The 55,385-nt window shown below is 58.3% G+C and carries 57 protein-coding genes and 1 other RNA gene (2 of these 58 running past the window's edge); 19 read left to right on the forward strand and 39 right to left on the reverse strand.

The window, feature by feature from the left end; translation table 11 throughout:
* Positions 1-415, forward strand: partial view of a glutathione S-transferase family protein gene (locus F3J41_RS19350; protein ID WP_166712142.1) — the 3' portion only. It extends 560 nt beyond the left edge of the window; the window shows 415 of its 975 coding nt (coding positions 561-975); its start codon lies beyond the left edge, outside the window; it ends in the stop codon at positions 413-415.
* A 70-nt stretch (positions 416-485) separates the two neighbouring features.
* On the opposite strand, the gene mdtI is transcribed toward F3J41_RS19350, so the two are convergent.
* From mdtI to rsmI, 4 genes are all read right to left on the reverse strand, one after another.
* A complete protein-coding gene (gene mdtI, locus F3J41_RS19355) occupies positions 486-815 on the reverse strand; it encodes a multidrug/spermidine efflux SMR transporter subunit MdtI (RefSeq protein WP_021509711.1) in 330 nt (109 codons plus the stop codon).
* On the reverse strand, positions 802-1,152 hold the full coding sequence (gene mdtJ / locus F3J41_RS19360) for a multidrug/spermidine efflux SMR transporter subunit MdtJ (RefSeq protein WP_021509712.1): 351 nt from the start codon (positions 1,150-1,152) through the stop codon (positions 802-804). The genes mdtI and mdtJ overlap by 14 nt, the downstream gene beginning before the upstream one ends.
* A gap of 560 nt (positions 1,153-1,712) precedes the next feature.
* An RNA gene (gene rnpB / locus F3J41_RS19365) (RNase P RNA component class A) lies at positions 1,713-2,089 on the reverse strand.
* 33 nt (positions 2,090-2,122) lie between these two features.
* Positions 2,123-2,986, reverse strand: a complete 864-nt coding sequence (gene rsmI, locus F3J41_RS19370; protein ID WP_058759850.1) for a 16S rRNA (cytidine(1402)-2'-O)-methyltransferase — start codon at positions 2,984-2,986, stop codon at positions 2,123-2,125.
* Between the two features lie 62 nt (positions 2,987-3,048).
* Between rsmI and F3J41_RS19375 the strand changes: the two genes are divergently transcribed.
* Genes F3J41_RS19375 through dolP form a run of 4 tightly spaced genes read left to right on the forward strand, consistent with a single transcriptional unit; the run spans position 3,049 to position 6,636 of the window.
* Positions 3,049-5,094, forward strand: a complete 2,046-nt coding sequence (locus tag F3J41_RS19375) for a penicillin-binding protein activator (RefSeq protein WP_166712144.1) — start codon at positions 3,049-3,051, stop codon at positions 5,092-5,094.
* Positions 5,052-5,447, forward strand: coding sequence for a YraN family protein (locus tag F3J41_RS19380; RefSeq protein WP_166712146.1), 396 nt, complete (start codon positions 5,052-5,054; stop codon positions 5,445-5,447). The genes F3J41_RS19375 and F3J41_RS19380 overlap by 43 nt, the downstream gene beginning before the upstream one ends.
* Before the next feature lie 14 nt (positions 5,448-5,461).
* On the forward strand, positions 5,462-6,049 hold the full coding sequence (gene diaA / locus F3J41_RS19385; protein ID WP_021509716.1) for a DnaA initiator-associating protein DiaA: 588 nt from the start codon (positions 5,462-5,464) through the stop codon (positions 6,047-6,049).
* A gap of 14 nt (positions 6,050-6,063) precedes the next feature.
* On the forward strand, positions 6,064-6,636 hold the full coding sequence (gene dolP / locus F3J41_RS19390; protein WP_021509717.1) for a division/outer membrane stress-associated lipid-binding lipoprotein: 573 nt from the start codon (positions 6,064-6,066) through the stop codon (positions 6,634-6,636).
* Between the two features lie 30 nt (positions 6,637-6,666).
* On the opposite strand, the gene F3J41_RS19395 is transcribed toward dolP, so the two are convergent.
* The gene (locus F3J41_RS19395) at positions 6,667-7,368 is read right to left on the reverse strand and encodes a pirin family protein (RefSeq protein WP_031280148.1); all 702 of its coding nucleotides are present in this window, start codon (positions 7,366-7,368) and stop codon (positions 6,667-6,669) included.
* 129 nt (positions 7,369-7,497) lie between these two features.
* Between F3J41_RS19395 and F3J41_RS19400 the strand changes: the two genes are divergently transcribed.
* Positions 7,498-8,397: a LysR family transcriptional regulator gene (locus tag F3J41_RS19400; protein ID WP_021509719.1), complete on the forward strand. Its 900-nt coding sequence runs from the start codon at positions 7,498-7,500 to the stop codon at positions 8,395-8,397.
* A 217-nt stretch (positions 8,398-8,614) separates the two neighbouring features.
* On the opposite strand, the gene F3J41_RS19405 is transcribed toward F3J41_RS19400, so the two are convergent.
* From F3J41_RS19405 to pmbA, 11 genes are all read right to left on the reverse strand, one after another.
* Positions 8,615-10,525 (reverse strand): BglG family transcription antiterminator, encoded by a 1,911-nt coding sequence (locus F3J41_RS19405; protein WP_166712148.1) that lies wholly within the window; start codon positions 10,523-10,525, stop codon positions 8,615-8,617.
* A 24-nt stretch (positions 10,526-10,549) separates the two neighbouring features.
* The gene (locus tag F3J41_RS19410) at positions 10,550-11,287 is read right to left on the reverse strand and encodes a KDGP aldolase family protein (RefSeq protein WP_059012418.1); all 738 of its coding nucleotides are present in this window, start codon (positions 11,285-11,287) and stop codon (positions 10,550-10,552) included.
* Positions 11,284-12,405, reverse strand: a complete 1,122-nt coding sequence (locus F3J41_RS19415) for a DgaE family pyridoxal phosphate-dependent ammonia lyase (protein WP_058759854.1) — start codon at positions 12,403-12,405, stop codon at positions 11,284-11,286. The genes F3J41_RS19410 and F3J41_RS19415 overlap by 4 nt, the downstream gene beginning before the upstream one ends.
* Positions 12,389-13,522 (reverse strand): amidohydrolase/deacetylase family metallohydrolase, encoded by a 1,134-nt coding sequence (locus F3J41_RS19420; protein WP_141497028.1) that lies wholly within the window; start codon positions 13,520-13,522, stop codon positions 12,389-12,391. Before F3J41_RS19420 ends, F3J41_RS19415 begins: the two co-directional genes overlap by 17 nt.
* Before the next feature lie 92 nt (positions 13,523-13,614).
* Entirely contained in the window at positions 13,615-14,262 is a 648-nt protein-coding gene (locus F3J41_RS19425; protein ID WP_021509724.1) for a DUF4310 family protein, read from the reverse strand.
* A gap of 12 nt (positions 14,263-14,274) precedes the next feature.
* Complete coding sequence (locus F3J41_RS19430; RefSeq protein ID WP_021509725.1) at positions 14,275-15,051, reverse strand: DUF4311 domain-containing protein; 777 nt, start codon at positions 15,049-15,051, stop codon at positions 14,275-14,277.
* Between the two features lie 25 nt (positions 15,052-15,076).
* Positions 15,077-15,373, reverse strand: a complete 297-nt coding sequence (locus F3J41_RS19435) for a DUF4312 family protein (RefSeq protein WP_021509726.1) — start codon at positions 15,371-15,373, stop codon at positions 15,077-15,079.
* Positions 15,374-15,375: 2 nt separating this feature from the next.
* Complete coding sequence (locus F3J41_RS19440) at positions 15,376-15,732, reverse strand: SFCGS family glycine-rich protein (protein ID WP_021509727.1); 357 nt, start codon at positions 15,730-15,732, stop codon at positions 15,376-15,378.
* Positions 15,733-15,751: 19 nt separating this feature from the next.
* Positions 15,752-16,090 carry a glycine dehydrogenase gene (locus F3J41_RS19445; RefSeq protein WP_010617110.1) on the reverse strand — a complete coding sequence of 113 codons (339 nt, stop codon included), beginning with the start codon at positions 16,088-16,090 and terminating at the stop codon, positions 15,752-15,754.
* Between the two features lie 263 nt (positions 16,091-16,353).
* Positions 16,354-16,740 carry a cytochrome b562 gene (gene cybC / locus F3J41_RS19450; RefSeq protein ID WP_021509728.1) on the reverse strand — a complete coding sequence of 129 codons (387 nt, stop codon included), beginning with the start codon at positions 16,738-16,740 and terminating at the stop codon, positions 16,354-16,356.
* 72 nt (positions 16,741-16,812) lie between these two features.
* A complete protein-coding gene (gene pmbA / locus F3J41_RS19455; protein ID WP_058771332.1) occupies positions 16,813-18,153 on the reverse strand; it encodes a metalloprotease PmbA in 1,341 nt (446 codons plus the stop codon).
* Positions 18,154-18,268: 115 nt separating this feature from the next.
* On the opposite strand from pmbA, the gene yjgA reads away from it, so the two are divergent.
* Complete coding sequence (gene yjgA / locus F3J41_RS19460) at positions 18,269-18,811, forward strand: ribosome biogenesis factor YjgA (RefSeq protein ID WP_058759857.1); 543 nt, start codon at positions 18,269-18,271, stop codon at positions 18,809-18,811.
* A 226-nt stretch (positions 18,812-19,037) separates the two neighbouring features.
* On the opposite strand, the gene mpl is transcribed toward yjgA, so the two are convergent.
* Positions 19,038-20,393, reverse strand: a complete 1,356-nt coding sequence (mpl, locus tag F3J41_RS19465) for a UDP-N-acetylmuramate:L-alanyl-gamma-D-glutamyl-meso-diaminopimelate ligase (RefSeq protein WP_166712150.1) — start codon at positions 20,391-20,393, stop codon at positions 19,038-19,040.
* A 168-nt stretch (positions 20,394-20,561) separates the two neighbouring features.
* Between mpl and fbp the strand changes: the two genes are divergently transcribed.
* On the forward strand, positions 20,562-21,569 hold the full coding sequence (gene fbp, locus F3J41_RS19470; protein ID WP_021509731.1) for a class 1 fructose-bisphosphatase: 1,008 nt from the start codon (positions 20,562-20,564) through the stop codon (positions 21,567-21,569).
* A gap of 176 nt (positions 21,570-21,745) precedes the next feature.
* Here fbp and F3J41_RS19475 read toward each other — a convergent pair whose 3' ends face one another.
* A complete protein-coding gene (locus tag F3J41_RS19475; RefSeq protein WP_168715054.1) occupies positions 21,746-22,036 on the reverse strand; it encodes a helix-turn-helix transcriptional regulator in 291 nt (96 codons plus the stop codon).
* A gap of 64 nt (positions 22,037-22,100) precedes the next feature.
* Between F3J41_RS19475 and F3J41_RS19480 the strand changes: the two genes are divergently transcribed.
* Positions 22,101-22,391, forward strand: a complete 291-nt coding sequence (locus F3J41_RS19480) for a helix-turn-helix domain-containing protein (RefSeq protein WP_021509733.1) — start codon at positions 22,101-22,103, stop codon at positions 22,389-22,391.
* Positions 22,392-22,488: 97 nt separating this feature from the next.
* Here F3J41_RS19480 and F3J41_RS19485 read toward each other — a convergent pair whose 3' ends face one another.
* The gene (locus F3J41_RS19485; RefSeq protein ID WP_166712186.1) at positions 22,489-24,048 is read right to left on the reverse strand and encodes a methyl-accepting chemotaxis protein; all 1,560 of its coding nucleotides are present in this window, start codon (positions 24,046-24,048) and stop codon (positions 22,489-22,491) included.
* A 172-nt stretch (positions 24,049-24,220) separates the two neighbouring features.
* Here F3J41_RS19485 and F3J41_RS19490 point away from each other — a divergent pair, with 172 nt between their 5' ends.
* The 3 genes from F3J41_RS19490 to ppa all read left to right on the forward strand — a co-directional run bounded on the left by F3J41_RS19490 (position 24,221) and on the right by ppa (position 25,782).
* Positions 24,221-24,634 (forward strand): lysozyme inhibitor LprI family protein, encoded by a 414-nt coding sequence (locus tag F3J41_RS19490; protein ID WP_127834636.1) that lies wholly within the window; start codon positions 24,221-24,223, stop codon positions 24,632-24,634.
* Between the two features lie 67 nt (positions 24,635-24,701).
* Entirely contained in the window at positions 24,702-25,151 is a 450-nt protein-coding gene (locus F3J41_RS19495) for a DUF441 domain-containing protein (protein ID WP_021509736.1), read from the forward strand.
* A gap of 100 nt (positions 25,152-25,251) precedes the next feature.
* Positions 25,252-25,782 (forward strand): inorganic diphosphatase, encoded by a 531-nt coding sequence (ppa, locus tag F3J41_RS19500; protein WP_021509737.1) that lies wholly within the window; start codon positions 25,252-25,254, stop codon positions 25,780-25,782.
* An 80-nt stretch (positions 25,783-25,862) separates the two neighbouring features.
* Here the strand turns inward: ppa and F3J41_RS19505 are convergent, their stop codons facing one another.
* From F3J41_RS19505 to F3J41_RS19515, 3 genes are read right to left on the reverse strand one after another with little or no spacing between them, the layout of a single operon-like run.
* Positions 25,863-26,216, reverse strand: a complete 354-nt coding sequence (locus F3J41_RS19505; RefSeq protein WP_031280151.1) for a gamma-glutamylcyclotransferase — start codon at positions 26,214-26,216, stop codon at positions 25,863-25,865.
* 2 nt (positions 26,217-26,218) lie between these two features.
* On the reverse strand, positions 26,219-29,989 hold the full coding sequence (locus tag F3J41_RS19510) for a translocation/assembly module TamB domain-containing protein (protein ID WP_166712152.1): 3,771 nt from the start codon (positions 29,987-29,989) through the stop codon (positions 26,219-26,221).
* A complete protein-coding gene (locus F3J41_RS19515; RefSeq protein WP_031280152.1) occupies positions 29,986-31,725 on the reverse strand; it encodes an autotransporter assembly complex family protein in 1,740 nt (579 codons plus the stop codon). Before F3J41_RS19515 ends, F3J41_RS19510 begins: the two co-directional genes overlap by 4 nt.
* A 454-nt stretch (positions 31,726-32,179) precedes the next feature.
* Between F3J41_RS19515 and F3J41_RS19520 the strand changes: the two genes are divergently transcribed.
* On the forward strand, positions 32,180-33,523 hold the full coding sequence (locus F3J41_RS19520; RefSeq protein ID WP_021509741.1) for a hemolysin family protein: 1,344 nt from the start codon (positions 32,180-32,182) through the stop codon (positions 33,521-33,523).
* 56 nt (positions 33,524-33,579) lie between these two features.
* Here the strand turns inward: F3J41_RS19520 and F3J41_RS19525 are convergent, their stop codons facing one another.
* On the reverse strand, positions 33,580-33,786 hold the full coding sequence (locus F3J41_RS19525; protein ID WP_031280153.1) for a DUF1107 domain-containing protein: 207 nt from the start codon (positions 33,784-33,786) through the stop codon (positions 33,580-33,582).
* 313 nt (positions 33,787-34,099) lie between these two features.
* Between F3J41_RS19525 and F3J41_RS19530 the strand changes: the two genes are divergently transcribed.
* Positions 34,100-34,657, forward strand: a complete 558-nt coding sequence (locus tag F3J41_RS19530; protein ID WP_166712154.1) for a YtfJ family protein — start codon at positions 34,100-34,102, stop codon at positions 34,655-34,657.
* A 31-nt stretch (positions 34,658-34,688) separates the two neighbouring features.
* On the opposite strand, the gene cysQ is transcribed toward F3J41_RS19530, so the two are convergent.
* Complete coding sequence (gene cysQ / locus F3J41_RS19535; RefSeq protein ID WP_021509744.1) at positions 34,689-35,435, reverse strand: 3'(2'),5'-bisphosphate nucleotidase CysQ; 747 nt, start codon at positions 35,433-35,435, stop codon at positions 34,689-34,691.
* A gap of 281 nt (positions 35,436-35,716) precedes the next feature.
* On the opposite strand from cysQ, the gene F3J41_RS19540 reads away from it, so the two are divergent.
* Positions 35,717-37,675: a bifunctional 2',3'-cyclic-nucleotide 2'-phosphodiesterase/3'-nucleotidase gene (locus tag F3J41_RS19540; RefSeq protein ID WP_166712156.1), complete on the forward strand. Its 1,959-nt coding sequence runs from the start codon at positions 35,717-35,719 to the stop codon at positions 37,673-37,675.
* A gap of 34 nt (positions 37,676-37,709) precedes the next feature.
* Here the strand turns inward: F3J41_RS19540 and fklB are convergent, their stop codons facing one another.
* Entirely contained in the window at positions 37,710-38,330 is a 621-nt protein-coding gene (gene fklB, locus F3J41_RS19545; RefSeq protein WP_021509746.1) for an FKBP-type peptidyl-prolyl cis-trans isomerase, read from the reverse strand.
* A gap of 184 nt (positions 38,331-38,514) precedes the next feature.
* Between fklB and F3J41_RS19550 the strand changes: the two genes are divergently transcribed.
* Entirely contained in the window at positions 38,515-39,174 is a 660-nt protein-coding gene (locus F3J41_RS19550) for an OapA family protein (protein WP_150360361.1), read from the forward strand.
* Positions 39,175-39,229: 55 nt separating this feature from the next.
* Here the strand turns inward: F3J41_RS19550 and rplI are convergent, their stop codons facing one another.
* Genes rplI through rpsF form a run of 4 tightly spaced genes read right to left on the reverse strand, consistent with a single transcriptional unit; the run spans position 39,230 to position 40,670 of the window.
* On the reverse strand, positions 39,230-39,679 hold the full coding sequence (gene rplI / locus F3J41_RS19555) for a 50S ribosomal protein L9 (protein ID WP_021509748.1): 450 nt from the start codon (positions 39,677-39,679) through the stop codon (positions 39,230-39,232).
* 39 nt (positions 39,680-39,718) lie between these two features.
* On the reverse strand, positions 39,719-39,946 hold the full coding sequence (gene rpsR, locus F3J41_RS19560) for a 30S ribosomal protein S18 (protein ID WP_000135199.1): 228 nt from the start codon (positions 39,944-39,946) through the stop codon (positions 39,719-39,721).
* A gap of 4 nt (positions 39,947-39,950) precedes the next feature.
* Positions 39,951-40,268, reverse strand: a complete 318-nt coding sequence (priB, locus tag F3J41_RS19565; protein WP_031280155.1) for a primosomal replication protein N — start codon at positions 40,266-40,268, stop codon at positions 39,951-39,953.
* Positions 40,269-40,274: 6 nt separating this feature from the next.
* Positions 40,275-40,670, reverse strand: a complete 396-nt coding sequence (rpsF, locus tag F3J41_RS19570; RefSeq protein WP_021509750.1) for a 30S ribosomal protein S6 — start codon at positions 40,668-40,670, stop codon at positions 40,275-40,277.
* 386 nt (positions 40,671-41,056) lie between these two features.
* On the opposite strand from rpsF, the gene F3J41_RS19575 reads away from it, so the two are divergent.
* Complete coding sequence (locus F3J41_RS19575) at positions 41,057-41,263, forward strand: hypothetical protein (RefSeq protein WP_021509751.1); 207 nt, start codon at positions 41,057-41,059, stop codon at positions 41,261-41,263.
* A 50-nt stretch (positions 41,264-41,313) separates the two neighbouring features.
* On the opposite strand, the gene yjfP is transcribed toward F3J41_RS19575, so the two are convergent.
* Positions 41,314-42,063 carry an esterase gene (gene yjfP, locus F3J41_RS19580; RefSeq protein WP_166712158.1) on the reverse strand — a complete coding sequence of 250 codons (750 nt, stop codon included), beginning with the start codon at positions 42,061-42,063 and terminating at the stop codon, positions 41,314-41,316.
* 159 nt (positions 42,064-42,222) lie between these two features.
* On the opposite strand from yjfP, the gene F3J41_RS19585 reads away from it, so the two are divergent.
* Together F3J41_RS19585 and bsmA are read left to right on the forward strand one after the other, a co-directional pair.
* Positions 42,223-44,154, forward strand: coding sequence for a methyl-accepting chemotaxis protein (locus F3J41_RS19585; RefSeq protein ID WP_166712159.1), 1,932 nt, complete (start codon positions 42,223-42,225; stop codon positions 44,152-44,154).
* 55 nt (positions 44,155-44,209) lie between these two features.
* Positions 44,210-44,536 (forward strand): biofilm peroxide resistance protein BsmA, encoded by a 327-nt coding sequence (gene bsmA / locus F3J41_RS19590; protein ID WP_021509754.1) that lies wholly within the window; start codon positions 44,210-44,212, stop codon positions 44,534-44,536.
* Here bsmA and F3J41_RS19595 read toward each other — a convergent pair.
* The 9 genes from F3J41_RS19595 to hflX all read right to left on the reverse strand — a co-directional run.
* Positions 44,510-46,138 carry an isovaleryl-CoA dehydrogenase gene (locus F3J41_RS19595; RefSeq protein WP_166712161.1) on the reverse strand — a complete coding sequence of 543 codons (1,629 nt, stop codon included), beginning with the start codon at positions 46,136-46,138 and terminating at the stop codon, positions 44,510-44,512. The genes bsmA and F3J41_RS19595 overlap by 27 nt on opposite strands.
* A gap of 95 nt (positions 46,139-46,233) precedes the next feature.
* Positions 46,234-46,968 carry a 23S rRNA (guanosine(2251)-2'-O)-methyltransferase RlmB gene (rlmB, locus tag F3J41_RS19600; RefSeq protein ID WP_166712163.1) on the reverse strand — a complete coding sequence of 245 codons (735 nt, stop codon included), beginning with the start codon at positions 46,966-46,968 and terminating at the stop codon, positions 46,234-46,236.
* A 137-nt stretch (positions 46,969-47,105) separates the two neighbouring features.
* Entirely contained in the window at positions 47,106-49,544 is a 2,439-nt protein-coding gene (gene rnr, locus F3J41_RS19605) for a ribonuclease R (protein ID WP_021509757.1), read from the reverse strand.
* A 16-nt stretch (positions 49,545-49,560) separates the two neighbouring features.
* Positions 49,561-50,004, reverse strand: coding sequence for a nitric oxide-sensing transcriptional repressor NsrR (nsrR, locus tag F3J41_RS19610; protein WP_021509758.1), 444 nt, complete (start codon positions 50,002-50,004; stop codon positions 49,561-49,563).
* Between the two features lie 195 nt (positions 50,005-50,199).
* Complete coding sequence (locus F3J41_RS19615) at positions 50,200-51,498, reverse strand: adenylosuccinate synthase (protein ID WP_058759868.1); 1,299 nt, start codon at positions 51,496-51,498, stop codon at positions 50,200-50,202.
* Positions 51,499-51,673: 175 nt separating this feature from the next.
* On the reverse strand, positions 51,674-51,874 hold the full coding sequence (locus F3J41_RS19620; RefSeq protein ID WP_031280157.1) for a DUF2065 family protein: 201 nt from the start codon (positions 51,872-51,874) through the stop codon (positions 51,674-51,676).
* Positions 51,875-51,931: 57 nt separating this feature from the next.
* Positions 51,932-52,936: a protease modulator HflC gene (gene hflC / locus F3J41_RS19625; RefSeq protein ID WP_021509761.1), complete on the reverse strand. Its 1,005-nt coding sequence runs from the start codon at positions 52,934-52,936 to the stop codon at positions 51,932-51,934.
* A gap of 3 nt (positions 52,937-52,939) precedes the next feature.
* Positions 52,940-54,175 carry an FtsH protease activity modulator HflK gene (gene hflK / locus F3J41_RS19630; RefSeq protein WP_021509762.1) on the reverse strand — a complete coding sequence of 412 codons (1,236 nt, stop codon included), beginning with the start codon at positions 54,173-54,175 and terminating at the stop codon, positions 52,940-52,942.
* A 79-nt stretch (positions 54,176-54,254) separates the two neighbouring features.
* Positions 54,255-55,385, reverse strand: partial view of a ribosome rescue GTPase HflX gene (gene hflX / locus F3J41_RS19635; protein ID WP_021509763.1) — the 3' portion only. Its footprint extends 150 nt past the window's final position; the window shows 1,131 of its 1,281 coding nt (coding positions 151-1,281); its start codon lies off the right edge, out of view; it ends in the stop codon at positions 54,255-54,257.

Consider the following 55,385-nt stretch of genomic DNA (forward strand, 5'->3'; position numbering starts at 1 on the left):
TGACACCGTCAATAACGGCGTCTACAAAAGCGGATTTGCCACGTCACAGTCGGCCTATGATGAAGCCGTAACCGCGCTGTTCCATTCGCTGGCACGGCTGGAGCAGATTCTGGGTCAGCATCGCTATCTGACCGGCGATCGCCTCACCGAAGCCGATCTGCGCCTGTGGACCACGCTGGTGCGCTTTGACCCGGTCTACGTGACCCACTTTAAGTGCGATCGTCACCGCATCAGCGATTACCGTAACCTGAACGGCTTCCTGCGCGATATTTATCAGATGCCGGGCATTGCCGATACGGTGAACCTGCCGCACATCCGCCATCACTACTACTGCAGCCACAAGACCATCAATCCGAACGGCGTTATTTCGCTGGGACCGGCTTTTGACTGGGATGAGCCGCACGGCCGCGGTTAACGGCTGGCTTACGCATGCCTGCCCTTCTCTCCCGCCATTGGGAAAGGAAGGCAGGCAGTATCGCGCTGCCTCAGGCAAATTTAATCAACACCATCCCGGCCAGCAGCAGTGCCACGCCCAGCCAGCCGCGGGTGTTCAGACGTTGTCCGAACAGGATCCAGCCTGCCGCTACGGTAGCCACCAGACCGAAACCGCCCCACAAGGCGTAGGCCACCGAGAGATCGATCCCCTTCACTGCCTGCGACAGGGCACTGAATGCCGCCAGGACAGCCACCAGCGATACCACGCCATACAGCGGACGACGGAAGCCGTTGGCGTATTTCAGCGCGATGTTAGCCACAATTTCCAGCACGATGGCCAGCGCCAGCCAGGCCAGATGCACGACATTAAGCGTGGTCATGACGCAGTTCCTTACGGCTGAATGTCCCCGCTTTGATCAGCGCGATACCCGCGATCAGCGTGATCAAACCCGCCGCCTTCATCACCGACAGCGCCTCGTCAAACAGCATCACGCTGGACAGAGTGATAAACAGAATACCGACGCCTTCCCACATGGCATAAGCCACGCCAAGGGCAATACGTTTAACGGCAAAGGTGAGGAAGATGTATGACAGGGCGATCATCAACAGCATAAAAATATAGCCAGCGCTGCCGCCATTAACGCTGGCCCATTTCATTGACACGGTGCCCGTAATTTCGGCAGCAATCGCTAACGCTAATAAAATCCAGTACAGCATGATTTCTCTCCTGTGAGAAATAAACGCCATCCACGCGCAAACAGCAGCGTGATAGCTGAAAAAGATAAAAATCTAGGAAGGAGAGAAAAAACTACAGCGCGAAGCGCCAGTGCCGATCGCTCAGTGAGCAGCAGAAAACGCAGGTGGGTGAAGAGGTTAATACGTAAAGTGTAACGAAATGGTTATCCATAATTTTACAACTTATCCACGTTGTTGCTTTTCCCGGTGTGGATGAAAAATTGTCCTCAGTAGTTGAACACGCGCCTATTCTGGCACAGGGAAAAGAATGTTTTTGCGGATTTGCGTTTCTTTACGCAGAGAAATGGGGGTTTTGTGCGGTTTTATCTGGCTACGTGCGGTTTTCTGCCCTCACCCTAACCCTCTCCCACGGGGAGAGGGAATAGTTAAGTGCGGTCTGGCAGGGCGAGCACTCAACTCGCCACACGCACAATCGGTCCCTTCTCCCGCTTGCGGGAGAAGGTTAGGATGAGGGACAGCACGCACCTTACCCCAAAAACAAAACGCCCGCAGATTCTCACCTGCGGGCGTCTTTATAAAAAAGTCGAAACTGACCGATAAGCCGGGTTCTGTCGTGGACAGTCATTCATCTAGGCCAGCAATCGCTCACTGGCTCAAGCAGCCTACCCGGGTTCAGTACGGGCCGTACCATGTGAACCCCTATTTGGCCTTGCTCCGGGTGGAGTTTACCGTGCCACGGACTGTTGCCAGCCGCGCGGTGCGCTCTTACCGCACCCTTTCACCCTTACCTGATCCCATTACTGGGCCATCGGCGGTTTGCTCTCTGTTGCACTGGTCGTAGGCTTGCGCCCCCCAGGCGTTACCTGGCACCCTGCCCTATGGAGCCCGGACTTTCCTCCCCTCTGCCCGTCTCCCCCGAAAGGGACGACGACAAAGCGGCGACTGTCTGGTCAGCTTCGGCGCGGGATAATAGGCGATCCGCCCGCGTTTGTCACGCCTCTTGCTGCTCCAGCGCATACTTGTACAGGGCGTTTTTCTTAACCCCATGAATTTCCGCCGTCAGCGCCGCCGCCTTTTTCAGCGGCAGCTCAGCCTGCAGCAGCGCCAGCGTGCGCAGCGCCTCTGCCGGCAGCGTCTCTTCATCCGCTTTATGGCCTTCGACAATCAGCACCATCTCGCCCTTGCGGCGATTCTCATCCGCTTGCACCCACGCCAGCAATTCACCCACCGGCGCACCGTACAATGACTCCCAGGTTTTGGTCAGCTCCCGTGCCAGCACCACGTAGCGCGCCGCGCCCCATACGCTGACCATATCCTGTAGCGTATCCAGCACGCGATGGGTCGATTCGTAGAAAATCAGCGTGCGCGGCTCGTCACTCAGTGCACGCAGCGCATCGCAACGCCCTTTACTTTTGGCCGGCAGAAACCCTTCGTAACAGAAACGATCGGACGGTAATCCCGCCGCGCTCAATGCTGTGATCGCCGCGCAGGCACCGGGCAACGGCACCACGCGCACCCCGGCTTCGCGGCAACGACGCACCAGATGGTAGCCCGGATCGTTGATTAACGGCGTGCCCGCATCGGAAACCAGCGCAATGCTCTGGCCCTCCTGCAGCTTCGCTAACAGCACGTCGGCCTTCTGCTGTTCGTTATGGTCGTGAAGTGCGAACAGTCGCGCATTGATGGCGAAATGTTGTAGCAACAGCCCGGTATGACGTGTATCTTCCGCAGCGACCAGATCGACGCTCGCAAGCACCGTCAGCGCACGCTGCGTGATATCACCCAGGTTACCGATCGGGGTAGGAACGATATAGAGCGTGCTGGCAGAAATCTCTGCCCGATCGAGTTGTTTCATTGTTTCATCCGAATTGCCGATTTAATATTGAGCATCTTGAAAAAAACATCACTGGATACAGTATGCTTCCTTCGAAAGTCGTACGTCATAAAGCAGGACGCCTGGTCCCTGTTTTGCTCGCGGGCCTGATTCTGGCCGCCTGTAGCGGCCAGGGACCGCAGCAAACCTCAAGCGTAAACGTGCAGGGTCCTGCCACGGGCCGCTCTGACTATTATCTGCAGCAGGTGCAGCAAAGCAGCGATGATAGCAAGACCGACTGGCAATTACTTGCCATCCGTGCCCTGCTGAAGGAAGGAAAGTATCCGCAGGCGCAAAATCAGCTCGGTCAGTTGCCACAGCAGCTCTCTGACGTACAACAGCAGGAACTGCTGCTGCTGCGCGCCCAGCTGCAAATTGCCCAGCAGGATTTCAACGGTGCTCAGCAGCTGCTGGGACAGATAAAAGCCGCTGACCTGTCGCAGGATCAGCAGGTGCGCTACTACGCGCTGCAGATTGCCGCTGCGCAAAATCGTCCGTCGCTCGCGCTGCTGCGCGCCTATATTGCTCAGGAACCGCTGCTGAAAGGCGCCGATCACCAGAGCAATATTGACGCCACCTGGCAGGCGCTGACCCAGCTAACCCAGGATCAGCTCAACAGCGTGGTGATCAACGCCGACGAAAATACGCTGCAGGGCTGGCTCGACCTGCTGAATACCTGGCACGCCAACAGCCAGGATGCCCAGATGCTGAAAGCCGCCATTAGCGACTGGCAGACGCGCTATCCGCAAAACCCCGGCGCGAAAACCCTGCCGACCCAGCTCAGCCAGGTGCAGAACTTCACTAAAGCCTCGACCAGCACAATCGCGCTGCTGCTGCCGCTTAATGGTCAGGCGCAGGTGTTCGCCAGTGCCATCCAGAAAGGCTTCAACGATGCGAAAAACGGTGTGCTGACTGCGCCGCCAGCTCCTGCCGCACCGGCCAGCAGCGATGCCAGCGCCTCCACGCAACAGCCCGCCAGCACGGCAACACCAGCCAGTGGCGATGCCAACGCGGTAGTCAGTCCGTCGGCCGCGGCTATCACGCCGTCAGACAGCGCACAGCCGCAGCAGCCCGCCGCACAGCCAGCCGTCGCGCAGCCCGCCAGCAGCGCCCAGGTGAAAGTGTATGACACCAGCAGCCAGCCGATTGCTCAGGTGATGCAGCAGGCGCAGCAGGATGGTGCCACCCTGGTGGTTGGTCCGCTGCTGAAAAATAACGTGGAACAGGTCGCCAACAGCCAGACACCGCTGAACGTGCTGGCGCTCAACGAGCCAGAGCAGATCCAGAACCATCCGAATATTTGCTATTTTGCGCTTTCTCCTGAAGACGAAGCGCGCGATGCCGCGCACCATATCTGGGATCAGGGCAAACGCCAGCCGTTGCTGCTGATGCCGCGCAGCAGCTATGGCGACCGCGTGGGCAAAGCGTTTGCGCAGGAGTGGCAGAAGCTGGGCGGCGCAACCGTGCTGCAACAGCGTTTCGGCGGTGTGGGCGAGCTGAAACAGGGCATCAACAGCGGCGCCGGTATTGCACTGAGCGGCACGCCATTGACGGTACAGCCGGACCAGCCGCAGGGCGTGGCGGTCGCCGGTCTGACGATTCCGGCACCGCAGACCAGCGCTCCGGCACCTGAGAGCGCCAGCAGCAGCGGCAGCGTTGATGCGGTTTACATTATTGCCACTCAGGACGAACTGCAGCTGATCAAGCCGATGATTGCCATGCGCACCAGCAGCCGCAATAACATCGCCCTGTATGCCAGCTCGCGCAGTGCGCAGGCCGGTGCCGGTCCGGACTTCCGGCTGGAGATGGATGGCCTGCAGTTCAGCGATATTCCGCTGCTGTCCGGTGCCAATCCAGGCCTGATGCAGCAGGCGGCGCGCAGTTTTAACAACGACTATTCGCTGGTACGCCTCTACGCGATGGGCATTGATGCCTGGACGCTGGCGAACCAGTTTAACCAGATGCGTCAGGTACCGGGCTTCGCCATTGATGGCAACACCGGCAAGCTGAGCGCCGACACGGATTGCGTGATCAACAGGAAGTTGGCATGGAACCAGTATCGTCAGGGACAAATCGTTCCGGTGCAGTAAACCGCCAGCGCCTCGGCGCTGAGCAGGAGCAGCAGGCGCGTCGCTACCTTGAGCGCGCCGGACTGCAGTGGGAAGCCAGCAATGTGCGCTGCCGCAGCGGGGAAATCGACCTGATTATGCGCGACGCGGATTGCTGGGTGTTTGTTGAAGTGCGCTATCGGCGCGATGCACGTTTTGGCGGCGCGGCTGCCAGCGTGACGCGCCAGAAACAACAAAAGCTGCTGCGTGCCGCTGCGCTGTGGTTGCTGGCACGCGGCGGCAGTTTTGATACGGTGAATTGCCGTTTTGACATCATCGCCATCACCGGGCGCGAACTGGTGTGGCTGGCCGATGCCTTTCGTGCGGATGGATAGAACCAGGTGGTCTTGTGCAGGACAGAATTAAAGCGTGTTTTACCGAAAGTATTCAGACGCAAATCGCCGCAGCCGAAGCGCTGCCAGATGCGATTTCCCGCGCCGCGATGACGCTGGTGCAGTCACTGCTGAACGGCAACAAAATCCTCAGCTGCGGTAACGGCGCCTCGGCGGCTAACGCCCAGCATTTTGCCGCCAGCATGATTAACCGTTTTGAGACTGAGCGTCCCAGCCTGCCGGCGCTGGCGCTGAGTGCGGACAATGTGATGCTGACGGCAATCGGTAATGACCGTCTGCACGACGAAATTTATGCCAAGCAGGTTCGTGCGCTTGGACAGGCCGGCGACGTTCTGCTGGCCATCTCCACCCGTGGCAACACCCGCGATATTGTTAAAGCGGTGGAAGCTGCGGTTACCCGCGATATGACTATCGTCGCGCTGACCGGCCATGACGGCGGTGAGCTGGCGGGCCTGCTCGGTCCGCACGATGTGGAAATTCGCATTCCGTCACATCGCAGCGCACGCATTCAGGAGATGCATATGCTGACGCTGAACTGCCTGTGCGATTTGATTGATAACACCTTGTTCCCACACCAGGAATGACTGAAGGAGCTCAAATGAAAGCATTGAACGCTATCGCCATTCTGTTAACCGCCATGCTGCTGCAGGGCTGCGTGGCGGTTGTCGCCGGCGGCGCTGCGGTCGCCACCAAAACCGCCACCGACCCGCGTACCGTGGGCACGCAGGTTGATGACGGCACGCTGGAGCTGCGCGTCACTAACGCGCTGGCAAAAGATGAGCAGATCAAAAATCAGGCGCGCGTGGTCGTGACCGCGTATCAGGGCAAAGTACTGCTGACCGGTCAGGCACCGTCAGCCGATCTCGCCAGCCGGGCGAAACAGATCGCCATGGGCGTTGATGGCGCGACAGAGGTGTATAACGAGATTCGCACCGGGCAGAAAGTGAGCCTCGGCACGTCTTCATCAGATACGTGGATCACCACCAAAATCCGCTCGCAGCTGCTGGGCAGCGATCAGGTGAAATCGTCCAACGTGAAAGTCACCACTGAGAACGGGGAAGTGTTCCTGCTGGGTCTGGTAACGCAGGAAGAAGCGAAGGCAGCAGCGGATATCGCCAGCCGTGTCAGCGGCGTGAAGCACGTCACTACCGCCTTTACCATTCTGAAATAATGCCACAGGCGGCCAGCAGGGCCGCCTTTTTTACACCGGAATATCAATCACCAGCGCGCGCAGCGGCGTTTCCGCCTGCAGCGTAATCTGCGCCTCTTCACTGACAAACGCCCCATCGCCACAGCGCAGCTGCTCCTGATGCGCACTGCTGGCCCGTACCTCAAGCGCACCGTGAATCGACTGCAAATAGGCGCGCGGTCCGTGCAGCGCCAGGCTGTACTGCTCGCCCGGTGCCAGCGTGACCTGATGTACCCACACCTGCTGGCGCAGCTGCAAACTGCCGTCCGCGCCATCCGGTGATGCAATCAGTACGTGGGTTTGCTGCGGCAGCGCGCGTTTTTGCAGCAGCGGATTTTCCCGTTCCGGACAGGCGGCCAGCCACAGCTGCATGCGCGTCAGCGGGCGATCCTTGCTGATATTGTGTTCGCTGTAATTGACGCCCTGGCGGGCCGACAGCAGCATCGCTTCGCCCTCGCGCGCCACCAGGTGATTGCCTTCGCTGTCGCGGTATTCGGCTTCACCCTGCAGCACCAGGTTGAGCACATCCACCTGCGGATAGGTGCGCGGCTGAAATGCCGCACCGGGTGCCAGCACTTCCTGATTCAGCACGCGCAGCGAGGCGTAGCCCATCAGCTGGGGATCAAAATAGTGGCCAAATGAGAAGCTATAGCGCGCCTGCAACCAACCGAAATCGGCCTGGCCACATGCGGACGCGCAGCGGGTTGTCATCATGCTTTACCTCCGACGCACTGCGGTGAGAATCCACCACAGGCTTTATACGTCAATGGTAAAAGGCTGGACGCCGGATTGTTAGCCAGTTAATCTGCCTGGCATATTCAAATTTACTGACAGAGAGTCGGCATGGCTAAAGAGCGCGCGTTAACCCTGGAAGCTTTACGTGTGATGGATGCTATTGACCGTCGCGGCAGCTTCGCCGCGGCGGCCGACGAGCTGGGACGCGTGCCATCGGCGCTGAGCTACACCATGCAGAAGCTGGAAGAGGAGCTGGATGTGGTGCTGTTTGACCGCTCCGGCCATCGCACCAAATTCACCAACGTCGGGCGAATGCTGCTGGAACGCGGCCGCGTGCTGCTGGAAGCCGCCGATAAACTCACCACCGATGCCGAAGCGCTGGCGCGCGGCTGGGAAACCCATCTGACCATCGTGGCCGAAGCGCTGATCCCGACCGAGCTGCTGTTCCCGCTGGTAGAGAAGCTGGCCGAGAAAGCCAATACGCAGATTTCGCTGGTCACTGAAGTGCTGGCGGGCGCGTGGGAGCGACTGGAGCAGGGCCGCGCCGACATCGTGATCGCGCCGGATTTGCATTTTCGCGCCTCCACCGAGATCAACACACGCAAGCTGTACAGCATTATGAGCGTGTATGTTGCCAGTCCGGATCACCCGATTCATCAGGAAGCCGAGCCGCTGTCCGAGGTCACGCGCGTTAAGTATCGCGGCATCGCTGTGGCGGACACCGCGCGCGAACGTCCGGTATTGACGGTGCAGCTGCTGGACAAACAGCAGCGCCTGACGGTAAGCAGCATGGATGATAAACGCCGCGCGCTGCTGGCGGGTCTCGGCGTAGCGACCATGCCCTATCCGATGGTAGAGAAAGATATCGCCGAAGGCCGCCTGCGCGTTGTCAGCGCCGAGTATACCCGTGAGGTGGATATTATTATGGCGTGGCGCCGCGATAGCATGGGTGAAGCCAAAGCCTGGTGCCTGCGTGAGATTCCAAAACTGCTGGCGAAACGCGGCTGATTTCGGGGCTGGCGGCCTTTCGCCCTCACCGCAGCCCTCACCCCAGCCCTCTCCCGCACGCGGGAGAGGGAGCCGTCCGGGCATGGTTTGAGGGTCAGAATTCAGTCAATCCACCGGGCGCTGAGAATCAGCGCCTGAACTCACACGCCGCTGGGTCGGTCCCCTCGCCCGCTTGCGGGAGAGGGTTAGGGTGAGGGACAAACCACACCCATCCCCATCACAACCGGCTCAGACAATCCATCGCCACTGCTTTAAAGCTGACGAAATCAGCGCAGTCGCGCAATCTTGTCACCGCCCTTTCGCGCAGGAAGGTGACAAACAGATCGTAAATCGCCATCGCCTCCTCGTATTCACTCTTACTGATCGCCAGCAGAAAAATTACCGAAGCCGTCTCATCGCCCCAGCTCACGCCGTGCGGTGCCAGCACGGTATAAACCACGGTTTTTTTAGCCAGTAATCCCAGCGAGTGTGGCAGCGCGATCCCTTCGCCCAGCATGGTACTGACAATCGCTTCACGCTCTTCGACCGAAGGATAAAAATCAGCATCGACATAGCCCTCCGCCTCAAGCCGATCGCACAGCAGGCGGAACAGCGCCGACTGGCTCATTGGCCGGTCGAGCACCATGAAATGCTGCGCGTCGAAGTACTTCTCCAGCATGTAAGGCCGGGTGCGATCCACCAGCACCAGCTTGCCGAGCTGTTCCAGCTGAAACTCCGTAGGGAACGGCGACATCATCACTACCGGCTTGTTCTTCTCGCTGAGCCGCGCGGTTGAAATAACAAAATCTTCATCAATGTGCGCACGCACTTCGTAGTCACGCTGCGACAGCCGCGCCGTCACCACCAGCTGCGGGTATTTGCGCAGCAGCAGCGCCTCGATCATGCGCAGCGTGGAGTTGCCGCTGTCGCAGACCAGCAACACCTGCGGGTGTCGCTGGTAGCCGACATCGTAATGTCGCTCCAGCCCGACGCCGATGTGCAGCACCAGAAAGCCAATCTCGTTTTCGCTAATGGTATACGGCGTGTATTTGCCCCAGCTGGTGACGGCCGCCAGCGTCACATCGTAGGCCATCGGATAGTGCTGCTTGATGTTACTCAGCAGTGGATTGGGAATGTGGATTTGATAGCGCACGCGGGTGATCATGGTTTTGATGTGCGTGAGCAGATCGGCGCGCAGCTGCTCATCCTGCTGCAGCCGGTAGTTGTAATGGGTGTTGATGTAGTTAAGCAGGTAATCCACCAGCGCATCCGCGTCATCGGCGTTGATGGTGCTGGGGGCCAGCGCCTGAATCTGCCGCGCCGCAATATTAACGCGCAGCCAGTTCTCTTCCGCCTGCGAGATGCCTTTGCCCACCAGCGGACGCATCAGATTAACCAGATCGTGCGCCGCCTCGCGTATCTCCTCGCCAACATCCTCCGCGCCGGGATCGCTGAGCGGGAAGCCTTCGCTGATGCGGCGCACCGCCACCGCGCAGTAAATCAGCAGATAGCGCTCGCCTTCATCGCTCAGCCGGATGGCATGCTGCATGAAACACTGCGCCAGCAGCGGCTGCAGCTGCGCCAGCATGCCGCTGTGCAGCGCCTCGACCGTCAGCAGCGGGCTGTCGGGTGTCTGCTGGTCGATTTGCCACAGCAGATCGGTCAGGCAGGTGCGAATCGCCGCCTCGCTACCAAACAGTTTCATACCGTAGCGCGGCTTGGTTTCGATGTTGAGATGATAGCGGCCCAGCCACTCGCGCACTTCCGCCATATCGCTCTGCAGCGTGGCGCGGCTGACGAACCACTCTTCCGACAGATCTTCCAGCTTGAGCGAATACGCGGCGGTGAGAAAGCGGCTCAGCAAATAGCGCACCCGATCCTGCGAGGTGCGCGGCACCCGCAGCGGTGCCGCACTCTCCTGCTGCAGGCGGCCGAAGCGTACCGCGTCGTCGATTTTTAGCTGATAGCCCGCGCCGCGCGCCAGCACGAACTGAGCGCCGTGCTGTTCCAGCAGCGCATTGAGCGCGGTGATGTCGGTGCGCACCGTGCGCGTTGAAACGGAAAAACGCCGCGCCAGCTCATCCTGTGGCAGCGTTTCGCTTTGCAGCGCCGCGAAGAGTTGAGCTAAACGCTGATTGGGAAATCTCACGGAGCCTCACCTGTTACTCATTTGTTACAGCAGTTTCTTGCACGTTGCCAGAAGCTGACGCACATCGTCAATGCGCGTGTCGCCGCTGGCGCTATCAATGATCGAGCTGTAAACGTGCGGGATGACTTTACTGACCCCGGCCTCCAGAGCAATCCGCACGATCTCTTCGAAATTACTAAGATCGATACCGCCGGTCGGCTCCAGCCAGAAATCATGGCGCGCACAGGCGTCCGCCACCGCGCGATACTCCTCCACCGCTTTCAGGCCGCCCATCGGGAAATACTTAACCGAACTGCCGCCCATATCCTGCAGCATGGCGATCGCCGTGGCGATCGGCACAATACCGTCCGCCGCCTGCGAACTGCGCGGACCGGTGGAGATTTTCACCTTGCCCGGCGTGCCGGTTGGTGAAACCAGACCGTTCACGATAGTGTGTGGCTGTCCGAGCAGCGCGCGGCTGGTGGCCACGCCGGTAAAGACCTGATTAACGTGCTGCGGCTGCAGTTCTGCCGAGATTTCACTGACCATCGCCGACTGATTCGGGTCGCCCGCGCCCAGCCCGACCGACAGCGCATTATCAATCAGCGCCGCATACTCGCGCATATCGGCAATCGCGGCCTCATTCGAGGCATAGTTCTTCGACAAAACGCCGACCAGCACATGCCCTTCTGCCGCCTGCCAGATCGCCTGCGCATTCTGCTTTGAACCGGCCAGCACGTTGAGGCACAGACGGCCCTGATAGAAATTGGGGTTGAGATTCATGCGCGTTTTCCTCCGCTGAGCAGCGCCTGGATGCGGCTAAAGATGATGTGCAGCTGTTCCGCGCTGACGCTGCGCACATCCGCTTCGATAATGCCTTCGTTGGCTTTATAGCCGCGGAAATAGATGGCGATGTCGCCGTTTTTCAGCGCCTGCACCAGCTCGCCGGTTGGCCAGCCCGTCACCGCTTCATCAAATTTGATCTCGGCGCGGGCGATATCACGACCGGCCGCATCCCACACCACGCGCGCGCTGACGCCGTTCAGCGTGTTGAGGTTATCGATAAAGGGCGTCATCTTCGCCACCATGTCGGCACCGCTGGTTTTGCTCTGCAGCAGATAGTTTTCAATCGCCTGAGTCAGACCGAGAATGCCCTCTTTGCCAACTTTCATCGCGCGGCCAATGCCGTTGCTCTGGCGTTTCACCCACTCGACGTACTGGCTGCGGCCAATCACCAGGCCGCTGGTTGGCCCTTCAATGGCTTTGGCACCGCTGTAGATCACCAGGTCGGCGCCCATCTGGTAATAGCACTGCAAATCCTCTTCGGCCGCCGCATCGACAATCAGCGGAATACCGTGTTTGCGCGCGACTACTGCCGCCTGTTCGACGCTGAGATGGCTTTTCTGCACACAGTGATGCGACTTGACGTACAGCAGCGCCGCGGTGGTCGGCGTGATGGCCGCCGCCAGCTGTTCTGGCGAGCACTCATTGCTGTAACCGGCCTCAATCAGGCGTCCGCCGCCCAGCGCCACCATGCTGCCCACCGGCGCGCCGTAGTTCACGTTATGGCCTTTCGGCACCACAATGTCGTGCGGCACGCTGAGCGGCGCGGCGTGCAGGTTATCCAGCAGCCAGTCGTTATCTTTGACGATCACCGCCGCTACGCACTGGGCAATACCGGCCGAGGCGCAGGACACCACCACCGCGTTTTCGACTTCCAGCAGGCGCGCGATGTAGGCACCGGTTTTGTTGACCAGATCTTTGATCTCAAAGTAGTGATTAAGGCCGTAGCTGACGGTATCCACCACGTCGGCGGACGGCGTCGACACGCCGAGAATGGTCATACGGCCGGAGGCGTTGATCACCTGTTTCAGGTCATATTTCTCATAAATCGAAGACATGATGTGCTTTCCCTTCCTCAGTCAGATGCCACTGGCCCGCGATCACCACGGCCAGCGGCAGCAAATGTTGCTCACCCGTGACCCGTTCGCCTTCAGCATCGACGAACGGGCGGGCTTCCTCTTTGACGGTAAAAATTGTCAGATCGGCGTCATAACCGGCGGTCAGATGCCCTTTACCGGCCAGACGCAGACCCGCAGCGGCATTAACGGTGACGCAGGCGATCACCTGCGGCAGCGTCATGCCGATGGAGAAAAATTTCGACATCACGTGCGCCAGGCTGTGCACCGGGCCGTTGATGCGGTTGCGACAATAGATATCGGAGCTGATGGTGTCCGGCAGAATGCCCTGGGCAATCGCCTCGCGCGCCACCGCAAAACTGAAGCTGGCGCTGCCGTGGCCGATATCCAGCTTCACGCCGCGCGCGATCGCCTGCTTAACCGCCGCTTTCAGCTCGCCCTGCGGTGACAGAATGCGGTTCGGCTTGCCGTTAAAGCAGTGAGTGATGATGTCGCCGGAAGTGAGCAGCGCGGCGATCTCCTCCAGCACCGGCGGGTTGTTACCGATGTGCACCATCAGCGGCAGATTGCCCGCCGCCTGCTGAATGGCTTTGGCGCGCACCAGCGGCTGAATGCCGTTGTCGCCGACCACGCTGCTGCTCATGCGCGCCTTCAGGCCGACGATAAAGTCCGGGCGACGCTGTACCGCCTGCACCACCGCTTCGCCGTCGATCTGCGCCATGTCGGCCAGCTCGTTCTGCGTGACGATGCCGGTGCGCGAGATGTTGATCAGCGCGCGCACTTCGGTCTTCGCGCTGCGCGTCAGCTGATAAAAGTCGTCGATGTGATCGGCACCGGTGCTGCCCGCATCCACCACGGTGGTGACGCCCTGCGCCACGCCAATCGCGTCGGCTTCGTCGTGGTAAATCGGTGATTTGGGATAGCAGTGTACGTGGCTGTCAATCCAGCCGGCACTGACGTAGTAGCGGCCGCCGAGATCGCGCTCCTGTTGCGCTGCGCCGTCCACCTTACCGACCGCCGCGATTTTGCCGGCGTGAATCGCGATATCCACCAGCTGTTCATCACACAGACGCGCGCGGCGCAGAATCAGATCAAACATAAAACCCCCATTTACAGAGCGCACATGCCGTAGCGGCGCAATTTATTGCGCGATAAATCGCGCCGCTACGGGATTGTGCAGCCATTTAGCGCTTACAGCGAAACCGGGAAGATAGCGCCAAGCACCATGGCACCGAGAATGGCGCCGCCGGTAATCGGCTTGTTCCACAGGTAAAACAGCAGCGCACCGACCAGCGAACCGAGGCCGATCGGAATCGACGCCGCCATGGCAGACAGAATAATCAGTGGACCAAGGAAGCGACCGGAGGCATTCCCGGCGCCCATCATTACGTCCGCGCCGTAGGTGGAATCGCTCTGGTTGATGGTGAATTTACGCGCGAGGATAATCACGTAGCCAATCGCCACGCCAATCACCAGCCCGGTTGCCAGCGAGGCGGCAAAGTTCGCCACCGGAAACACGATACCGGCTCCCAGCAGCAGCGCTGGCACACCGAGGCCGACGCCGGTCTGAATCGCGCCGCCGATATCCAGAATCCCTACCAGCGAGCCTTCAATGATGCGCGCAAACAGGAAGCTGGCACCAAACGCCGCCACCGCGCCGTACACGCCGGTTTCCATGCCGGAGCGCAGCATCGAAACGAATGCCACTTCGTTAAAAGCACCGATGCCGTACAGGTAGTACATGTGCGTCCCGGCGAATACGCCGGAGGAGAGCAGGCCGACAAACAGCGGGAAAGACCAATCGGCGTACCAGAACCCTTTGTTTTCGTTCTCGTTCATGCTGAAGGCTCCTTATTTGCCGCTCAGGCTGTTGTGGATCATGTCGAGCCAGCCAGGGATGCCGAGCTGGAAGGATTGCAGCAGTTTCACATCGAAGCCACGGAAGAAGCCGCTCAGCACAAACAGCAGGACAATCGCAGCCATCATCACTTTGGTGACTTTGTTCCAGCCGCTCTCTTCCACGCCTTTACCGATCAGAATGCCCAGCACCAGACCCGGCACGGCGTTACCCATGATCAACTGCGCCAGACCACCAAAAATGGTTGCCCAGAAGCCCGATTTCTTACCGGCATCTATCGCCGCCAGCCAGAAGATCACCGGCATCACCGTGTTCACCAGCAGATTCGCCGCCGGCACCAGCACTTTTACCGCAGTCACCTGCAGCGCAGCCGGTACGGCAGAAGCGGTACTGTTCAGGAACGCCACCACGATCATGCCGATGATGCCGCAGGCAATCGCCATGCGTTTCGGGTTATGCAGCGTTTCCGCGACGTTGCGGTTCTTTACCATCAGTGCGGCCGCGCCCCAGTTCGGCAGAATGCGGTGATCCACATCCTGCGTGAAGGAGCCCGCGGCAACGGAGGATGCCCAGGCGTTAAAGAAGAAGCCGAGACCAAAGGAGAAGTGCGAAGCCGGATCGCCCTCGCAGGAGTTGAGCTCGCCCAGCGTACGGAAGGCACCCATCCCCTGCGTGACAGGCGCGTGGAACATGCGCGCCGCGCCCGCTCCAACGCCCACGCCGACTAATCCACCTATGATCAACGACTTAAACAAAATGATTAAAAACATAATGTTACCCTTGTTGTCGTTATTCTTACGTTGCTGTGAAGGTCACGCTCTCGGTGTCGATCACAGTGACGCTGACGGTAATTTCCAGCTCCACGCTGTAATTCCGCCGTTCACGCGCGAGGAAGAAGAACAGAAATTTCTCCTTCCGCACGCTCTCCTGCGCGCGCAGCACCCGCACATCGAGCGGTTCAATGCGCAACAGAATTTTCTGGCTGGTGCGCAGCACCTGCTGCTGCACCTTGCTGAGCGCATCGGCGAAGGCTTTTGCTTTGCTGTCGCCTTTGCCCTGCACCGTGACCTGCGTCTCATACTGTTGTTTCATGCTTAGCTGCCGTGTTTTTTATTCCAGGCCTGAACCAGACGCTCACCCAGCTCTTCTTTATCCATGAAGCCAAAACCGAGCACGGTGGCGCCTTCGTTGATGGCGGTTACCCCTTCGTCAACCGAACGCATGCCGTGTTTGGCTTTGTAGCCGTACTTGTTCTGCGCGGTGATGGCACCGGCACCGCCGCTGCCGCAGAAGGAGATGCCGAAATCAGCGTTTTCCGCCTTCATCACATCGCCCAGTTTCATATCCGCCGCCACGCCCGGCACCACTACTGCCCGGCCGCCGGCTTTTTCCACGCCAGCTGCCACTTTCTGTCCTTTACCCAGACGATCGCCAATCACTACCGTTACCATATTCCGTTCCTCTCTCAATTCATGCTTCGTTCGATTTCGCCACTTCGATATGCACCGACAGCAGCCAGGCTTCTTCGACAGGCAAATTGCCAAACAGATCCACCACCTGCTGCGCCAGCGCCATGGTCTCAGGCGAGATGTCCTCAAACAGTTCGGCTTCGACGTCCGGCAGCGCCTCTCCGGTGAGAGAGCGAGCCGCCATGGCGCGGACATGTGAGGCCAGCATTTGCTGTTGCACCGCATTGGCTGCAATGTGGTGCGCGGCATACAGCGCCGCGATTTGATTCATCACCTTATCCGCCAGCGCCTGGATTGCCTCCGGCGTGCTCGGTTTCAGCGGGACAGCATCACTCCTCACCTTGTTACTCCTGTTTACAGCGGACAATGTCAGATAATTCGCGTTGAGAAGAAATTACGCTGTCTGCCTGGGAGTGTGGAGACGCAACATTTCCACCTCAAAGTGGAAATCCCACGGGCGACTGTGCGCCAGATCGCACGATGCACGAACTATGCGAGTTCGCTCACGAAATGCATGAAATGAGGTAAAAAGCGGGATAAAAACGGTGGAATGACGCGAGGCCGCGGCAGGAATAAGGCCAGCCTGCAGGCTGGCCCGGTTTATCAACGGAATTTCTTATGGTTGGCGTTACGGATGTCTTCCAGTTTCTTCGCTTCGGTTTTCGCCTCGTCCAGCTTGTTAGCCTGCGCCAGCTGGTCGACAACGTCGATCTGGGCAATCAGTGAGTCCAGACCGGCGTGGTAATCCTTGATCTGTGCGCTGTCAGCGCCCTGACCTTCCAGTTTTTCCGGCGTGGATTTTTTTGCATCCTGCGCAGCGGCACGCATCTTGCCCAGTGCAGCGTGCATTTCCTGCGCGTCAGAGGTTTTCTTCACGACACTCAGCCCGTCTTTCAGGGTATCCATATCCTGCTCCAGGTCAGCCGCGAACAGGCTGGCTGAAGAGAACAGCAACGACAAAGACAACATAGCAATCACATGCTTACGCATAACGTTTTCCTTTAATTATTATCAGGCGAAAAAAAAGCAGCCGCTGTGGGCTGCTTTCATCAAGCGATGTCTTTATTGTCCGGCGATTTTCATCTCCGGCAGCAGCACCGATCCGCATTGTATATTGCTGCGCGTTTCAATGTCGTTACCGACCGTTACCATATTGAGCCACATATCTTTGAGGTTGCCCGCAATTGTGATCTCGCTCACAGGGTATTGAATTTCACCGTTTTCAACCCAGAAGCCAGCCGCACCGCGTGAGTAGTCGCCGGTCATGGCGCTGACGCTGGAACCCATCATCTCGGTAACGATCAAACCGCGCCCCATCTGCTTCACCAGATCGTCAAAGCTGTGGCCCTGACCGGCGATGCGCCAGTTATGAATGCCGCCCGCGTGGCCGGTGCTTTGCAGGCCAAGCTTACGCGCCGAATAGCTGGTCAGCAGCCAGTTCTGCAGCACGCCATCTTTCACGATTTCGCGCGCTTCGGTGCGTACGCCTTCGCTGTCGAACGGCGTCGAGGCCAGCCCTTTCAGCAGGTGCGGCTTCTCTTCAATCGTCAGCCACGACGGCAGAATCTGCTGGCCCAGCGCGTCGAGCAGGAAGGTGGATTTGCGGTAAACGCTGCTGCCGCTGATCATGCCCACCAGATGGCCGAACAGGCCAGTGGCCACTTCCGGCGCAAACAGCACCGGCGCTTTCATGGTCGGCAGCTTACGTGGCGAAAGACGTGACAGCACGCGGCGCGCGCACTCCGCGCCCACCCAGTCGGCGCTTTGCAGATCGCCCATCGCGCGGCCGATGGTGTAGGCGTAGTCGCGCTCCATGTCACCGTTGTGCTCGGCAATGACGCAGCTCGACAGCGAATGCCGGCTCGAGCAGTAGCTCTGCAGCATGCCGTGGCTGTTACCAAAGACTTTGATGCCGACGTGGCTGTTAAAGCTGCCACCTTCAGTATTGGTGATGCGCTTATCAGCCTGCAGCGCGGCCTGCTCGGCCTGCGCGGCCAGCTCAATGGCGCGATCGGCGTCGATCTCCCACGGGTGATAGAGATCGAGATCCGGCGCCTCGAACGCCAGCAGATCGCGCTCGGCCGGCGCAGCACAGGGATCGGGCGAGGTGTAGCGCGCGATATCGATCGCCGCCTGCACGGTGCGTTTAATCGCGTCCGGGCTGAGATCGGTCGAGGAAGCACTGCCTTTGCGGTTTTGGTGATAGACGGTGATGCCAAGCGCGCCATCGCTGTTGAATTCGACGTTTTCCACTTCGCCGTAGCGGGTACTGACACCGATTCCGGTGGTTTTGGTGACCGCCACTTCTGCTCCGTCGGTGCTGGCTTGCGCCAGTTCCAGCGCCTGCGCGACAGCCTGTTCCAACACTTTACGTTGTTCTGCAACCTGAGTAGATACGTTCATCGACCTGCCGTCTAATCTTAAGTATGAATTTATTGAGTCTATCAGACTCAGAGAACAATTTCGCAGTCGCCCGATAAACTGGTAGGATTAGCCTCTTTTTTTAGGGAGCCAACAGATGACGAAGCAGCCCGAAGACTGGCTCGACGATGTGCCGGATAATCAGGAAGAAGAAGACGAAGAGATTATCTGGGTCAGTAAAAGTGAAATTAAACGCGACGCCGAGGAGCTGAAACGCCTGGGCGCCGAGTTAGTGGATTTAGGGAAAAACTCCCTGGATAAGATCCCGCTTGATGAACAGCTGCGTGACGCCATTGAACTGGCGCAGCGCATTAAGAAGGAAGGCCGCCGCCGCCAGCTGCAGCTGATTGGTAAAATGCTGCGTCAGCGCGACGAAGAGCCAATCCGCCTGGCGCTGGATAAGCTGAAGAACCGCCACAACCAGCAGGTTGCGCTGTTCCATAAGCTGGAGCAGCTGCGCGATCGGCTGATTGAACAGGGTGATGACGCGGTGGCGGAAGTGCTGAATCTCTATCCGCACGCCGACCGTCAGCAGCTGCGCAGTATGATCCGCAACGCGCAGAAAGAGAAAGCCGCCAGTAAGCCGCCAAAAGCCGCCCGCCAGATTTTCCAGTACCTGCGCGAGCTGGCTGAAGCGTAAGTCCGCTGCGGACGGTTGCCCTGCCCTCACCCTAACCCTCTCCCGCAGGCGGGAGAGGGAATCTAAAGCGCAGTGCTGAGGTAGCTGAAGCAGAGTGCTGAGGTAGCTGAGGACGAGCGCTGGATGTGACGTCCGCACCGGGCGGCCCCTTCTCCCGCTTGCGGGAGAAGGCTGGGATGAGGGTAGCCCCCTTATCTGCCAGAGGCCGGCCTGAACCGGCCACGCATTACTTACCTAACCGCTCCAGCAGTTTCTGATGAATCCCGCCAAAGCCGCCGTTGCTCATCACCAGAATCGAATCACCCGGCTGCGCCGCTTTAGCCACCATCTCCACCAGCGTATCAATGTCCGCGCTCCAGTGCGCCGGCTGAATGCAGGCTTCCGCAACGTCCGCGACCTGCCACGGAATGTGGTGCGGCTGGAACAGGAATACCTCATCGGCACGCCCTAACGAAGGGGCCAGTTCGTTCTTGCTCACACCCATCTTCATGGTATTAGAGCGCGGCTCAAGCACCGCCAGAATGCGTGCGGTACCGCCGACTTTACTGCGCAGCGCCGCCAGCGTAGCGAGAATCGCCGTTGGGTGATGGGCAAAATCGTCATACACCTTAATCGCGTTCACTTCGCCGCGTAGCTCGAGGCGACGACGCGCGTTAATGAAGCTGTTCAGCGCCTCACCGGCATCGCACGGCTTCACGCCAACGTGACGTGCGGCGGCAATCGCCATCAGGCCGTTGTGCATGTTGTGTTCGCCGACCAGCGCCCAGTTCACTTCCGCCACTTTCTCACCGTCGAGCCAGGCTTCCCAGCGCGAGGCATCCGGCACCAGCTTCTTCGCCTGCCAGCGGCCGTTATCGCCCACGCTCTCCTGCTCGCTCCAGCAGCCCATCGCCATCACCTGCTTAATGTTGTGATCGTGTTCCGGCAGCAGGATCTTGCCCTGACCCGGCACGATGCGCACCAGATGGTGGAACTGCTTCTGGATCGCCCGCAGATCGTCGAAGATGTCGGCATGATCGAACTCAAGATTGTTGAGGATCAGGGTGCGCGGGCAGTAATGTACAAACTTGGAACGCTTGTCGAAAAACGCGCAGTCGTACTCATCCGCCTCGATGACGAAGAATGGACTTTTTCCTAATTTTGCCGATACGTCGAAGTTACCCGGCACCCCACCAATAATAAAGCCCGGTTCCAGGCCGCAGGCCTCGAGAATCCACGCTGCCATGCCGGCTGTGGTGGTTTTGCCATGGGTACCGGCCACCGCCAGCACCCAGCGATCGCGCAGCACGAAATCATGCAGCCATTGCGGTCCGGAGAGGTAAGGAATGTTGCGTTCCAGCACCGCTTCCACGCACGGGTTGCCGCGCGTCATGGCGTTGCCGATGATCACCAGGTCCGGTGCCGGCTCCAGCTGCGAGGCGTCGTAACCTTCAGTTAATTCAATGCCTTGCTGTTGCAGCAGCGTGCTCATCGGCGGATAGACATTGGCATCTGAACCGGTCACTTCGTGTCCGAGCGAGCGGGCCAGCATCGCCAGTCCGCCCATAAAAGTGCCACAAATCCCAAGGATGTGAATGCGCATAAAAAGATCCATTACTCAAAAGTTCGGCGCACAGTGTAACGCCGAGTCCGGAGGGAAGAAACGGATTAGGACTATGGTTTTTGAAGTTCAATCGGCTAAACTGCGTACGCATACGTTGGTAGCTTGTTACAGCTGCTGCCACTCCATCGTAGATTCAGGGAATGTGTTATGAAAACGTTAGGCGAATTCATCGTCGAGAAGCAACACGACTTTCCTCACGCCACAGGTGAACTGACGGCGCTGATTTCCTCCATCAAGCTGGGCGCAAAAATCATCCACCGCGACATCAACAAAGCGGGTCTGGTGGATATTCTCGGGGCCAGCGGCGTAGAGAACGTGCAGGGTGAGCAGCAGATGAAGCTGGATCTGTTCGCTAACGAAAAGCTGAAAGCGGCACTGAAGGCGCGCGGTGTGGTCGCGGGGATTGCTTCCGAAGAAGAAGATGAGTTTGTCATCTTTGAAGGTTCGGAGAACGGTAAGTACGTAGTATTGATGGACCCGCTGGATGGTTCTTCGAACATCGACGTTAACGTTTCCGTCGGCACCATTTTCTCGATTTATCATCGTATTAGTGAGCCAGGCACGCCAATCACTGAAGCCGATTTCATGCAACCAGGCCACAAGCAGGTTGCCGCAGGTTACGTAGTGTACGGTTCCTCAACCATGATGGTGTACACCACCGGCGTGGGCGTTCATGCCTTTACTTACGATCCGTCGCTCGGCGTGTTCTGCCTGAGCCACGAACGCATGACCTTCCCGGAAAAAGGCTACACCTACTCGATTAACGAAGGGAACTACATCCGCTTCCCGCAGGGCGTGAAAAAGTACCTGAAGTTCTGCCAGGAAGAAGATGTTTCAACGAAGCGCCCTTACACCTCGCGCTACATCGGTTCGCTGGTGGCGGATTTCCACCGCAACCTGCTGAAAGGCGGCATTTATCTCTATCCCAGCACCGCCAGCCACCCGAAAGGCAAGCTGCGCCTGCTGTATGAGTGCAACCCGATGGCCTTCCTCGCCGAACAGGCGGGCGGTAAAGCCAGCGACGGTAAAAACCGTATCCTCGATATTCAGCCGGAAACGCTGCACCAGCGCTGCCCGTTCTTCTGCGGTAATGATGCGATGGTCGACGACGTTGAACGCTTTATGCGTGAGTTCCCGGACGAACATCAGGCGTAAGTAAGCGGGCATTTAAAATGCCTGCGTGTGATGCCTGTCAGTAAATGATTTTCGGTCGCCATTAATGGCGACCCTACAGGTCGATGGCACGGTTTATGTTGGGTGCGCATTTATGCGCACCGGCATACAGAGATTAATTGCAATTTAATCGGCACTACGCCGTTGCCCAGGCTTACTTATTTTTTATTTCTGATTCTTGCCTGTCGATTAATTAATTCACCATTCTCCGCATAATAACGACTCGGCCAGATCTCAGCCGGCGAAATACCAATTGCTTCGGCAATAATTAATTCCCCTTTCGGCCACGGACGCGCCAGCGCATTGGCTAACGTGGTGGAACATAATCCCGCCTGTCGGGATAACGCCGCCATTGAGGTTCCCTTTTTACGCAGCGCCGCAATGATATCGGCCGGATGCCAGTCTGACTTCGCATTATTCACGCAACTCTCCTTAGTTCGCTTATCCATTCCCGTAACGATACTACGTTACTCGTAGTATCTGACAAGCGCTAAATCTACGATTCTCGTAGTCATGAAACCGACCTCCTCGCTGCAAGACACTTTTTGTCGACGCCTGAAACAAGCGCGTCTGGCGAAAGGTTTGTCGCAGAAAGGATTGGGTATTGCCGCAGGGATTGAAGAGTTTTCTGCCAGCGCGCGTATTAATCGCTATGAACTGGGCGTGCATAAACCGGACTTATTAACGCTGCAATTACTGGCGCAGGTGCTGGAAGTGCCGGCAGCCTATTTTCTGGCGGAAGATGATCGGCTGGCCGCAATGATTCTGGCATTTCCCGCCGGTCTGAACAGCGGTGCACCATAAGACGCACCGCGTAAATTACCGCGTTATCTTCTCCCGCGTCGCCATCCATCAGGGCGAACGCAGGCAACGTTACCGGTCATCCCTGACCCCACCCTGATTATGCTGTCGCCACGCGGAACTGTGCCATGGATGCCTGCAACTGCTGCGACTGCGCTTCCAGCGACTGCGTAGCGGCGCTGGCCTGTTCCACCAGCGCGGCGTTTTGCTGTGCGGCTTCATCCATCTGCGTCACCGCCTGATTGACCTGTTCAATACCGCGGCTCTGCTCTTCCGAGGCGATGGAGATCTCCTTCATCAGCGCGGTGACCCGCATCACTTCGCTGGAGATCTCATCCATGGTTTCGCCGGCGCGCGTGGCCATGTCGCTGCCCTCTTTGACCCGCGTCTGAGATTCGCTGATCAACTCACGAATCTCTTTAGCGGCGCTGGCGCTGCGCCCGGCCAGGGTGCGCACTTCGTTGGCAACCACGGCAAAACCGCGCCCCTGCTCACCGGCACGCGCCGCTTCCACCGAGGCGTTGAGCGCCAGGATGTTGGTCTGGAACGCTATACCGTCGATCACGCTGAGAATATCGGCGATCCGATCGGAGCTGTGGGTGATTTCACGCATCTTCTCCATTACGTAGCACACCACTTCCGCGCCGCGGTCGGCGGTATCGGACACGCTACTGGCCAGCTGATTGGCCTGCTGCGCGTTACTGGCGTTAAGCCGGACGGTAGCCGTGAGCTGCTCCATGCTGGCGGCAGTCTGCTCCAGCGAGGCCGCCGACTCTTCCGTGCGCTGCGACAGATGCACCGTGCCCGCGGACAGCTCGCGGCTGCCGACGTCAATCTGCAGGCTGGCTTCACGCACCTGGCTGACCGAGTTGCGCAGCGCCAGCTGCATTCCCGTCAGCGCCTGGTTCAGGCGGCCGATTTCATTATTGGCCGCTGCCGGCAGCGGCTGCGACAGATCGCCGGCTGCAATTTGCTCCAGATGCTGGATCGCCCCGTCCAGCGGACGCAGTAGCGCGCGGCGCAGCAGCAGCCAGGCCAGTGCAATCAGTAACAGGGTCAGCGCGACGGCGACGCCAATCATGATCTTCATCTGCAGTTCATTGTGCGCCGCTGCCGCCAGACGTGCGGCAGAGACTTCGTCGGCATACAGACTGAAGTCGTTCACTGCCTTCGAATAGTTAGCCGACAGCTGCGACAGGTTGCCTTCCAGCACCTGGTAATACTCATCGGTATACTGCTTTTGCAGCGCATCCATCATGGGTGCCATGGCGCCTTTCTGATACGCGCTGAACGCGGCCGCGACCGCATCGGCGAGACTTTTGCCCTGCGCGGTAACGGTACCGGCATCAATAAACGCGGTCAGATGGCGTTGCGAGCTGGCGACATCCGCCTGCGCCTGTTTGGTAACGGTCGCGCCCTCGTCCAGCAGGCCGATTTCAATTTTGCGCACCGCCAGCGCGGCGCTGGCGCGGGCACGCATCAGATCGGCGTTGCTCTGATACAGGCTGTTAAGTTCAATGCCCTGAATACGGTTGATGGCGTCAAGTGACTGGTTGCCGGAATTGATGGCGTAGATGCCCATACCGCTCACTGCCAGCAGCAGCAGCGTCATAAAGGCCAGAAGAGAGAGTAAAGCCGTGCGTATAGATAGCTGTGTGATCATGATAATTCCCGTGCGCTTTAAAAAAGGGAGAATCCAGTAGCCCTAAAACGGAGAGATTATCGGCAGTGACCGGGGGAAACTTTATCCTTCATTGATGGTCAACCTGATTACGATCATCTACGCTTCAGATTTCCTGAAGTTCGTAGCGCTAAAAGCAAGGAATGTAACGATGAAAAAATGGCTTCCGCTTGCCTGTCTGTTCGCGTCCAGCGTGGCAATGGCACAGCAAAACCCTATCGATCAGCAGCTCAATCAATGCCTGAATAAAGAGTCCAGCACCGCCGGCATGTCGCAGTGCTACAGCTCGGCCAATAAGGCGTGGGACAAAGAGATGAATGCGCAATATAGCCAGCTGATGAAGAAATTAACCGGTGAGCCCAAAGACAAACTGCGCAATGCGCAGCGCGCCTGGCTGGCGTATCGCGATAGCTGGACCGAGGCCAGCCGCAGCTATTTCCTCAGCAGTCAGGGCTCCATGGCGGCGCTGTCAGTGGGCGCGCAGGGCGTCAGTCTGGTGCGCAACCAGGCGCTGATGCTGCAATCAATCAACAAAGGCAGTTGCGCCAATCCCGATGATTGTTGATAAATGGGGGCGTTAAACACGCTTAGCGCTGGCCACGGTCAGCGCGCCCATTATTCACGGAGAAACCATGGCTGCCTACGCCTCGACCCTCATTCTTATCTGCCTCGCCATCCTGAGCTACTTCGTCCACAACAGCGCCGTTACCATTTCGATTCTCATCCTGCTGGTGATTAAGCTCACGCCGCTGGCACAGTTCTTTCCCTACGTCGAAAAGCAAGGCATCCAGATTGGTATCATTATTCTCACCGTGGCCGTCATGGCACCGCTGGCAAGCGGCACGCTGCCGGCCTCGTCGCTGCTGAAATCCTTTGCTAACTGGCAATCCATTGTGGCGATTATCGTTGGCGTATTTGTTGCCTGGCTCGGCGGTCGCGGCGTCAGTTTAATGAGCGTGCAGCCGTCGGTGATTGGCGGGTTGCTGATTGGCACGGTGATTGGTGTGGCGTTCTTTCGCGGCGTGCCGGTCGGGCCGCTAATCGCCGCAGGGATTGTGTCGCTGTTTGTCACCACGAAGTAGCCTGCTGGACCATTCCGAAACGCCAAAAAGGGGGCATACTTTCAGAGTCAGTTGGCTATAATAGCCGTCACTCAACTTACGACTAATGAAGGAAAGCCAGATGAGTTTGAACCAGGTGCCTGCAGGTAAAGATCTGCCAGAAGATATCTATGTCGTCATCGAGATCCCGGCCAACGCCGATCCGATCAAATATGAAGTGGACAAAGAGTCTGGCGCCCTGTTTGTAGACCGTTTCATGTCTACCGCCATGTTCTATCCGTGCAACTACGGTTACATCAACCACACGCTGTCTCTGGATGGTGACCCGGTTGACGTACTGGTGCCAACCCCGTATCCGCTGCAGCCAGGTTCAGTGATCCGCTGCCGTCCAGTGGGCGTGCTGAAGATGACCGACGAATCAGGTGAAGATGCCAAACTGGTAGCGGTTCCGCACACCAAGCTGAGCAAAGAGTACGATCACATTAAAGATGTGAACGACCTGCCAGAACTGCTGAAAGCGCAGATCACCCACTTCTTCGAGCACTACAAAGATCTGGAAAAAGGCAAATGGGTGAAGGTTGACGGCTGGGACAACGCGGAAGCGGCTAAAGCTGAAATCATCTCCTCTTTCGAGCGCGCACAGAAGAAGTAAGTTTTCTGTCAGCGCTGTCGCATCGCTATGTATGGCGATCGGCAGATAAAAAAACACCGCCCACTGGGCGGTGTTTTTATTTACGCTTCTGCGGCGTCATCGCGCCGTAACCAGTCGCCACTCGCGATGCGGGTGCGACCGGCAATCGAACGCTGATACACGTACAGCCAGGCGCTGCCGTAGGGCGTCTGGATCAGCTGGCGCTTATACTCGCCGTTCTTGCTGCGCAAGGCATCCAGCTCGCCGAGGGTGCTGGCGTCGATGCGATACACTTCGCAGTACACCGTGCCGTCCCCCTCAACCACGCCCGGATAGTGACCGAGATTGTAGAGCGCAAACCCTTCAATCTGATGGTCGCCGAGCCATTGCGCATTGGTCATCCAATGACTATTTCCCTGTTTGCGCCGTAAACTGCCGTAGACAATTATTCGCATTGCTAAAACTCAAACTGATAGAGCAAATCCAGTGCCTGATCGAGACCCGACACGGCTTCCAAATAGAGTTTGGGCATCAGGCGATAACGCAAAGTGAGCGTCGCCAGTGAATCAAATATGCCAACACCGTATTTTACCTGCAGACCCGGCAGCACATAACCACTCACCTGCACCTGCTGGCTGTCGCCGACACCGGTGGTATCAAGCGCAAGGTTACTGACGCCGAAGGTCTCGCCGATTTTACCCATAACCTGACCACTTTGTGCAACCCCCAGTCCAACCAGCGCCGAGGTTAAGGCGTTGCTGTCGCCATCGCTGCTGAGTCCCTGACCGCGTAACAGGTAAGACAGCGCCTCCTGCTGCGACATTGCCGGGTCGGAGAAGACCTCCACCTTCGGCTCGTCGGCCAGTCCGGTGACGCGCAGACCGGCTGTCACATCATCCTCGGTGGCTTCCGGGTTACGAATCGCCTCCAGGTTGACGTACGGCTGATCCGGCGGACCGGCGAACTGCAGCTCGCCTTTACGCACAATCAGATCCTGACCATACGCGTGGAAACGGCCGGAAGGAATATTGATTTGTCCGTTTAAGCCCAGGCCGGTTTTATCCTGCACCAGTTTGAGATCGCCGTTGAGGCGCGCTTTCAGGCCAAAGGCCGAGAGGCGCACATCGTTGCCGACGTGGATCACCAGATTGCTGTTGATTGGGATCGCGGCGGTTTTCGGCTGAATCGGCTTGAGGTTCTCATCCAGCATCACCTCATCCGACGACACGCCGGTAGCGCTCTCCGGCACTTCCTGCACCGTGATGCGCGCCCACGGAATATCAACCTTGCCGTCAAGGTTGAACGCCGCCGGTGTGGCTTCAAACGCCAGGTCCGGCGAAACGTCCATCCGCACCATCGGCGGAACGGTAACGCGAATACGGCTGCCCTGCGCAGTAACGCGCGCGCGCCAGTTATCCAGCTGGCTCCAGTCCGCATTGCCGCCCAGATTGAGGTTACCCTGCTGCGTCTGGATCAGGCCATTGAGCGTGGAACTCATGCCGTTAAACACCAGGTTGAGATTGGCCGAGGTGAGATCGACCGGCATAAAGCTGCCGTCCACATCAACATCGCTCAGCCCCAGCTGACCAAAGATCTGCGGCTGCTGCAGCGTGCCGCCGAGACGCAGATTGCTGTTGAGGTTGCCTTTGATCTTCTCGCCCTGCATCAGCGCCGGGTTGAGCATCGCCAGCGAAATGTTGCTGATGCCGATGTTGCCTGACAGCTGGCGGCGATTCTCCGGATCGGCGATTTGCACGTTGCCGCTCAGCTGACCGTTATTCACGATGTGAATCAGCCAGTCGAGCTGCGCGCGTCCATTACGCAGCGCCGCATTCAGGTTGAGCGTGTCCAAGGCGATCGGCAGGTTATTCCCCTGCACATCCTGCACCACTTTTACGCCGTTTCCTTTAAGCGACACCGTGCCGGTCGGCAGCGCGCCGTCGGCGGTCCAGTTCACGCGCGCATCACCGCTGAACACGCCGTTCAGCTGGGTGGCATCGGTGAGGAACGGCTTAACCATTGCCAGATCAAAGCGGTTCAGCACCACGTGCGCATGGCCGCTGGCTCCGGCCTCGATCGGCTCCGGCACGCACAGCTGCGCGTTGGGGTTTTGCCAGCAGTGCGGCCCGATGGTGGCGCTCTCTTTGCTGTTCAGGTAGTCAATCGTCATCGCGCGCGTCAGGCGCCATTCGCCCACCGGCGTGTCAAAACGCGTATTGTTGAGATTGCCCTGCCAGCGCTGCGTCTGGCGATCAAAGCTACCGTTGAGCGCCAACTGGCCGGAGACCGGCTCGCCCTGCACATTGAGTTTCAGCTGGTGCTGCTTCTCGTTACCGTCGGCGTTGAGCGTCAGCAGGCCGATCTTAAACGCGTCCTGCTGTAGCTGCTCCACGCGCAGCTGCAGTTTACCGGCGACCTGATCGCTGGATTTCACATCGCTCTGCAGCGTGACACGGCGGATCTGCAACTGCTGCCAGCGCAGGCCGCTGGCGGTAAGATCGGCCAGCAGCTGGGGCGCCTGCAGCGTACCGCGCGCTTTGATGGTGCCTTTGGCTACGCCGCCGAGGCCCGGCAGCGCATTATCCAGATGCGGCGCATCGACAATGGCATCGAGATTTAGCGCGTCGCCCAGTTCGCCCTTCACGTCGAGATGGTTGCGCCCCAGCGCGATGTCAATGCCGGGGATTTTCCACTGATTGTAACTGTTGCCGGTCAGCGAGCCTTCGGCGCTCACCGCGTTCTGTTTCACATTGCCCTTCAGCGCCAGCTGCGGCACGCTGAGCTGCCAGCTACCGCCGTACAGGCTGCCGCGCGTGGTGATTTTACCGTCGAGCTTAGCCGGCCAGTCAGGATACTGTTTAGCGGTGTTGATGCCCGCCAGCGTCAGTTCACTGCGCCAGCTGATGGCTTTGCTCCAGTCCACCAGCGCGCTAAGGTCAATGTTGCCCTGCAGCGCCGCCACGCGCAGTTTATCCAGGCTGAACTGCTGCACGTTGCCTTTACCGTCCAGCGTAATGGTGGCCGGCGGCACCGCTTCGCCCTTCACCGCGGTGCGCAGCGACATCACGTAGTCGGTGGCTTTGCCGCTGAACTGGTAGTCGAGATTATCCGCCTGATACTGCACCGGACCGGTCAGCGGCCAGCGCAGCTGCGGGCTGGTGAGTTTGAGCGACAGCGGCAGACCGGCGACCGCCGGCTGCGCGGCGGCGTCCAGCTGGGCACGCACCGGCCCCGAGAGGTTCAGGCCCAGCTTCAGCTCGTCACGCATCGCCCCGGCGAGGTTCAGTTTGATCTTCTCGCCTTTAATCGGATCGAGATTCAGCGAGCCGTTGAGCACAAAATTGACCGGCCAGTTATCCGCCAGCCGGGCATCGCCGCTGGCGTTGATCTGCCCCTGCGGCGAGTCGACGTCAAAGGTCTCCAGCTGCACATGCCGGTTGGTAGTTTTGGCCTTCAGCAGCAGACGCGTAATCGCCACATCCGTATCGCCGGTGATGCGCAACTGCTCACCTAACAGCTGCTGCACGTTGATATCGAGCGGCAGCTGGAAATCCGGCAGTGCCGGCAGCAGCGGCTCGGCAAACATCGCCTGCAGCGTTTCGCCCAGCGGTTTCTCATCCGGTTGCGGCTGCTGCACTTTAGGCTGCACCACCTGTTCGTCCGCCACTTTCGCCGCCTTCGGCAGCGCGATCAGCAGGCTCTGGATATGGGTGGGATTGAGCGTCAGCGCGCGATCCTGCCACTGCAGGCCGCTGGTGAAGTCGAGCAGCGAAATGGCGGTGTCATCGACTTTGACGTTGATGTTATGCAGTCTGACCCGGCTCAGGGTAATCGGGTATGGCGTGCTGAGATTGCTGCTGCCGCTCTCCTCTTCCGGCGGCGGCGCACTGGCGGGCGTCATTTTTTTGCTGTCGACCACCACGCTGACATCCTGCAGCGCGATATCGTTCACGCACACCGAGGAGTGCAGCAGGCAGTTGAGGTTGAGCGCCAGATGGAAGCGCCCGGCATCCACGCTGACGCCCGGCATCTGGTATTTCACGCCGCTCAGCGTCAGATCGCGCCAGCCGCCTTCCACCTTGTTAATCGACAGGCCCGGCACCCAGCGATCGGCACCTTTAAACAACAGATGCAATCCGGGCGTGGTGCCCACCAGAAACGCCACGCTGGCCAACAGCACCAGCAGGAAAATACCGATACCGATCAGGACCTTTTTCCACAGCTTCATAGTTCAGGCCCCAGTCCTACATAAAATTGCAATCCATGCTCCTTGTCGTCACCAATCGGGCGCGCGATATCAAACTTGATCGGCCCTACCGGAGAAGACCAGCGCACGCCGAAGCCTGCACCGGTTTTAACGTTACTCTGCTTGATGTCGTTGACCGCTTCACCCGAGTCGACGAATACCGCGCCCCACCATTTGCCGGAGACGTTGTACTGATACTCAAGCGAGCCGGTGGCCAGCTTTGAGGCACCGGTGAGTTTGCCTTCGTCATCGCGCGGCGAGATATCTTTGTATTTGTAGCCGCGAATGCTGCGGTCACCGCCGGCGAAGAAGCGCAGATCGGGCGGCACTTTTTCAAAGTCGTTGGTTTCAATCCAGCCAAGGTTACCGCGCGCCACAAAGCGATGCTTCTCGCCCAGCGTACGGATCCATACGTTCTGCGCCTGCAGGATCAGGAAGTCGACGTCCGAGCCCCAGGTGGTGTCCGACACATCTACCGAATAGCGCTGTGAATCGCCCCAGGTCGGCATCAGGCCGCCGCGCGAACGGGTGCGGTTCAGGCTAACGCCCGGATAGAGCAGCATGGTGGTGTTGGTGACGCTGCCCTGAGTAAAGTGGTCGAGACTCCAGCGCAGGTTAACCGCGCGCTGCCAGCCGGAGCTGCTGTCCCAGTTACGCGACATCGCCAGCGTGGTGGTGTCCGATTTGGTGTCGTTGAGATCGGTGCGTTTCAGGCCGCCGGAGAAGGTGTAGTACTGCTCCAGCGGACTTTTCAGCAGCGGCACTTTATAGCTGAGATCAAGCTGCTGCTCCGGCGCGGAGATATAGGCGCTGGAGGTCAGGCTGTGGCCGCTGTCGTTGATCCACGGCTTTTTCCACGTGCCTTTCAGCCGCGGTCCGACGTCCGTCGAGTAACCGACACCGGCTTCGATGGTGTTCTCCACGCGCGGCGACACGGCGGCGCTGAGCGGCAGCACTTTGGTCTGGCGTCCTTTATCGAACTCGGGTGCCACGACGACAGAATTAAACCAGCCGGTGGCGGAGAGGCGACGATTGAGTTCGGCCAAATCGCGTGAGCTGTAGGGATCGCCCTTTTTGAACGGCACCAGGTTGCGCAGATAGGCTTCATTGATTTGCGAACCTTCAAAGCTGACATCGCCGAAGCGATAGCGCGGGCCGCTGTCGTAGTCGATATCCCAGAACGCTAAGCGCCGTTCTACCGAGACACCAAGCTGGCTCTGCTTAAAGTCACCGTCGAAGTAACCATTACGCAGCGCCAGGCTGGAGAAGCCGTTTTTGAATTTATCGTAGTCGCCGTGATTGAGCTGGCTGCCGACTTTCGGCCTGCCCTGCTTCACCCACGCCTGATAATCAGGATCGTCTTTTGCGGCGCCTTCCACCACGATGGTGCTGCCGCCAATCTTCACCGGCTCACCGGCGGTGACGCGGGCAATCAGCACCGGACGGCCACCCTGCGGCGGTGCCGGGCGTGATTCAAAGTCGATCTGCGGCTCGTAATAGCCCAGCGCACGCAAACCTTCTTTGATCGCGGCAGCCACGCGCGCCTGGAAACGGCCGTCGTTCGACACCTCGTCACTGCCGATAGTGGACAAGCGCGCCCTGACGTTTTTCTGTAACTCCCCGGTCAGGCCTTCCAGCTGCAGTCGCACTTTGGCTGCCTCAACAGCAGGTGCGGCAAGCAGCAGGCTGGCCAAGCAATAAGCATGAAATCGCGGCACGCGTACTCCTGTTAATAATGCCTGCCCCTATTCCGCAGGGGCGTTAACTCTGGTGGAAAGGGTATCACCACACCTTGCATACCCATCAGCATAGCCGCTCTTTTTTGCGAGCGGCTGCGTAAAAACGGCCGCTAAGCCAAATCGACTGCTATTGTCGGTAAATGTGCGTACCGATACAACAGCGAAGCCGTGCTTCTGCGCACCACCAGCCGCCACTCGGATTAATCCGAGCCGGCCAATCACGCCGCTGGCGGCAGCAATAGCGCTGCTGCTATAATCAGCGACCAGCAGGCCTCGCCTGCACGCATTTCTGCCCCGACGTTAACGTGACTTTGTCGAACTGGCGCAGACATTTTTGGCACGGATAGCCCTGTTTGACGGGTAAGTACCGGATGTACGCCTCTTCGCGCTGCCCAGGCCAAAAATGACAAGTGATTAACCCAACGGATCTTTTATGCTTGATAGCCTGCTTGTCATTCTTTTACTGATCGTAATCAGTTCATTTTTTTCTCTGTCGGAGATCTCGCTGGCGGCTGCCCGCAAGATCAAACTGAAACTGCTGGCCGATGAAGGCAACATCAACGCGCAGCGCGTGCTGAAGATGCAGGAACAGCCTGGCATGTTCTTCACCGTGGTACAGATTGGCCTCAACGCCGTCGCGATTCTCGGCGGTATCGTCGGCGATGCGGCGTTTTCGCCCGCCTTCAGCAGCCTGTTCAACCGCTTTATGGAGCCGGAACTGGCGGATCAGCTCAGCTTTATCTGCTCCTTCACCATCGTCACCAGCCTGTTTATTCTGTTTGCCGACCTGACGCCAAAACGCGTCGGCATGATCGCGCCGGAAGCCATCGCGCTGCGCATCATCAATCCGATGCGCTTCTGCCTGCTGGTTTTCCGCCCGCTGGTATGGCTGTTCAATGGCCTGGCCAACGTGTTCTTTCGCATCTTTAAGCTGCCGATGGTGCGTAAAGATGACATCACCTCGGATGACATTTACGCGGTGGTAGAAGCGGGCGCGCTGGCCGGCGTGCTGCGCAAGCAGGAGCACGAGCTGATCGAGAACGTATTTGAGCTGGAATCACGCACCGTGCCTTCGTCTATGACCTCGCGTGAAAATATCGTGTGGTTCGATCTGCACGAAGACGAAACCAGCCTGAAAACCAAAATCGCGCAACACCCGCATTCGAAGTTTCTGGTGTGCGACGGCGATATCGACCATATCGTCGGTTACGTTGATTCCAAAGAGCTGCTGCTGCGCGTGCTGGGCAACCAGAGCATGACGCTTAACAGCGGCGTGCAGATTCGTTCGGCGCTGATTGTGCCGGATACGCTGACGCTGTCAGAGGCGCTGGAGAGCTTTAAAACCGCCGGCGAAGACTTCGCGGTGATCATGAACGAATATGCGCTGGTGGTCGGGATTATCACGCTTAACGACGTGATGACCACGCTGATGGGCGATCTGGTCGGTCAGGGGCTGGAAGAGCAGATTGTGGCGCGTGACGAGAATTCCTGGCTGGTGGAAGGCGGTACGCCGATTGATGACGTGATGCGCGTGCTGGATATCGATGAGTTCCCGCAGTCCGGCAACTACGAGACCATCGGCGGCTTCATGATGTATATGCTGCGTAAGATCCCCAAACGCACCGATTTCGTCAAATTCTCCGGCTACAAATTTGAGGTGGTGGATATCGACAGCTACCGCATCGACCAGCTGCTGGTGACGCGCATTGACGATCGCCCGCCGGTGCTGAATGTGTCGAAGAGTACGCTGGATGAGTCTGAAGGGCCTGCCGCGTAGCAGTGATTGTGCGGTTACAGAAAGATTCAGGGCGCCAGCGGCGCCCTTTCTTTTGCTTAGTTGTACTCGGCTTGCAGCCGCAGCACCTGGCGGTTGATTTCTGACATCACGCTAAGGTGCTGTTTATCCTTGACGCGCGGCAACATGACTTTGCCTTTGTCGAACTCAAACGCGCCAACATCCTTGATGTACAACCTTCCTTTAAATAGCGTCTTTACATATTTCGCAATTTGCAGCGGGTTATAGCGCTGGAAGATCTTCATGCTGTTTAACTCCTGAACAGATGTAATACGCTTCGCCGTTGCCAAATTCGGTACGAGCCCTTGAAGCGCAAATGAGGCATAACTATAGAACATGATTCCTTGCCGATGTTCCGAAAAAATGGATTTTTTACTGAATTGACACATCATTACAGAGAACTCTGTCATAACGATCACAAAATCCAGTATAAACCTTCATTGGTTAAGGAATTGTGGCATGGGTTACAAAGCTGCTATCTCATCGCGACAGGCGCATCATCCACGCCTAATATTGCAAAAACATGAATAACTGGTCGGATCACTAAGGAGCATTACCATGCGTTTGGCACATTCCATGATAGCCCTGGCGCTGCTGCTGCCCAGCCTTGCCTCAGCCCACGCGTTTAAGGTTGGCGAGCGCGTACCGGCAGTCGGCGTTAACGACAAAGGAGAACTGCTGTATCAGCAGGAGAAGTTTCGCTACCAGCCCTGGAACAGCGCCCAGCTGAGTGGCAAAGTGCGGGTTATCCTGCATATTGCCGGACGCTCGTCAGCCAAAGAACAAAACGCCGCGCTGATTGAAGCCATCAAAGCCGCCCAGCTGCCGCACGACCGCTATCAAACCACCACGGTGGTGAATACCGATGATGCCATTCCCGGCACCGGGATGTTTGTGCGCAGCAGCATTGAGAGCAATAAACAGCAGTATCCGTGGTCGCAGTTCATTGTCGACAGCAACGGCAACGCGCGCAAGGCGTGGCAGCTGGAGAAAGGCGGTTCGGCGATTGTGATTCTGGATAAGACCGGCCATGTGCGTTACGCCAAAGACGGTCCGCTGACGCAGGATGAAGTGCAGCAGGCGATGAAACTGATCCATCAGCTGCTGCAGGCGTGATCGCGCCACAGCGGGTGGCGCGCACAGCGTATCAGAACAGCGAGACGCGGAAGCCCGGATTCAGGAACGACTCGCGCGGCGCGTAGTCGAGGGTTTTGCCCTGCCAGTCATGCACGTGCGCGCCAGCGGCAATGGCTACCGCATGGCCGGCACCGGTATCCCAGATATTGGTCGGCCCGAAGCGCGGATAGAGCTGCGCCTTGCCCTCTGCCACCAGGCAGAACTTGAGCGAGGAGCCGATAGCGGTGGTCTGATGCTCGCCCAGTTGGGTCAGATACTCTTTCAGCTCTTCGTCTTTATCAGCGTGCGAACGGCTCACTACCACCAGCAGCGGTCGCGCTTCACGTACGTGGATCTGCGTGGTGTGGCCGCCCTCTTCTTTCCACGCTTTGCCTTCGGCCGCAGAATACATCACCCCCAGCGCCGGCGCGTACACCACGCCCAGCACCGGTTTGCCGTGCTCAATCAGCGCGATATTGACCGTGAACTCGCCGTTACGCTTAATGAACTCTTTGGTGCCGTCGAGCGGATCGACCAGCCAGTATTGCTGCCAGTGCTGACGCACATCCCAGCCGGGTGGATCCTCTTCCGACAGCACCGGCACGTCAGGCGTCAGCGCTGCTAAGCCCTGCACGATAACCTGATGTGCCGCCAGATCGGCCGCCGTGACCGGTGAATCATCCGATTTACGCGTCACGTCCAGCGGTTGTGCGCCATCGTAGACCTGCATAATGGCATCGCCCGCGCTGCGCGCCAGCTGGCAAATTTTATCTAACATTGTTCACCTCATTTCGGCTGATGCTGCCGCTGAAACCCCGGCAGCCCGTCTCCAGATATTTTAGCAGCTGCGCTGTGACAGCCGCAGCTAAGCGTATTCGCTTTGATTATCAATATCATAGTTCGGTCGTGGCGGCTATGGCGCAATGCTGAAGGGCAGGCACTCCGTCAGCTTACGCAGGAAAGAGGCAAAACCCCGAGCCCCATCACAAATTGAAATGATAATTCGTCATGGTTTTACATTATTTTGAGAGGCCCATTAAAGCGAACAAGGAGCAAGCCATGTTCAAAGCGAGCATGTCGTTACTGGCACTGTGCGTTGCAGCCGCCACGGTGCAGGCTGCCACGGTGGATTTACGCATTCTGGAAACCACCGATCTGCACAGCAACATGATGGATTTCGATTACTACAAAGACACGCCGACCGAAAAGTTTGGTCTGGTGCGCACCGCCACGCTCATCCAGCAGGCGCGTGGCGAAGTAGCAAACAGCGTGCTGGTGGATAACGGCGACATTATTCAGGGCAGCCCGCTGGGCGATTACATGGCGGCCAAAGGCCTGCAGCCGGGTGAAATCCATCCGGTGTATAAAGCCCTTAATACGCTGGATTACGCGGTAGGCAATCTCGGCAACCACGAATTTAACTACGGCCTGCCCTATCTGCAGCAGGCAATTGCCGGGGCGCGTTTTCCCTACATCAACGCCAACGTTATCGATGAAACCAGTGGCAAGCCGCTGTTTACCCCCTATTTAATTAAAGAAACCGCGGTAAAAGACCGCGACGGCAAGCCGCATACGCTGAAAATCGGCTATATCGGCTTCGTACCACCGCAGATTATGGTGTGGGATCGCAACAATCTGCAGGGTAAAGTGCGCGTTGATGACATCACCGAGACAGCGAAGCGCTATGTGCCAGAAATGCGCGCAAAAGGTGCTGAAATAATCATCGCTATTCCGCACTCCGGTCTGAGCAGTGAGCCGTACCATGCCATGGCGGAAAACTCGGTGTATTACCTCAGTCAGGTGCCAGGTATCAATGCCATCATGTTCGGCCATGCGCACGCGGTGTTTCCCGGCAAAGAGTTTGCGGCGATTAAAGGCGCGGATATAGCTCAGGGCACGCTTAACGGCGTACCGGCGGTGATGCCCGGCATGTGGGGCGATCATCTCGGCGTGGTTGACCTGGTGCTGAAAAATGACGGCGGCGGCTGGCAGGTGACCCAGGGTAAAGCCGAAGCACGGCCAGTTTACGATGCGGTGGCGAAAAAATCGCTGGCGGCGGAAGATGCCGATCTGGTGAAAGTGCTGGCCGACGATCATCGCGCTACGCGTGAATTTGTGGCAAAACCGATCGGCAAGTCGGCGGATGTGATGTACAGCTACCTGTCGCTGGTGCAGGACGATCCCACCGTGCAGATCGTCAATAATGCGCAGCGTGCTTACGTCGAACGCTTCATTCAGGGCGATCCCGATCTGGGCCGCTTACCGGTGCTCTCGGCAGCGGCACCGTTTAAAGCCGGCGGCCGTAAGAACGATCCGGCCAGCTACGTTGAAGTGGAAAAAGGCGATCTCACCTTCCGTAATGCCGCCGATCTCTATCTCTACCCGAATACGCTGGTGGTGATGAAAGTCAGCGGCGCGCAGGTGAAAGAGTGGCTGGAGTGCTCGGCAGCGCAGTTTAATCAGATCGACGTGCATCGTCGTCAGCCGCAGTCGCTGATCAACTGGGATTTCCGCACCTACAATTTTGATGTGATTGACGGCGTGCAGTATCAGATCGATGTGACGCAACCGGCGCGCTACGACGCCGAATGCCAGCTGATTAACCCGGCGGCATCACGTATTCAGGATCTGCGCTGGCAGGGCAAACCGATCGATCCCAAAGCGATCTTCCTCGTTGCCACCAATAATTACCGTGCCTGGGGCGGCAAATTTGCCGGTACCGGTGAGCAGTATGTCGCGTTTGCCTCGCCGGATGAGAACCGCTCGGTGGTGGCCGCCTACATCAGCAGCGAAACCCGCACCCACGGCGCGGTGCAGCCACAGGCCGATCACAACTGGCGGCTGGCACCGATCGCCAGCGCAACGCCGCTGGATATTCGCTTTGAGACCGCGCCGGGCGCAAAAGCCACGCAGTTTATTGAGAAGTATGCTGATTATCCGATGAAAGCCGTTGGCAGTGATGAAACGGGCTTTGCAATCTGGCAGGTGGATCTACAGAAGCAGGCAGAGAAGAAGTAGTGACAGGGGCGCCAGACACGGCGCCCGCTGTTTATTACAGGATTTCCAGCAGCTCGACTTCGAAAATCAGGGTGCTGAATGGCGGGATGGAGGCACCCGCGCCGCGCTCGCCGTAAGCGAGATTGTGCGGAATGGCCAGCTCCCACTTCGAGCCTACCGGCATCAGGGTCAGCGCTTCAATCCAGCCAGCAATCACGCCGCTGACCGGGAATTCAGCCGGTTCGCCACGGGCAACGGAGCTATCAAACACGGTGCCGTCAATCAGCTTACCGGTGTAGTGCACGCGTACGCGATCCTGACGTGATGGGATCGGACCATCGCCCTGGGTGATGACGCTGAACTGCAGGCCGGATTCGGTGCTGCTCACGCCTTCACGCTGTGCATTCTGCTCGAGGAACTGCTGACCTTCGGCCGCCATGGCTTCGACGCGCTCACGACGTACGCCTTCGGCACGCTCGTGGACTTCACGCAGCGCACGGTGTACCACGTCAACCGGAACTGCCGGTGAGTTCCCTTCCAGCGCGTCGCGCAGGCCCGCAAGCAGCGCTTCTGGCTGCAGACCCTGCAGTCCAGACTCTTGCAGCTGCTGACCAACCTGTAAACCGATACCGTAACTTGCTTGTGATTCGACGCTGTCAAATGAAGGGGTCGTCATCTTGTTTCCTTAATCCCGGAGAAAATAGAACCGGCAGCATAACAGCGCAGGCGGCTGGCGTAAAATCTCGCGCGCCGCGGATGACATTTCCCGGGGAAAGAGAAACAATATGCAGGTCAAATTTTTCAATGCTGGCAGGCACTTCGCGCCCGCTTTGCCCATACTATAGAACAAGAGAGCATCCATGGGCCAAATCGCCCCACGACGTCGCAGGACGCGCGCACCGCGTACCTTATTTTCCCGGTTGCAACGCTGGCTGCCTGACAGGCGCGTCACGACCGCCAGCGAGGAGGAGGAAAGAATGGCTTCTGAAACCCCGTCGCGTATACCCGCTGTGCTGCAGCGCATCTGGCATCTGCTGGATAACGTACGCTGGATGGATCCGCTGCCGCCGCTGCACCGACGCGGTATCGTTATTGCCCTGCTGGTGATGCTGCTGGCGTTTCTCTGGCCTGCCAGCACACCGCAGTATCCGGTGGAACGTCCGGCGGAGAGCAGCGGCAAAGAGGTGCCGATGCAGGCGGAAATCTACGATAACAATGCGCAGCCGCCGCAGAATACGACGCCAAAGAGTGATGCCCAGGGCGAATGGCACAGCTATACCGTGGCCTCGGGCCAGACGCTGGCGCAGCTGTTCCGTGACAACAATCTGCCGGTCAATGATGTGTTTGCCATGGCGCGGGTGGAAGGCGATGGGCAGCCGCTGAGCGCGCTGCAGAGTGGTCAGCAGGTGAAGATTCGTCAGAACGCGCAGGGCGTGGTGACCGGCTTAACGGTCGAGAGCAGTAACGGTCCGGTGTTGTTTACCCGCCAGCCAGACGGCAGTTTTATCCGCGCGCAGTAAGCGACAGAAACAAAAACGCCGGCACAAGGCCGGCGCTTTCAAACCAAGTAAAAAATTACTCAGCTACTACATTCACAACCAGTTTCGCGAATACTTCGCTGTGAACCTGGAAGTCAACTTCGTGCTCACCGGTGGTGCGCAGAACGCCGTTTGGCAGGCGAACTTCGCTCTTCGCCACTTCAACGCCAGCTGCAGTAACTGCATCAGCGATGTCGCGGGTACCGATGGAACCGAACAGTTTACCTTCGTCGCCTGCTTTAGACGCGAGAGTAACGGTGCCCAGTGCATTGATTTTCTCTGCACGTGCGTTAGCAGCAGCCAGAACGTCAGCCAGTTTGGCTTCCAGTTCAGCGCGACGCGCTTCGAAGAACTCAACGTTTTTCTTTGTAGCAGGAACAGCTTTACCCTGTGGAACCAGGAAGTTACGAGCGTAGCCCGCTTTAACGTTAACCTGATCACCCAGGCTGCCCAGGTTTGCTACTTTATCAAGCAGAATAACTTGCATTACCTTATCCTCTTAAAGTCGTTAATGGACAGTTGCCGATTACTGATGACGATCAGTGTACGGCAGCAGAGACAGGTAACGCGCGCGCTTGATAGCACGAGCCAGCTGACGCTGGTATTTTGCACGAGTACCGGTGATACGGCTTGGAACAATCTTGCCGCTTTCAGTGATGTAGTTTTTCAGCGTTGCGATATCTTTATAATCGATCTCTTGAACGCCTTCCGCGGTGAAACGGCAGAACTTGCGACGACGGAAATAACGTGCCATTTGGCTAGTCTCCAGAATCTATCAATTCAATCTGCTCGGCATGTAACACAAGTTTGCTCTGGCCATTGCGTGCCTGATGGCAGCTAATAAAACCTTCGAGTGTGAGTTGCGTGCCGACCGTTATATGTTGAGTAATCGCCTGATGGGCGCTGCCGCTGATAATCACCGGCATCTGACACCAGGCTTGCCGGTGAAACCCGGCTTCCTCCTGCACAGAACGATGCTCAAGCACGAACTGGCAGTGAGGAATCCCTGACGGACTGACTTTTCGAACTGGCGTCTTGCACACGGTGCCAGACAGGCGCAGCCGATTGGCCGTCATCGTGGATTACTCTTCAGAATCCCCAGCATCTGAGTCTTCTGCCGATTCGTTAGCGAAGTCTTCGCGGCGCTCACGACGCTCGTCTTTCGCTTTAACCATCGGAGAAGCTTCAGTTACCGCGTGCTTAACGCGCATAACCATGCTGCGGATAACGGCGTCGTTGAAGCGGAAGTTAGTTTCCAGCTCGTCGATCACTTCCTGCGGTGCTTCTACGTTCAGCAGAACGTAGTGTGCTTTGTGCAGTTTGTTGATCGGGTAAGCCAGCTGACGGCGACCCCAGTCTTCCAGACGGTGGATCGTGCCCTGTGCACCAGTGATAGCACCAGTGTAACGCTCGATCATGCCCGGAACCTGCTCGCTCTGGTCAGGATGGACCATAAATACGATTTCGTAATGACGCATCGATAGCTCCTTACGGATTATTCAGCCTCCTGTCAGGGTCAGCTGCGGCCCACGGAAGCAAGGAACGTTATAGGTTGCGAATCACCCAAAAGATGAAACACACCTCTGAATGCAGCTGAAAAATTGACGCGTAATCATACTGACCTCGCCGGGGAAACTCAAGCGCACAATTCATCAAATTGTCGCTGTCGTGCCAGGCGGGGACACCTTTTGTGCTAAGGATTGAGATTCAGCAGGTTAGTCAGAGATTGTTCAAAATCCCTGAACGAGGCGTTCAGCACGACGATCTGGCGTCGTACTGGTGAAGAACTAAACTCTCTACAGGCGCAACGGTTTGGCTTAATCAGCGCGCCTGAGAGTGAAATCCCTGGAGTGAGGAGTCGATTATGAAAGCTGTCATTATCGCCACTTTACTGGGTCTCTTCCTGTCTACCCCCGCTCTTGCCAGCTCCGCTGACCAGGCGCTGCAGATGAGAAGTAACAGCAGCAAAGCGGCTTCAGGCTATGTCTACGTTAACCGGCTGGATGCGCCAGGCGGTAACCCGGTCAGCGCGAACACCAGCGCCGCCGACCGCTTGTCGTCACAACTGTAGTCCGGCCTGTTATCCCGGGCTGGCGTGTCCGCACCGCCAGCCCGTTCCGTTTACAAATGATGTTTAAAGAAACTGACCAGCGCGGTGAGCGCTGGCGGCGTGATTTTGTGCCCGATCTGCTTTTCCGCCAGAAAAGTGAGCCGGCTGTCGAGCTGCGCCTCGCGCAACGCCTTCTCCAGTCGCACCGTTTCGGCAAACGGTACGACTTCATCCGCTTCACCGTGCCATAACAGCAGCGGCCGGTTAGCCAGCTGCGCCAGCTGCTGACAGGGATCGTAGTCTGCCAGCGGGGCCAGCCGCGCCTGTAACGCCGCTTTTTGCTCTGGCGTGTGCGCCACCAGCGGCGGGAACAGCGTCTGACTGAGCTGCATGAAGTAGCCGGAGCCCATCAGACAGGCAACACTGTGCAGGTGTGGATAGCGCGCCATCGCGCCCAGCGCAGTCATGCCGCCCATTGAGGCGCCGGCAATGGCGAAACGCTCATCCGCCACCCAATCGTTGTCGCGCAGCGCCGCTTCCAGCAGCGGCACTTCATCGATGTTCTGGCGCAAAATCTCCCAGAAGTGCGTCATGCGCGCGTCGGTATCACCGTTGTAGCGCGCGCCGTGCATCTCTGCATCCGGCATCACCACACGGAAACCGGCCTGCGCCAGCGCCACGGCAAAGTAGCTGTACACCTCTTTCGACGAGGTAAATCCGTGATAAAACAGGATGGTGGGTAAGCGCGCCAGCCGCTGTCCGGCCGGTGCCGCGTGAATACACTCAATGCCCGCCAGGTTCTCCGTTGCCAACTCAATCATACCGTCTCCGTTGAGAATGATTATCACTGGTCTCAGTGTACGTGCTGCCGGCCAAAACGCGAACCACATCACATTTATTTCGATTAATTTCTGCCCTAAACATTTGCCGCATTTTGCCGTTGATCCTGTACCCCTCCAGTTATTTATTAAAGGTACTTTATGAAGCGTCTCTCTCTCAGCGCCATGAGTCTCGGAATTAAGCTGTCTGTATTGACGTCTTTCAGTGTGGCAATCGTGCTGTTTGCCCTGACGTTAACGCTCAGCCATAACGCCGCGCGCCAGCTGGAGCAGCTGGCTGTCGACGATATGCAAAACCAGGTGCTCGGCATTAATGAAATGGCCACGATGTTTAACGCGACCTTATCGGAAGAAGTGGCGAACTATACCCGGCTGTTTCAGAGCTTTTTACCCAAGCGATTCAGCCGTGACGACAGCTCACGCATTCAGGTGGGATCGTTCAGCACGCCGACGCTGCGTGCCGGGCTGAAAACCCTCAACCTCGATCAGATCGCCGTGGACGATTTTCTCGATCGTACCGGTGCAGTCTCCACCATCTTTGTGCGCGACGGCGAGGATTACATTCGCATCGCGACCTCACTAAAGAAAGAGGATGGCAGTCGCGCGGTGGGCACCCAGCTTGATCGCAGCAGCGCGGCGTGGCGCAGCGTGAATAGGGGCGAAGTGTATCGCGGCCTGGCGACGCTGTTCGGCCATCGCTATATCACGCAATACCAGCCGGTGCAGGACGACAGCGGCGCAGTCATCGCCATTCTGTTTGTTGGCGTGCAGATTGATAAACAGTACGCGCTGATGCGGGAGAAAGTGCTGGCGCGACGTCTCGGTGACAGCGGCAGCTTCTTCGTGCTGAACGGCACGCCGGGCAGCGCACAGGGCCAGTATCTGTTTGCCCGTCAGTCAGAAGGCAAGCTGCCGGACTGGGATCGCAGCGTACAGCAGCAGATCCTGACGCAGCCGCACGGCCTGCTGGAGATCGCGCATCAGGGCGAAACCCGCCTGCTGGCATGGCAGCAACTGCCGGGCTGGAACTGGATTATCGCCGGTGAAGTCAGCCGCGCCAGCCTGCTGGCACCGATCACCCACAGCCGCAATCTGTTCATGCTGATTGGCCTGGCGCTGGTACTCGCCTTTGCCATTGGCTTTGTGCTGTATAGCCGGCGCGCCATTACCCGGCCGCTGCAGCAGGTGATCCATCTGGCCGAGCAGTACGCGGCGGGTAATCTGCAGGCGCACCTCGACTCAGCGCGCCGCGACGAGATCGGCCAGCTGGTGAGCGCGATTAACGGCATTGGTGACGGCCTGGAGAAAGTGGTAGGCCAGGTACGCGCCGCCGCGCGTGAGATCAGCGACGGCACCGACACCATTGCGGCCAGCAGTTCCAGCATTAGCGAGCAGATTGGCCGCCAGGCGAGCAGCGTCGAAGAGACCTCGGCCAGCATGGAGCAGTTTGGCGCAACCGTGGCGCAAACCGCCGCTAACGTGCGTCAGGCGATGGCGCTGGTCGGTGAAGCCGCCAGCACCGTCAGCCAGGGCGGCAGCACCGTGGCGCGCTCGGTAGAGACCATGGCGGAGATTCGCATTGCCTCACAGAGCATCGCCGACATTACCCACGTGATCGAGTCGATTGCCTTCCAGACCAATATTCTGGCGCTCAACGCTGCGGTTGAGGCGGCGCGCGCCGGTGAGCACGGCAAAGGCTTCGCGGTTGTCGCTGCGGAAGTGCGTGCGCTGGCGCAGCGCAGCGCCAATGCGGCGAAGGAGATTGATGGGCTGATCGCCAGTTCGATCGACAAAGTGGCCGCCGGCCATGCGCTCTCGGAACAAACGCGTGACGCCATGAGCCATATTGTCAGCCATATCGAACAGGTGAAAACCCTGATGGGGGAAATCAATATCGCCGCTCAGGAGCAGGCCGCGGGCATTGGTCAGGTCAATCTGGCGATGAACCACATCAGCCATGCGACCCATCAGAGCAGCGACATGATTAACCAGTCCGAGCACACGGCGCAGCACCTGAGTCAGAAAGGCCATCATCTGACCCAGCTGGTGAGTATTTTCCGCCTCAACGACTGATGAGCCGGGGCAGATGGCTTACACTTGAGTCATCTGCCTGTTTTCCGGAGCCACCATGCGTACGCTTATTCTGCTGCTGGGCCTGCTGCTGAGCGGCTGTGCCGCACTGCACACCACGCCACAACCCCCGCCAGCGCCCACCACTCAGGCGCAGGAGATCACCCGCGCGCAAAGCTATGGACTGCCGAAGCTTGGCACCGTCAGCGCCCATTCACGCGGCTCGCCGGATGATGTGCAGCGTGCGATCGCTGCACGCGCCAATCAGAGCGGTGCGGTTTACTATCAGATCCTGATGGTCGATGAGACCACCATGCCTGGCTTCTGGTATGCCACCGCCATTCTGTACGGCGCGCCCTCAGGCGGCAGTAGCACGCTGCAGTAAGCGTGCGTTCAGATCATCACTCAGCGCCTGCGCCGGGCGCGATGAGAGATAACGCGCGCACCAGCTGTCTGCCAGCGGCGGTTCTGCCGCTTTCAGCAGCACCGCGGCACTCGCCAGCCGAATCAGCATGTCGCTAACCTGCCGTGCCTGCTCTTCGCGCAGGTTGCCGAGCTGTAGCCGCAGCTGACGCCAGCAGCGATCGAAGTGGCGATTGCTGCCCTTCACCGCATCAAACTCATCATGCAACATGCTAAGCACCTCTGCATGCCGCCCCAGTACACGCAGCACATCCAGGCACATCACGTTACCCGAGCCCTCCCAGATGCTGTTCACCGGCATCTCGCGATACAGGCGCGGCAGTTCACTCTCTTCGCAGTAGCCAATGCCGCCCAGCACCTCCATGGCTTCAGCCACAAATGGCATGCCGGCTTTGCAGATCACGAACTTGGCCGCCGGGGTGAACAGGCGTGCATACAACCGTTCATGCGCGCTGGCCGGCGTTGACCAGGCGCGCGCCAGACGCAGCAGCAGCGCGGTTTGTCCTTCCAGCTGCAGTGCCTGCTGCGCCAGCACCGCGCGCATCAGCGGCTGATCGCTAAGGCTTTTGCCCATCACCTGACGCTGACCGGCGTGATGCAGCGCAATCGCCAGCGCGCGTCGCATCTGGCCATGGCTGCCGAGCGCGCAGTCAAAGCGCGTCATACCGCCCATTTTCAGGATCAGCCGCACGCCATCGCCCTCTTCACCCATCAACCAGCCGAAGGCATCCTGAAACTCCACTTCGGCACTGGCATTGGCGCGGTTGCCCAGCTTGTCTTTCAGGCGTTCAAGACGAATGGCGTTGCGCGTGCCGTCCGGCAGCAGGCGTGGCAGAAAGAAGCAGCTCAGCCCGGCGGCGGTCTGCGCCAGAATCAGGTGCGCGTCGCTTTGCGGCACCGAGAAGAACCATTTGTGGCCGGTGATGCGCCAGGGTTCGCCCGGCGCACGCGTGCCAGGCGGTTCGGCGCGTGTGGTGTTGCTCAGCACATCGGTGCCGCCCTGCTTCTCCGTCATGCCCATGCCAATCAGCAGGCCGCGCTTCTGGCTGCCGGGCAGATGATGCGCATCATACCGATCGCTCAGCAGTCGATCGTGCCAGTCGGCGTAGGGAGCGGGCAGATGAGTTTGCAGCAGCGGGATCGCGGCGTGAGTCATGGTTACCGGGCAGAGTGAACCGGCTTCCACCTGCGCATGCAGAATGAAACGCGCCGCGCGCGCCACCATGGCGCTGCCCTGCACGTCGGGCTGCCAGCTCAGGTTATGTAACCGGCTGGCGCACACGCCCTGCATCAGCAGATGCCAGGCAGGATGAAAGCGCACCTCGTCGAGCCGCTCACCGCGCGCGTCGTAACGCAGCAGCTCCGGCGGCTGTGCATTGGCCAGGCGACCTAATTCCAGTGATTCCGCGCTGCCGAGTTGCAGGCCAACGGACGCCAGCCATTCGCGGTCCCAGCCGGCCCCTTCACGCACCACCGCCTCGCACAGCGCGCTGTCGCCGGTGAAGAGATTGCTGTTGCTGAGCGGAGATGGTTGATTGAATACGCTGTGAGTGGTCCAGGCCATGGCACTCTCCTCTCCTGTTGCCCGTACTGATGTGGCTATAAGTATGGAGAGGATGTGCAGTTATGCCTGGTACAGCTGAGGTTTTGCGGCGGCGATCACGCCTGGCGCTGACGCACCGCTTCGAACAGACAAACGCCGGTGGCCACCGAAACGTTGAGGGAAGAGACGCTGCCGGCCATCGGGATGCTGATCAGCTCATCGCAGTGTTCGCGCGTCAGGCGGCGCATGCCTTCTCCTTCCGCACCCATCACCAGCGCCATCGCGCCGGTCATTTTGCTCTGATACAGCGTGTGGTCTGCTTCACCGGCCGTGCCGACGATCCAGACGTTGTACTCCTGCAGCAGACGCATGGTGCGCGCCAGATTGGTGACGCGAATCAGCGGCACGTTTTCCGCCGCCCCGCTGGCGACTTTTTTCGCCGTGGCGTTGAGCGGTGCCGAACGGTCTTTCGGCACGATCACCGCATGCACACCGGCCGCATCGGCGCTGCGCAGGCAGGCACCCAGGTTATGCGGATCGGTGACGCCATCCAGAATCAGCAGGAACGGCTGATCCAGTGAAGCCAGCAGATCCGGCAGATCGCCTTCCTGATAGTTTTTACCCGGCTTAACGCGCGCCACGATACCCTGGTGCACGCCGCCTTCGACCTGGCCGTCGAGCCACTGTCGGTTGGCCAGCTGAATCACAATTCCCTGAGTTTCCAGTGCGGCGATCAGCGGCTGCAGGCGGCGGTCATCGCGGCCTTTAAGGATAAAGACTTCCTGAAAACGCTGGGGATCACGCTCCAGCAGCGCCTGCACGGCGTGAATGCCAAAAATTATTTCACTCATTACTTTGCTCAAGGTTGGATGTATATCGTTGAATACAGAACATTAATCAGGCTGCGCGTTGGGGCGCAGCCTGCGAAACAGGTTGAGCAAGGTGCGTCAGCGCTGACGCACCTGGCCGCTGGCGGGTGAAGAGGCCATCAGGCTTCGCTGGCCTTCTTCTTCACTGCGCGCTTCGCCTTGGTTGCGGCGGCGATTTTACGGGTTTTTTCGGAGACTTTTTTGCTTTTTTTCTCGCTTTTATTCGCCGCAGCCGGCTGCTTCTCACCGCGGAAAGCGGCGTCCGGCTCAAAGTTGCCCTTGCGACCCGCGTCGCGACGCCGCTTCGCCGGTGGCTTGCCGCCACGCTTCTCACGCTCGCGCGCGGTTTTCCCTTCACCGCGCGGTACGCGTTTGCTGGAGATCAGCGCGAAATCGATCTTGCGCTCATCCATGTGCACCGCGTCAACGCGCACTTCCACCGCATCACCCAGACGGTAAGTGCGACCACCGGATTCGCCAATCAGACGCTGGCCCACCGGATCGAAGCGGTAGTAATCATTGTCCAGCGTGGAGACGTGCACCAGGCCATCAATGAACAGATCGTTGAGACGAACAAAGAAGCCAAAGCCGGTCACGCTGGAGATCACGCCGTTGAATACGTTACCCACCTGATCCTGCATAAAGTCGCACTTCAGCCAGTCGGCCACATCGCGCGTCGCTTCATCGGCACGGCGTTCGGTCATCGAACAGTGCTGACCCAGCTGCAGCATCTGCTGCATATCGTAGTGATAACCACCGGTTGGCGTGGTGTTGCCTTTTACCGTGCCCTGCTCTTTGGCCAGCAGATACTTAATGGCACGGTGCAGCAGCAGATCCGGATAACGACGGATCGGCGAGGTAAAGTGCGCATACGACGCCAGCGCCAGGCCAAAGTGACCGCGGTTTTCCGGATCGTACACCGCCTGCTTCATCGAACGCAGCAGCATGGTTTGCAGCATTTCAGCATCCGGACGGTCGGCAATCTGCGTCAGCAGATCGGCATAATCGATCGGCTGCGGTTTCGACCCACCCGGCAGGCTGAGACCCAGCTCGCCCAGCACGGTACGGAAGCTGGTGATGCTGTCTTCGCTCGGGCGATCGTGATCGCGGAACAGCGCCGGCTCCTGATGTTTCTCAACGAAACGCGCGGAGGCGATGTTGGCCAGAATCATGCACTCTTCAATCAGCTTGTGCGCATCGTTACGTACGGTGCGCTCCACGCGCTCAATGCGACGCTCAGCGTTGAAGATGAATTTGGCTTCGTCGGTTTCAAACGAGATGCCACCGCGCTGTTCACGGGCGGTTTCCAGCACCTCATACATGCGGTGCAGCTCTTCGAGGTGCTTCACCTGCGCCGCATACTGTTCACGCAGCTCCGGGTTGCCCTGCAGAATGCTCCACACTTTGTTGTAGGTCAGACGCGCATGTGAGTTCATCACCGCTTCGTAATGTTTGAAGCCGGTGAGTTTACCGCTGGCCGAGATGGTCATCTCGCACACCATGCACAGGCGATCCACCTGCGGATTGAGCGAGCACAGGCCGTTCGAGAGGATCTCCGGCAGCATCGGTATCACCTGCGACGGGAAGTAGACCGAGGTGCCGCGCTGCTGCGCTTCGTTATCCAGCGCGGTGCCGGGACGCACGTAATAGCTGACGTCGGCAATCGCCACCCACAGGCGCCAGCCGCCGCCGCGTTTTTTCTCGCAGTAAACGGCGTCATCGAAGTCACGCGCGTCTTCACCGTCGATGGTCACCAGCGGCAGTTCACGCAGGTCGACGCGGCCTTTTTTCGCCGATTCCGGTACCTGCTCTTTCAGTCTGGAAATCTCTTTCTCGACTTCTTCCGGCCATGAGTGGGGAATTTCATGGGTGCGCAGCGCCATATCCACGGCCAGACCGGTGCCCATGTTGTCGCCGAGAATTTCAGTAATTTTGCCAATGGCTTTGCTGCGGCGCGTCGCGCGCTGCACGATCTCCACCACAACCACCGATCCCATGCGCGCATTCAGCGTCTCTTCCGCCGGGATCAGAATGTCAAAACTCAGACGGCTGTCGTCCGGTACCACGAAGCCGGTGCCGGCATCGGTGAAGTAGCGGCCAACAATCTGGCTGTTGCGCGGTTCCAGCACGCGTACCACGCGCGCTTCACGCCGCCCTTTGCGGTCGGAGCCGCCCGGCTGGGCGAGGATGACATCACCGTGCAGGCAGAACTTCATCTGCTCCGCCGAGAGGTAGAAGTCATCTTTCTGACCATCAACGCGCAGGAAGCCGTAGCCATCGCGGTGGCCAATCACTTTGCCGCGCAGTAAATCCAGACGCTCCGGCAGGGCGTAGCACTGGCGACGGGTGAACACCAGCTGGCCGTCACGCTCCATGGCGCGCAGGCGGCGACGCAGCGCTTCAAGCTGATCTTCGCTGGTGATATTTAACTCTTCGGCGATCTCTTCGCGACTCGCCGGCTTTTCACGCTTTTCTAATAGCGCGAGGATAAATTCCCGACTGGGAATAGGATTTTCGTACTTTTCAGCTTCTCTATCCTGAAAGGGATCTTTTGACATTACGGTTCCTCCGATGTCATTTATGTGGAATTGCCACCGGCGGTTCGGACAATAAGATGTGGTAAAGCGAATCGTTGTTTTGCACCAGGTCGGCGAGCGTATATTTATCCAGTTCCTGCAGGAACAGCTGGACCGCATTATTCAGCGCGCTACGCAGGCGACAGGCGGGATTTATCGCACACTCTTTACAGTTTACCAGCTGCAAAGGCTCCATTTTTCTCACGACATCGCCAATGACGATTTTTTCCGGGTCCATGCCTAAACGAATTCCGCCGTTTTTACCGCGTGTCGCGGCAACAAAGCCGGCCCGGCTCAGTTGATTGATGATTTTAACCATATGGTTACGCGATACCCCGTAGGTATCGGTGACTTCGGTAATGTTGGTCTGCTGACCTTGCGGCAATGTCGCCATGTAAATCAGGGCGCGCAGACCGAAATCGGTAAAACTTGTTAGCTGCACATGTACCTCAGTGAATCATCGATATTGTTGTTATAACGCCCGTGAGCGCTTCGATTAACATTGATGATAAACCAGTGTGGAAAACCCGGAGCGCTTTTTTCCTGTAACTCCCGAAACCAGCAGGAAAAAATGAAGTGAGCGGAGTCAAAGAGCAGATAAACGAAGGCCGGACAGTGTCCGGCCTGCAAAACGTGATTAAGCGTCGAACGGATCGCGCAGAATCATGGTCTCACTACGGTCGGGACCGGTTGAAATAATATCAATCGGCACGCCAGTCACTTCTTCAACACGTTTGATGTAATCACGTGCTGCCTGCGGCAGGCCTTCCAGTGTTTTAACACCAAAGGTGTTTTCACTCCAGCCCGGCAGAGTTTCATAAATCGGCTCGATGCCTTCCCAGCCTTCTGCCGCCAGCGGCGTGGTGGTCATCTCGCGGCCATCCGGCATACGGTAACCGACGCAGATTTTCACCTCTTTCAGGCCATCCAGCACGTCCAGTTTGGTCATGCAGAAGCCGGACAGGGAGTTGATCTGCACCGCGCGGCGCACAGCTACCGCATCCAGCCAGCCGGTACGACGACGACGGCCGGTGGTGGCACCGAACTCATTACCTTTCTCACACAGGAACTCGCCAGTTTCATCAAACAGTTCGGTCGGGAATGGACCGGCACCAACGCGGGTGGAGTAAGCTTTGACGATGCCCAGCACGTAATCCACGTAGCGTGGACCGATACCTGAACCGGTCGCCACGCCACCGGCAGTGGTGTTGGACGAAGTCACGTACGGATACGTACCGTGGTCGATATCCAGCAGCGTACCCTGTGCGCCTTCGAACATGATCAGGTCGCCACGCTTACGCGCGCCGTCCAGCAGTTCAGACACGTCGACGACCATGCCGGTCAGGATGTCGGCCACCGCCAGTACATCGCTCAGCACTTTATCGTAGTCTACTGCATCTTCTTTGTAGTAGTTCACCAGCTGGAAGTTGTAGAAATCAACGATCTCTTTCAGCTTCACGGCGAAGGTTTCTTTGTTGAACAGGTCGCTGACGCGCAGACCGCGACGGGCAACTTTATCTTCATAGGCTGGGCCGATACCACGACCGGTGGTACCGATAGCTTTGGCACCGCGCGCTTTTTCACGCGCCAGGTCCATCGCCACATGGTATTGCAGAATCAGCGGACAAGCTTCAGAGATCAGCAGACGTTCACGTACCGGCACACCGCGCGCTTCCAGACCGTTCATCTCTTTCATCAGGGCTTCAGGCGACAGCACAACACCATTACCAATGATGCTGGTGACGTTTTCACGCAGGATGCCAGAGGGAATTAAGTGGAGGACGGTTTTCTCACCGTTGATGACAAGTGTATGGCCTGCATTGTGGCCACCCTGGTAACGCACAACATATTTCGCGCGTTCAGTCAGAAGGTCTACGATCTTACCTTTACCTTCATCACCCCATTGGGTGCCCAGTACGACGACGTTCTTACCCATTTTCTAAAATCACCGATTGCTTAAAAATGGATTCTACCATCGGATTTTCACTCTTTCAGCACTTTTAGCATACGATTGCGCTGTTTTTTGCCTGAGTTTTGATCACTACAACATGTTGGGGGCAATGCTCTGCAGCAGACACAATTTAGCCGGGCGGCAGCGCGCAGATTTTTGCTCAGCCATTCGCGTGCGTGCTCAGCATGGCGTAAATCACCACGCCCGCCACCACCAGCCCGCCGCCAAAACGGTGCAGTATACGGTCCGGTAACTGCGTCATCGCCAGAATCATGCGACGCCACAGGCGCGGCAGCAGCATCGGTCCTAATCCCTCCAGCACCAGCACCAAAGCCAGCGCCATCCAGACGGTTGTGTTCATTCTGTTTTCCCAAAAAAAAGGCCGACATCAGTGTCGGCCTCAAGGTTATAACAGTTATTAACGCGAGACGTTAGTTGGCGCCTTCATATAGCGGAAGAAATCGCTATCCGGGCTCAGCACCATCACGTCCTGATTGTCCGCGAAGCTGTTCTCATAGGCACGCAGGCTGCGGATAAAGGCGTAGAAATCAGGATCCTGGCTGAAAGCGTCGGCGAACAGCTTGGCCGCTTCACCATCCCCTTCACCACGGCTGATCAGCGCCTGACGCTGCGCTTCTGCCAGCGTACGGGTTACCTGATAATCGGCCTGGGCGCGCAGTTTTTCCGCCTCTTCCTGACCCTGTGAGCGCTGGCTACGTGCTACCGCTTCACGCTCGGCGCGCATACGGTTGTAGATCGCGTCCGACACTTCGGTCGGCAGGTTGATCTGCTTGATGCGCACGTCGACCACCTGAATACCCAGCGCCGCCATACTGTTCGGGTTTGGCGCTGGCTCATTGCTGTTGGTCTCGCGCTCAACGCGGGCAGCCGCGCTGGCAATCGCATCGTCAGCGGCTGGCGTCTGCACTTCGTCGTCATTGCCGGCACTGCCGGTGTTCAGCGCATCGCGTACGTCGGTAGTCAGACGGCCACGCGAGTCGGTGACGATATCTTTCACATCAAGACGGCCCATTTCTGAACGCAGACGGTCGCTGAACTTACGTTTCAGCAGTACTTCCGCCTGAGATACATCGCCACCGCCAGTCGCGAGGTAGTAACGGCTGAAATCGCTGATGCGCCACTTGATGTAAGAGTCCACAATCAGGTCTTTCTTCTCTTTGGTGACGAAACGATCCGCCTGGTTATCCATGGTCTGGATGCGCGCATCCAGCGACTTCACGGTTTCAATAAATGGAATCTTGAAGTGCAGGCCCGGTGCGTACACCTGCGGCTTGTTCTCATCATCACGCAGCACTTTACCAAAGCGCAGCACGATACCGCGCTGGCCTTCCTGCACCACGAACAGTGAGGCGTACAGCACCACCAGAACAACAATAATTACGGCGATGATTGGCTTACGCATCGATTACTCCCTCCCTTCGCGCTGGGTATCGTTACGCAGCGCATTGGCGCGACGCTGATCCATGATGCTGTCCGGACTGTAGGATGAAGTGTCGCCGCGGCCGGCATTGCTGCCCGGTGACGACGGTAACTTCATCAGATTGGCATTGTTCTGACCGCTCTGGCCGCCTGCCTGGCCGCCACGCATCAGCTGATCCAGCGGCAGCACCATCAGGCTATTGCCGCGGTCGTTAACCAGCACTTTGCGGGTATGGCTGAGCACGCGCTCCATGCTTTCAATGTAGAGACGTTCTTTGGTGATCTGCGGTGCGGCTTTGTACTCCGGCAGCAGACGCGCGAACCGCGCCACTTCACCCTGCGCTTCCAGCACAGTCCGCTCTTTGTAGGCTCGCGCCTCTTCAAGAATACGCTGCGCCTGGCCGTTTGCACGCGGCTGCACTTCGTTGGCGTACGCTTCAGCTTCACGCACGTACTGCTCGCGGTTTTCGCGGGCGGCAATCGCATCGTCAAACGCGGCTTTGACCTCTTCCGGTGGACGCGCCGCCTGGAAGTTGACGTCAAGCAGCGTAATACCCATGTTGTAAGGACGAATGGTTTCGTCGATTTCACGCTGGGTATCGCTACGCACGACGGTACGGCCTTCGGTGAGGATACGGTCCATGGTCGAGCGGCCAATCACGCCGCGCAGCGCGCTGTCAGTGGCCTGACGCAGGCTGTCATCGGCACTGGTCACCGCATACAGGTAGCGCTCCGGATCGGTCACGCGGTACTGCACGTTCATCTCCACGCGCACCACGTTCTCGTCCGAAGTCAGCATCACGCCCGACGCCGCCAGCTCACGCACCGCTTCGACGTTGACGGCCCGCACCTGATCGATAAAGGTCGGTTTCCAGTTGAGGCCAGGCTCAACCAGATGGCTGAATTTGCCGAAACGCGTCACGACCCCGCGCTCCGCTTCTTTGATGGTGTAGAAACCACTGGCTGCCCAGATAACCACTGCCGCCACGGCGACAATGCCAACCAGTTTGCCACCGCTGCCGCCGCTGCGCTGGCCGTTATCGCTCTGTTTGCCACCGCCCAGTCCGCCGAGTTTTTTACTCAGCTTACGGAAGATATCATCCAGATCAGGAGGTCCCTGATCGCGACCTCCTTTATTTCCCCCAGAGTTGCCGCCTTGGTTATTGCTGCTTCCCCACGGGTCGCGGTCCTGTCCGTTATTTCCGGGCTGATTCCACGCCATGTCTCTACTCCATTTATTGTATATAAGTTTACCCTGCCACGTGCCGGGCACGTCTTGGGGTAAATGAGTTGGGCAACGGTCAAACAATATAACTGGCGAGCTGCGGTTCCTGCTTGCACAAGCGGCGCCAGTCAACAATCGGCATTCGCACCTGCAAACCTACGCAGCCATCTTCTTCATTCCACTCTTTTTCAATCGCCTGCAACTGATAGAAGCGGCTGCGCAGGCGGCCCGCTTCCGGCGGCAGACGTAAATCATACTGCGCCACTTCACCGGCTAAGCGCTCGGACAGCGCCTGCCACAGCAGCGGCAAACCGGCACCGCTCTGCGCCGACAGCCACACGCGCGTCGGCCGGTTTTCTTCGTCGCGATCGATACGCGGCTCAAAGCCATCCAGCATATCGATCTTGTTCATCACCAGCAGCACCGGAATCTCATCGGCTTCAATCTCTGCCAGCACTTCGTTTACGGCGTCGATGTTGTCATTGACGCGCAAATCCGCGGCGTCAATCACGTGCAGCAGCAGCGACGCCTGACGGGTTTCCTGCAGGGTGGCTTTAAACGCCGCCACTAAGTCATGCGGCAGGTGTCGGATAAAGCCTACCGTATCCGCCAGCACCACTTCGCCGACATCGGCCACGTTGAGGCGGCGCAGCGTCGGGTCCAGCGTGGCGAACAGCTGGTCGGCAGCATACACGTTGGCTGAAGTAATGGCGTTGAACAGGGTGGATTTGCCGGCGTTGGTGTAGCCCACCAGGGAGACGGTCGGCACATCGGCTTTCGCGCGCGCCTGACGTCCCTGCTCACGCTGTTTTTCCACGCGTTCAAGGCGGGACAGAATCTGGCTGATGCGGCCGCGCAGTAAACGACGGTCGGTTTCCAGCTGGGTTTCACCCGGTCCACGCAGGCCGATACCGCCTTTCTGCCGCTCAAGGTGAGTCCATCCGCGCACCAGACGGGTGGCAAGATGGCGTAACTGTGCCAGCTCGACCTGCAATTTCCCTTCATGGGTGCGGGCGCGCTGGGCAAAAATATCGAGAATTAAGCCGGTGCGATCGATTACGCGACATTCGCACAGCCGCTCAAGATTACGTTCCTGAGCAGGGGATAAGGCATGATCGAATAAAACGACCGATGCTCCACTCGCTTTCACCGCATCGGCAATTTCAACTGCCTTTCCTTCACCGACAAAATATTTGGGATGTGGCGC

Source organism: Pantoea sp. Ap-870, assembly GCF_011752515.1.
Taxonomy (GTDB): domain Bacteria; phylum Pseudomonadota; class Gammaproteobacteria; order Enterobacterales; family Enterobacteriaceae; genus Pantoea; species Pantoea dispersa.

Excerpts from the sequence above, each read along its gene's own strand:
- ppa (WP_021509737.1), top strand. The coding sequence starts at position 25,252 with ATGAGTTTGAACCAGGTGCCTGCAGGTAAAGATCTGCCAGAAGATATC.
- rplI (WP_021509748.1), bottom strand. The coding sequence starts at position 39,679 with ATGCAAGTTATTCTGCTTGATAAAGTAGCAAACCTGGGCAGCCTGGGT.
- pmbA (WP_058771332.1), bottom strand. The coding sequence starts at position 18,153 with ATGAACGTATCTACTCAGGTTGCAGAACAACGTAAAGTGTTGGAACAG.
- fklB (WP_021509746.1), bottom strand. The coding sequence starts at position 38,330 with ATGACGACCCCTTCATTTGACAGCGTCGAATCACAAGCAAGTTACGGT.
- hflC (WP_021509761.1), bottom strand. The coding sequence starts at position 52,936 with ATGCGTAAGCCAATCATCGCCGTAATTATTGTTGTTCTGGTGGTGCTG.
- F3J41_RS19380 (WP_166712146.1), top strand. The coding sequence starts at position 5,052 with ATGGAACCAGTATCGTCAGGGACAAATCGTTCCGGTGCAGTAAACCGC.
- F3J41_RS19505 (WP_031280151.1), bottom strand. The coding sequence starts at position 26,216 with ATGCGAATAATTGTCTACGGCAGTTTACGGCGCAAACAGGGAAATAGT.
- F3J41_RS19475 (WP_168715054.1), bottom strand. The coding sequence starts at position 22,036 with ATGGATAAGCGAACTAAGGAGAGTTGCGTGAATAATGCGAAGTCAGAC.
- F3J41_RS19495 (WP_021509736.1), top strand. The coding sequence starts at position 24,702 with ATGGCTGCCTACGCCTCGACCCTCATTCTTATCTGCCTCGCCATCCTG.
- F3J41_RS19420 (WP_141497028.1), bottom strand. The coding sequence starts at position 13,522 with ATGTTTGATCTGATTCTGCGCCGCGCGCGTCTGTGTGATGAACAGCTG.
- F3J41_RS19375 (WP_166712144.1), top strand. The coding sequence starts at position 3,049 with ATGCTTCCTTCGAAAGTCGTACGTCATAAAGCAGGACGCCTGGTCCCT.
- F3J41_RS19430 (WP_021509725.1), bottom strand. The coding sequence starts at position 15,051 with ATGTTTTTAATCATTTTGTTTAAGTCGTTGATCATAGGTGGATTAGTC.
- F3J41_RS19595 (WP_166712161.1), bottom strand. The coding sequence starts at position 46,138 with ATGGCCTGGACCACTCACAGCGTATTCAATCAACCATCTCCGCTCAGC.
- rpsF (WP_021509750.1), bottom strand. The coding sequence starts at position 40,670 with ATGCGTCATTACGAAATCGTATTTATGGTCCATCCTGACCAGAGCGAG.
- F3J41_RS19510 (WP_166712152.1), bottom strand. The coding sequence starts at position 29,989 with ATGAAGCTGTGGAAAAAGGTCCTGATCGGTATCGGTATTTTCCTGCTG.
- F3J41_RS19425 (WP_021509724.1), bottom strand. The coding sequence starts at position 14,262 with ATGAACGAGAACGAAAACAAAGGGTTCTGGTACGCCGATTGGTCTTTC.
- F3J41_RS19550 (WP_150360361.1), top strand. The coding sequence starts at position 38,515 with ATGGGCCAAATCGCCCCACGACGTCGCAGGACGCGCGCACCGCGTACC.
- rsmI (WP_058759850.1), bottom strand. The coding sequence starts at position 2,986 with ATGAAACAACTCGATCGGGCAGAGATTTCTGCCAGCACGCTCTATATC.
- cybC (WP_021509728.1), bottom strand. The coding sequence starts at position 16,740 with ATGCGTAAGCATGTGATTGCTATGTTGTCTTTGTCGTTGCTGTTCTCT.
- F3J41_RS19435 (WP_021509726.1), bottom strand. The coding sequence starts at position 15,373 with ATGAAACAACAGTATGAGACGCAGGTCACGGTGCAGGGCAAAGGCGAC.
- rnr (WP_021509757.1), bottom strand. The coding sequence starts at position 49,544 with ATGTCAAAAGATCCCTTTCAGGATAGAGAAGCTGAAAAGTACGAAAAT.
- F3J41_RS19540 (WP_166712156.1), top strand. The coding sequence starts at position 35,717 with ATGTTCAAAGCGAGCATGTCGTTACTGGCACTGTGCGTTGCAGCCGCC.
- yjfP (WP_166712158.1), bottom strand. The coding sequence starts at position 42,063 with ATGATTGAGTTGGCAACGGAGAACCTGGCGGGCATTGAGTGTATTCAC.
- F3J41_RS19400 (WP_021509719.1), top strand. The coding sequence starts at position 7,498 with ATGGCTAAAGAGCGCGCGTTAACCCTGGAAGCTTTACGTGTGATGGAT.
- F3J41_RS19530 (WP_166712154.1), top strand. The coding sequence starts at position 34,100 with ATGCGTTTGGCACATTCCATGATAGCCCTGGCGCTGCTGCTGCCCAGC.
- F3J41_RS19525 (WP_031280153.1), bottom strand. The coding sequence starts at position 33,786 with ATGAAGATCTTCCAGCGCTATAACCCGCTGCAAATTGCGAAATATGTA.
- F3J41_RS19615 (WP_058759868.1), bottom strand. The coding sequence starts at position 51,498 with ATGGGTAAGAACGTCGTCGTACTGGGCACCCAATGGGGTGATGAAGGT.
- F3J41_RS19415 (WP_058759854.1), bottom strand. The coding sequence starts at position 12,405 with ATGTCTTCGATTTATGAGAAATATGACCTGAAACAGGTGATCAACGCC.
- mdtJ (WP_021509712.1), bottom strand. The coding sequence starts at position 1,152 with ATGCTGTACTGGATTTTATTAGCGTTAGCGATTGCTGCCGAAATTACG.
- hflK (WP_021509762.1), bottom strand. The coding sequence starts at position 54,175 with ATGGCGTGGAATCAGCCCGGAAATAACGGACAGGACCGCGACCCGTGG.
- rpsR (WP_000135199.1), bottom strand. The coding sequence starts at position 39,946 with ATGGCACGTTATTTCCGTCGTCGCAAGTTCTGCCGTTTCACCGCGGAA.
- fbp (WP_021509731.1), top strand. The coding sequence starts at position 20,562 with ATGAAAACGTTAGGCGAATTCATCGTCGAGAAGCAACACGACTTTCCT.
- F3J41_RS19520 (WP_021509741.1), top strand. The coding sequence starts at position 32,180 with ATGCTTGATAGCCTGCTTGTCATTCTTTTACTGATCGTAATCAGTTCA.
- F3J41_RS19620 (WP_031280157.1), bottom strand. The coding sequence starts at position 51,874 with ATGAACACAACCGTCTGGATGGCGCTGGCTTTGGTGCTGGTGCTGGAG.
- F3J41_RS19410 (WP_059012418.1), bottom strand. The coding sequence starts at position 11,287 with ATGAATCTCAACCCCAATTTCTATCAGGGCCGTCTGTGCCTCAACGTG.
- F3J41_RS19490 (WP_127834636.1), top strand. The coding sequence starts at position 24,221 with ATGAAAAAATGGCTTCCGCTTGCCTGTCTGTTCGCGTCCAGCGTGGCA.
- F3J41_RS19395 (WP_031280148.1), bottom strand. The coding sequence starts at position 7,368 with ATGATGACAACCCGCTGCGCGTCCGCATGTGGCCAGGCCGATTTCGGT.
- dolP (WP_021509717.1), top strand. The coding sequence starts at position 6,064 with ATGAAAGCATTGAACGCTATCGCCATTCTGTTAACCGCCATGCTGCTG.
- priB (WP_031280155.1), bottom strand. The coding sequence starts at position 40,268 with ATGACGGCCAATCGGCTGCGCCTGTCTGGCACCGTGTGCAAGACGCCA.
- rlmB (WP_166712163.1), bottom strand. The coding sequence starts at position 46,968 with ATGAGTGAAATAATTTTTGGCATTCACGCCGTGCAGGCGCTGCTGGAG.
- bsmA (WP_021509754.1), top strand. The coding sequence starts at position 44,210 with ATGCGTACGCTTATTCTGCTGCTGGGCCTGCTGCTGAGCGGCTGTGCC.
- F3J41_RS19480 (WP_021509733.1), top strand. The coding sequence starts at position 22,101 with ATGAAACCGACCTCCTCGCTGCAAGACACTTTTTGTCGACGCCTGAAA.
- cysQ (WP_021509744.1), bottom strand. The coding sequence starts at position 35,435 with ATGTTAGATAAAATTTGCCAGCTGGCGCGCAGCGCGGGCGATGCCATT.
- mpl (WP_166712150.1), bottom strand. The coding sequence starts at position 20,393 with ATGCGCATTCACATCCTTGGGATTTGTGGCACTTTTATGGGCGGACTG.
- F3J41_RS19585 (WP_166712159.1), top strand. The coding sequence starts at position 42,223 with ATGAAGCGTCTCTCTCTCAGCGCCATGAGTCTCGGAATTAAGCTGTCT.
- yjgA (WP_058759857.1), top strand. The coding sequence starts at position 18,269 with ATGACGAAGCAGCCCGAAGACTGGCTCGACGATGTGCCGGATAATCAG.
- mdtI (WP_021509711.1), bottom strand. The coding sequence starts at position 815 with ATGACCACGCTTAATGTCGTGCATCTGGCCTGGCTGGCGCTGGCCATC.
- F3J41_RS19575 (WP_021509751.1), top strand. The coding sequence starts at position 41,057 with ATGAAAGCTGTCATTATCGCCACTTTACTGGGTCTCTTCCTGTCTACC.
- F3J41_RS19440 (WP_021509727.1), bottom strand. The coding sequence starts at position 15,732 with ATGGTAACGGTAGTGATTGGCGATCGTCTGGGTAAAGGACAGAAAGTG.